Annotated in this window: 59 protein-coding genes and 4 pseudogenes (2 of these 63 only partly in view); 34 read left to right on the top strand and 29 right to left on the bottom strand. The window is 69.8% G+C overall.

Features of this window, described 5'->3' with window-relative positions; translation table 11 throughout:
- A protein-coding gene (locus OG510_RS21425) for an MFS transporter (protein ID WP_406142474.1) crosses the window boundary here: on the bottom strand, positions 1 to 225 show its 5' end (the start). 1,194 nt of this gene lie to the left of the window's left edge; the window shows 225 of its 1,419 coding nt (coding positions 1-225); the start codon lies at positions 223 to 225; its stop codon lies off the left edge, out of view.
- Positions 226 to 492: 267 nt separating this feature from the next.
- Between OG510_RS21425 and OG510_RS21420 the strand changes: the two genes are divergently transcribed.
- The gene (locus OG510_RS21420; RefSeq protein ID WP_406142473.1) at positions 493 to 903 is read left to right on the top strand and encodes a MarR family winged helix-turn-helix transcriptional regulator; all 411 of its coding nucleotides are present in this window, start codon (positions 493 to 495) and stop codon (positions 901 to 903) included.
- A gap of 85 nt (positions 904 to 988) precedes the next feature.
- Here the strand turns inward: OG510_RS21420 and OG510_RS21415 are convergent, their stop codons facing one another.
- Positions 989 to 1,372 carry a cold-shock protein gene (locus OG510_RS21415; RefSeq protein ID WP_323183791.1) on the bottom strand — a complete coding sequence of 128 codons (384 nt, stop codon included), beginning with the start codon at positions 1,370 to 1,372 and terminating at the stop codon, positions 989 to 991.
- A 162-nt stretch (positions 1,373 to 1,534) separates the two neighbouring features.
- Between OG510_RS21415 and OG510_RS21410 the strand changes: the two genes are divergently transcribed.
- Complete coding sequence (locus OG510_RS21410) at positions 1,535 to 1,828, top strand: hypothetical protein (RefSeq protein ID WP_406138808.1); 294 nt, start codon at positions 1,535 to 1,537, stop codon at positions 1,826 to 1,828.
- Here the strand turns inward: OG510_RS21410 and OG510_RS21405 are convergent.
- Entirely contained in the window at positions 1,798 to 2,430 is a 633-nt protein-coding gene (locus OG510_RS21405) for an HAD family hydrolase (RefSeq protein ID WP_406138806.1), read from the bottom strand. The genes OG510_RS21410 and OG510_RS21405 overlap by 31 nt on opposite strands.
- A 96-nt stretch (positions 2,431 to 2,526) precedes the next feature.
- Here OG510_RS21405 and OG510_RS21400 point away from each other — a divergent pair, with 96 nt between their 5' ends.
- From OG510_RS21400 to OG510_RS21385, 4 genes are all read left to right on the top strand, one after another.
- Positions 2,527 to 3,531, top strand: coding sequence for a FecCD family ABC transporter permease (locus OG510_RS21400; RefSeq protein ID WP_406138804.1), 1,005 nt, complete (start codon positions 2,527 to 2,529; stop codon positions 3,529 to 3,531).
- The gene (locus tag OG510_RS21395; protein WP_406138802.1) at positions 3,528 to 4,622 is read left to right on the top strand and encodes a FecCD family ABC transporter permease; all 1,095 of its coding nucleotides are present in this window, start codon (positions 3,528 to 3,530) and stop codon (positions 4,620 to 4,622) included. Before OG510_RS21400 ends, OG510_RS21395 begins: the two co-directional genes overlap by 4 nt.
- Positions 4,619 to 5,512, top strand: coding sequence for an ABC transporter ATP-binding protein (locus OG510_RS21390; protein WP_406138800.1), 894 nt, complete (start codon positions 4,619 to 4,621; stop codon positions 5,510 to 5,512). The genes OG510_RS21395 and OG510_RS21390 overlap by 4 nt, the downstream gene beginning before the upstream one ends.
- 100 nt (positions 5,513 to 5,612) lie before the next feature.
- Positions 5,613 to 6,608 (top strand): ABC transporter substrate-binding protein, encoded by a 996-nt coding sequence (locus OG510_RS21385; RefSeq protein ID WP_406138798.1) that lies wholly within the window; start codon positions 5,613 to 5,615, stop codon positions 6,606 to 6,608.
- A 126-nt stretch (positions 6,609 to 6,734) separates the two neighbouring features.
- Here OG510_RS21385 and OG510_RS21380 read toward each other — a convergent pair whose 3' ends face one another.
- Positions 6,735 to 7,256, bottom strand: a complete 522-nt coding sequence (locus tag OG510_RS21380) for a DUF4232 domain-containing protein (RefSeq protein ID WP_406138796.1) — start codon at positions 7,254 to 7,256, stop codon at positions 6,735 to 6,737.
- A gap of 217 nt (positions 7,257 to 7,473) precedes the next feature.
- Positions 7,474 to 8,694, bottom strand: coding sequence for a hypothetical protein (locus OG510_RS21375; protein WP_406138794.1), 1,221 nt, complete (start codon positions 8,692 to 8,694; stop codon positions 7,474 to 7,476).
- A 321-nt stretch (positions 8,695 to 9,015) separates the two neighbouring features.
- Between OG510_RS21375 and OG510_RS21370 the strand changes: the two genes are divergently transcribed.
- Positions 9,016 to 11,565 (top strand): helicase-associated domain-containing protein, encoded by a 2,550-nt coding sequence (locus tag OG510_RS21370; RefSeq protein WP_406138792.1) that lies wholly within the window; start codon positions 9,016 to 9,018, stop codon positions 11,563 to 11,565.
- Here OG510_RS21370 and OG510_RS21365 read toward each other — a convergent pair.
- On the bottom strand, positions 11,528 to 12,370 hold the full coding sequence (locus tag OG510_RS21365) for a VanZ family protein (protein WP_406138790.1): 843 nt from the start codon (positions 12,368 to 12,370) through the stop codon (positions 11,528 to 11,530). The genes OG510_RS21370 and OG510_RS21365 overlap by 38 nt on opposite strands.
- Positions 12,371 to 12,481: 111 nt before the next feature.
- Between OG510_RS21365 and OG510_RS21360 the strand changes: the two are divergent.
- Positions 12,482 to 14,116, top strand: a pseudogene (locus OG510_RS21360) (DNA repair helicase XPB); the annotation flags it as partial.
- A gap of 262 nt (positions 14,117 to 14,378) precedes the next feature.
- On the opposite strand, the gene OG510_RS21355 reads toward OG510_RS21360, so the two are convergent.
- Positions 14,379 to 14,585 (bottom strand): hypothetical protein, encoded by a 207-nt coding sequence (locus tag OG510_RS21355; protein WP_406138788.1) that lies wholly within the window; start codon positions 14,583 to 14,585, stop codon positions 14,379 to 14,381.
- A 159-nt stretch (positions 14,586 to 14,744) separates the two neighbouring features.
- Between OG510_RS21355 and OG510_RS21350 the strand changes: the two genes are divergently transcribed.
- From OG510_RS21350 to OG510_RS21340, 3 genes and pseudogenes are all read left to right on the top strand, one after another.
- On the top strand, positions 14,745 to 15,182 hold the full coding sequence (locus OG510_RS21350; protein WP_406138786.1) for a VOC family protein: 438 nt from the start codon (positions 14,745 to 14,747) through the stop codon (positions 15,180 to 15,182).
- Between the two features lie 135 nt (positions 15,183 to 15,317).
- A pseudogene (locus OG510_RS21345) lies at positions 15,318 to 15,503 on the top strand (IS630 family transposase); the annotation flags it as partial.
- Positions 15,504 to 15,823: 320 nt separating this feature from the next.
- Positions 15,824 to 15,949: a hypothetical protein gene (locus OG510_RS21340; protein ID WP_406138784.1), complete on the top strand. Its 126-nt coding sequence runs from the start codon at positions 15,824 to 15,826 to the stop codon at positions 15,947 to 15,949.
- Positions 15,950 to 15,956: 7 nt separating this feature from the next.
- Here OG510_RS21340 and OG510_RS21335 read toward each other — a convergent pair whose 3' ends face one another.
- The gene (locus OG510_RS21335) at positions 15,957 to 17,177 is read right to left on the bottom strand and encodes a DUF4157 domain-containing protein (protein WP_406138783.1); all 1,221 of its coding nucleotides are present in this window, start codon (positions 17,175 to 17,177) and stop codon (positions 15,957 to 15,959) included.
- Positions 17,178 to 17,391: 214 nt separating this feature from the next.
- Here OG510_RS21335 and hutH point away from each other — a divergent pair, with 214 nt between their 5' ends.
- Positions 17,392 to 18,933 (top strand): histidine ammonia-lyase, encoded by a 1,542-nt coding sequence (hutH, locus tag OG510_RS21330; RefSeq protein ID WP_406138781.1) that lies wholly within the window; start codon positions 17,392 to 17,394, stop codon positions 18,931 to 18,933.
- A 9-nt stretch (positions 18,934 to 18,942) separates the two neighbouring features.
- Here the strand turns inward: hutH and OG510_RS21325 are convergent, their stop codons facing one another.
- Together OG510_RS21325 and OG510_RS21320 are read right to left on the bottom strand one after the other, a co-directional pair.
- Positions 18,943 to 19,209, bottom strand: a complete 267-nt coding sequence (locus OG510_RS21325; RefSeq protein WP_406138780.1) for a hypothetical protein — start codon at positions 19,207 to 19,209, stop codon at positions 18,943 to 18,945.
- Positions 19,206 to 19,532 carry a hypothetical protein gene (locus OG510_RS21320; protein ID WP_406138778.1) on the bottom strand — a complete coding sequence of 109 codons (327 nt, stop codon included), beginning with the start codon at positions 19,530 to 19,532 and terminating at the stop codon, positions 19,206 to 19,208. Before OG510_RS21320 ends, OG510_RS21325 begins: the two co-directional genes overlap by 4 nt.
- A gap of 126 nt (positions 19,533 to 19,658) precedes the next feature.
- On the opposite strand from OG510_RS21320, the gene OG510_RS21315 reads away from it, so the two are divergent.
- Together OG510_RS21315 and OG510_RS21310 are read left to right on the top strand one after the other, a co-directional pair.
- Positions 19,659 to 20,498, top strand: coding sequence for a Scr1 family TA system antitoxin-like transcriptional regulator (locus tag OG510_RS21315; protein WP_406138777.1), 840 nt, complete (start codon positions 19,659 to 19,661; stop codon positions 20,496 to 20,498).
- Positions 20,495 to 20,704, top strand: coding sequence for a DUF397 domain-containing protein (locus OG510_RS21310; RefSeq protein WP_406138775.1), 210 nt, complete (start codon positions 20,495 to 20,497; stop codon positions 20,702 to 20,704). Before OG510_RS21315 ends, OG510_RS21310 begins: the two co-directional genes overlap by 4 nt.
- Positions 20,705 to 20,770: 66 nt before the next feature.
- On the opposite strand, the gene tgmC is transcribed toward OG510_RS21310, so the two are convergent.
- The 7 genes from tgmC to OG510_RS21275 all read right to left on the bottom strand — a co-directional run bounded on the left by tgmC (position 20,771) and on the right by OG510_RS21275 (position 25,704).
- Positions 20,771 to 21,916, bottom strand: coding sequence for an ATP-grasp peptide maturase system methyltransferase (gene tgmC, locus OG510_RS21305; RefSeq protein WP_406138774.1), 1,146 nt, complete (start codon positions 21,914 to 21,916; stop codon positions 20,771 to 20,773).
- Complete coding sequence (tgmB, locus tag OG510_RS21300; RefSeq protein ID WP_406138772.1) at positions 21,913 to 22,878, bottom strand: ATP-grasp ribosomal peptide maturase; 966 nt, start codon at positions 22,876 to 22,878, stop codon at positions 21,913 to 21,915. Before tgmB ends, tgmC begins: the two co-directional genes overlap by 4 nt.
- On the bottom strand, positions 22,878 to 23,150 hold the full coding sequence (gene tgmA / locus OG510_RS21295; protein ID WP_406138770.1) for a putative ATP-grasp-modified RiPP: 273 nt from the start codon (positions 23,148 to 23,150) through the stop codon (positions 22,878 to 22,880). Before tgmA ends, tgmB begins: the two co-directional genes overlap by 1 nt.
- Before the next feature lie 54 nt (positions 23,151 to 23,204).
- The gene (locus OG510_RS21290) at positions 23,205 to 24,041 is read right to left on the bottom strand and encodes a helix-turn-helix domain-containing protein (protein WP_406138769.1); all 837 of its coding nucleotides are present in this window, start codon (positions 24,039 to 24,041) and stop codon (positions 23,205 to 23,207) included.
- Positions 24,038 to 24,535, bottom strand: coding sequence for a DUF6879 family protein (locus tag OG510_RS21285; protein WP_406138768.1), 498 nt, complete (start codon positions 24,533 to 24,535; stop codon positions 24,038 to 24,040). Before OG510_RS21285 ends, OG510_RS21290 begins: the two co-directional genes overlap by 4 nt.
- Before the next feature lie 13 nt (positions 24,536 to 24,548).
- Entirely contained in the window at positions 24,549 to 24,740 is a 192-nt protein-coding gene (locus OG510_RS21280; protein ID WP_406138767.1) for a hypothetical protein, read from the bottom strand.
- Between the two features lie 154 nt (positions 24,741 to 24,894).
- Positions 24,895 to 25,704, bottom strand: coding sequence for a LysR family transcriptional regulator (locus tag OG510_RS21275; RefSeq protein WP_406138765.1), 810 nt, complete (start codon positions 25,702 to 25,704; stop codon positions 24,895 to 24,897).
- Between the two features lie 67 nt (positions 25,705 to 25,771).
- Here OG510_RS21275 and OG510_RS21270 point away from each other — a divergent pair, with 67 nt between their 5' ends.
- Positions 25,772 to 26,728 carry an NAD(P)H-binding protein gene (locus OG510_RS21270; protein WP_406138764.1) on the top strand — a complete coding sequence of 319 codons (957 nt, stop codon included), beginning with the start codon at positions 25,772 to 25,774 and terminating at the stop codon, positions 26,726 to 26,728.
- Entirely contained in the window at positions 26,725 to 27,414 is a 690-nt protein-coding gene (locus tag OG510_RS21265) for an SDR family oxidoreductase (protein WP_406138762.1), read from the top strand. Before OG510_RS21270 ends, OG510_RS21265 begins: the two co-directional genes overlap by 4 nt.
- A gap of 108 nt (positions 27,415 to 27,522) precedes the next feature.
- Here the strand turns inward: OG510_RS21265 and OG510_RS21260 are convergent, their stop codons facing one another.
- Positions 27,523 to 28,119: a TetR/AcrR family transcriptional regulator gene (locus OG510_RS21260; protein WP_406138761.1), complete on the bottom strand. Its 597-nt coding sequence runs from the start codon at positions 28,117 to 28,119 to the stop codon at positions 27,523 to 27,525.
- A 62-nt stretch (positions 28,120 to 28,181) separates the two neighbouring features.
- On the opposite strand from OG510_RS21260, the gene OG510_RS21255 reads away from it, so the two are divergent.
- Both OG510_RS21255 and OG510_RS21250 read left to right on the top strand, forming a co-directional pair.
- The gene (locus tag OG510_RS21255; protein ID WP_406138760.1) at positions 28,182 to 29,060 is read left to right on the top strand and encodes an NAD(P)H-binding protein; all 879 of its coding nucleotides are present in this window, start codon (positions 28,182 to 28,184) and stop codon (positions 29,058 to 29,060) included.
- Positions 29,061 to 29,369: 309 nt separating this feature from the next.
- A complete protein-coding gene (locus OG510_RS21250) occupies positions 29,370 to 31,451 on the top strand; it encodes a HelD family protein (RefSeq protein ID WP_406142472.1) in 2,082 nt (693 codons plus the stop codon).
- Between the two features lie 72 nt (positions 31,452 to 31,523).
- Here the strand turns inward: OG510_RS21250 and OG510_RS21245 are convergent, their stop codons facing one another.
- Positions 31,524 to 32,216 carry a copper homeostasis protein CutC gene (locus OG510_RS21245; RefSeq protein ID WP_406138758.1) on the bottom strand — a complete coding sequence of 231 codons (693 nt, stop codon included), beginning with the start codon at positions 32,214 to 32,216 and terminating at the stop codon, positions 31,524 to 31,526.
- A 221-nt stretch (positions 32,217 to 32,437) separates the two neighbouring features.
- Here OG510_RS21245 and OG510_RS21240 point away from each other — a divergent pair, with 221 nt between their 5' ends.
- Positions 32,438 to 33,136 (top strand): hypothetical protein, encoded by a 699-nt coding sequence (locus OG510_RS21240; protein WP_406138757.1) that lies wholly within the window; start codon positions 32,438 to 32,440, stop codon positions 33,134 to 33,136.
- Positions 33,137 to 33,231: 95 nt separating this feature from the next.
- Here the strand turns inward: OG510_RS21240 and OG510_RS21235 are convergent, their stop codons facing one another.
- A complete protein-coding gene (locus OG510_RS21235; protein WP_164262684.1) occupies positions 33,232 to 33,483 on the bottom strand; it encodes a hypothetical protein in 252 nt (83 codons plus the stop codon).
- A 287-nt stretch (positions 33,484 to 33,770) separates the two neighbouring features.
- On the opposite strand from OG510_RS21235, the gene OG510_RS21230 reads away from it, so the two are divergent.
- A complete protein-coding gene (locus tag OG510_RS21230) occupies positions 33,771 to 34,979 on the top strand; it encodes a Cmx/CmrA family chloramphenicol efflux MFS transporter (protein WP_406142471.1) in 1,209 nt (402 codons plus the stop codon).
- Positions 34,980 to 35,101: 122 nt separating this feature from the next.
- Positions 35,102 to 35,704, top strand: a complete 603-nt coding sequence (locus tag OG510_RS21225) for a Uma2 family endonuclease (protein ID WP_406138755.1) — start codon at positions 35,102 to 35,104, stop codon at positions 35,702 to 35,704.
- Between the two features lie 40 nt (positions 35,705 to 35,744).
- Here the strand turns inward: OG510_RS21225 and OG510_RS21220 are convergent, their stop codons facing one another.
- The gene (locus OG510_RS21220; RefSeq protein ID WP_406138754.1) at positions 35,745 to 36,011 is read right to left on the bottom strand and encodes a DUF4031 domain-containing protein; all 267 of its coding nucleotides are present in this window, start codon (positions 36,009 to 36,011) and stop codon (positions 35,745 to 35,747) included.
- The gene (locus OG510_RS21215) at positions 36,008 to 36,358 is read right to left on the bottom strand and encodes a hypothetical protein (RefSeq protein WP_164262680.1); all 351 of its coding nucleotides are present in this window, start codon (positions 36,356 to 36,358) and stop codon (positions 36,008 to 36,010) included. Before OG510_RS21215 ends, OG510_RS21220 begins: the two co-directional genes overlap by 4 nt.
- 136 nt (positions 36,359 to 36,494) lie before the next feature.
- On the opposite strand from OG510_RS21215, the gene OG510_RS21210 reads away from it, so the two are divergent.
- The 4 genes from OG510_RS21210 to OG510_RS21195 all read left to right on the top strand — a co-directional run bounded on the left by OG510_RS21210 (position 36,495) and on the right by OG510_RS21195 (position 40,962).
- Positions 36,495 to 37,421: a MurR/RpiR family transcriptional regulator gene (locus OG510_RS21210; RefSeq protein ID WP_406138753.1), complete on the top strand. Its 927-nt coding sequence runs from the start codon at positions 36,495 to 36,497 to the stop codon at positions 37,419 to 37,421.
- A 94-nt stretch (positions 37,422 to 37,515) separates the two neighbouring features.
- Complete coding sequence (gene murQ / locus OG510_RS21205; protein WP_406138751.1) at positions 37,516 to 38,463, top strand: N-acetylmuramic acid 6-phosphate etherase; 948 nt, start codon at positions 37,516 to 37,518, stop codon at positions 38,461 to 38,463.
- A gap of 54 nt (positions 38,464 to 38,517) precedes the next feature.
- A complete protein-coding gene (locus tag OG510_RS21200) occupies positions 38,518 to 40,182 on the top strand; it encodes a PTS transporter subunit EIIC (protein WP_406138750.1) in 1,665 nt (554 codons plus the stop codon).
- An 81-nt stretch (positions 40,183 to 40,263) separates the two neighbouring features.
- Positions 40,264 to 40,962: a DUF899 family protein gene (locus OG510_RS21195; RefSeq protein ID WP_406138749.1), complete on the top strand. Its 699-nt coding sequence runs from the start codon at positions 40,264 to 40,266 to the stop codon at positions 40,960 to 40,962.
- A gap of 111 nt (positions 40,963 to 41,073) precedes the next feature.
- Here OG510_RS21195 and OG510_RS21190 read toward each other — a convergent pair whose 3' ends face one another.
- A complete protein-coding gene (locus OG510_RS21190) occupies positions 41,074 to 41,418 on the bottom strand; it encodes a hypothetical protein (protein WP_406138747.1) in 345 nt (114 codons plus the stop codon).
- A 54-nt stretch (positions 41,419 to 41,472) separates the two neighbouring features.
- A complete protein-coding gene (locus tag OG510_RS21185) occupies positions 41,473 to 42,858 on the bottom strand; it encodes a tetratricopeptide repeat protein (protein ID WP_406138745.1) in 1,386 nt (461 codons plus the stop codon).
- Between the two features lie 175 nt (positions 42,859 to 43,033).
- On the opposite strand from OG510_RS21185, the pseudogene OG510_RS21180 reads away from it, so the two are divergent.
- From OG510_RS21180 to OG510_RS21160, 5 genes and pseudogenes are all read left to right on the top strand, one after another.
- Positions 43,034 to 43,889: pseudogene (locus OG510_RS21180) on the top strand (IS5 family transposase).
- Entirely contained in the window at positions 43,886 to 44,284 is a 399-nt protein-coding gene (locus OG510_RS21175; RefSeq protein WP_266644789.1) for a hypothetical protein, read from the top strand. Before OG510_RS21180 ends, OG510_RS21175 begins: the two are co-directional and overlap by 4 nt.
- A 128-nt stretch (positions 44,285 to 44,412) precedes the next feature.
- Positions 44,413 to 44,874 carry a DnaB-like helicase C-terminal domain-containing protein gene (locus OG510_RS21170; protein WP_406142470.1) on the top strand — a complete coding sequence of 154 codons (462 nt, stop codon included), beginning with the start codon at positions 44,413 to 44,415 and terminating at the stop codon, positions 44,872 to 44,874.
- A 717-nt stretch (positions 44,875 to 45,591) separates the two neighbouring features.
- Positions 45,592 to 46,656: a cobalamin-independent methionine synthase II family protein gene (locus OG510_RS21165; protein WP_406138743.1), complete on the top strand. Its 1,065-nt coding sequence runs from the start codon at positions 45,592 to 45,594 to the stop codon at positions 46,654 to 46,656.
- Positions 46,657 to 47,336: 680 nt separating this feature from the next.
- The gene (locus OG510_RS21160) at positions 47,337 to 47,975 is read left to right on the top strand and encodes an HAD family hydrolase (RefSeq protein ID WP_406138742.1); all 639 of its coding nucleotides are present in this window, start codon (positions 47,337 to 47,339) and stop codon (positions 47,973 to 47,975) included.
- Between the two features lie 80 nt (positions 47,976 to 48,055).
- On the opposite strand, the gene OG510_RS21155 is transcribed toward OG510_RS21160, so the two are convergent.
- Together OG510_RS21155 and OG510_RS21150 are read right to left on the bottom strand one after the other, a co-directional pair.
- Positions 48,056 to 48,727 carry a hypothetical protein gene (locus OG510_RS21155; protein WP_406138740.1) on the bottom strand — a complete coding sequence of 224 codons (672 nt, stop codon included), beginning with the start codon at positions 48,725 to 48,727 and terminating at the stop codon, positions 48,056 to 48,058.
- A gap of 469 nt (positions 48,728 to 49,196) precedes the next feature.
- Positions 49,197 to 49,853 (bottom strand): hypothetical protein, encoded by a 657-nt coding sequence (locus OG510_RS21150; RefSeq protein ID WP_406138739.1) that lies wholly within the window; start codon positions 49,851 to 49,853, stop codon positions 49,197 to 49,199.
- Positions 49,854 to 50,451: 598 nt separating this feature from the next.
- Here OG510_RS21150 and OG510_RS21145 point away from each other — a divergent pair.
- The 3 genes and pseudogenes from OG510_RS21145 (at position 50,452) to OG510_RS21135 (ending at position 52,309) form a co-directional block, all read left to right on the top strand.
- Positions 50,452 to 51,129 (top strand): hypothetical protein, encoded by a 678-nt coding sequence (locus OG510_RS21145; protein ID WP_406138738.1) that lies wholly within the window; start codon positions 50,452 to 50,454, stop codon positions 51,127 to 51,129.
- A gap of 111 nt (positions 51,130 to 51,240) precedes the next feature.
- Positions 51,241 to 51,898, top strand: a pseudogene (locus OG510_RS21140) (SigB/SigF/SigG family RNA polymerase sigma factor); the annotation flags it as partial.
- Positions 51,899 to 51,922: 24 nt separating this feature from the next.
- Entirely contained in the window at positions 51,923 to 52,309 is a 387-nt protein-coding gene (locus OG510_RS21135; protein ID WP_406138737.1) for a transposase, read from the top strand.
- Here OG510_RS21135 and OG510_RS21130 read toward each other — a convergent pair.
- From OG510_RS21130 to OG510_RS21120, 3 genes are all read right to left on the bottom strand, one after another.
- Positions 52,293 to 52,955: an HAD family hydrolase gene (locus OG510_RS21130; protein ID WP_406138736.1), complete on the bottom strand. Its 663-nt coding sequence runs from the start codon at positions 52,953 to 52,955 to the stop codon at positions 52,293 to 52,295. The genes OG510_RS21135 and OG510_RS21130 overlap by 17 nt on opposite strands.
- Before the next feature lie 87 nt (positions 52,956 to 53,042).
- Positions 53,043 to 53,528, bottom strand: coding sequence for an IS5 family transposase (locus OG510_RS21125; protein WP_406138735.1), 486 nt, complete (start codon positions 53,526 to 53,528; stop codon positions 53,043 to 53,045).
- Positions 53,529 to 53,777: 249 nt separating this feature from the next.
- Complete coding sequence (locus OG510_RS21120; protein ID WP_406138734.1) at positions 53,778 to 54,164, bottom strand: nuclear transport factor 2 family protein; 387 nt, start codon at positions 54,162 to 54,164, stop codon at positions 53,778 to 53,780.
- Between the two features lie 98 nt (positions 54,165 to 54,262).
- On the opposite strand from OG510_RS21120, the gene OG510_RS21115 reads away from it, so the two are divergent.
- Positions 54,263 to 54,574: the 5' portion of a TetR/AcrR family transcriptional regulator gene (locus OG510_RS21115; RefSeq protein WP_406138733.1), read on the top strand. 267 nt of this gene lie beyond the right edge of the window; only the first 312 of its 579 coding nucleotides appear in the window; the start codon lies at positions 54,263 to 54,265; its stop codon lies off the right edge, out of view.

Raw genomic sequence — 54,574 nt, 5'->3', positions numbered from 1 at the left:
GGCCAGCGACCCCGCGAGCGCACAGATCAGCGAGCCCACCACGAGCAGCCCGACGCAGACCAGCATCAGCCGCCGCTTGCCGTACAGATCCCCGAGACGGCCGGTGACGGGGGTGGCGACCGCACCGGCGAGCAGGGTCGCGGTGATGACCCAGGACGCGTTGCCCTGGGTGGTGTGCAGCAGCTGCGGGAGCTGCGCGATGAGCGGTACGACCAGGGTCTGCATCAGGGCGGCGACGATGCCCGCGCCCGCCAGGACGGCGACGACGGGACCGGTCCTGGCGGGCGGTGGCGCGGTGGCGGTCGGTCTCACGGGAACTCCTCTTCGGCTGGGCGCCCGATGACGGGCATGTGCAGCATACACATCTTATGCATGATGCACACACGCGTGCTATACAGGCAAACCGGCAGGGCAGACCGGCACCGGGAAATGCGCGAGAGGAGACGCCGCGTGCGTCAGGCGAGCGACAACTTCGAGCGGGTCGAGCGGGAAATGACACTGCTGGCCCGGTACCGGTACATGGCCATGGCGCAGACCACCCGCCTGGAGCGCAGCGCCTATGTCCTGCTCTGCCGGATCGAGGTCGACGGCCCGCTCTCCATCGGGCAGCTCGTCGAGGCACTGGGCCTCGACACCTCGACCCTGAACCGGCAGACCGCGGCGATGACCCGCGCCGGGCTCGTCGAGCGCATCCCGGACCCGGAGGGCGGTCTCGCCCGGAAGTTCCGGATGACGGAGGAGGGCGCGCAGAAGCTGCACGCCGACCGCGAGGACGCCGTCACCAATCTGGAGCGGGTGCTCGCCGACTGGAGCCCCGAGGAGGCCGGCGCGTTCGCGGCCGCCCTGGAGCGCTTCAACACCCGCATCGAGACGATCATCGGGCAGCCCTGGCCGCGGCCGTGACGGCGGCGGCGGGCGGAAAGACCGGTGGGCCGGGGCGGGGATTTCGCTCCCCGCCCCGGCCCACCGGGGGACCGTGCCCGTACGGTCAGACGTCCAACTGGTCGGCGACCGCCCGCAGCAGGCCGGCGATCTTCGCCCCGGCCGCCTTGTCGGGGTAGCGGCCGCGCTCCAGGCTCGGCGTGATGTTCTCCAGGAGCGTCGTCAGGTCCTGCACGATGGAGGCCAGCTCATCGGGCTTGCGGCGCTGGGCCGCCGCCACCGACGGCGTGGGATCGATGATGGTCACGGTCAGCGCCTGGTCGCCGCGCTGGCCCGCGACGACGCCGAACTCCACGCGCTGCCCCGGCTTCAGGGCATCGACTCCGGACGGGAGCACCGACGAGTGGACGAAGACATCGCCCCCGTCGTCGCGGGAAAGAAAGCCGAAGCCTTTTTCCGAATTGAACCATTTGACCTTGCCGGTGGGCACCGTCTGTCCTCGTCCTCGTAGTCGTAGAAAACGGCTCTGGATAGCACTGCAGCGGGTCACCCGACCCGCCGGGACTCAGGCTAGTGGTCCGGCTCGTCGACCGGGGACCAGTAACAAGACGTCATTTCGTAGTTCCTCCGGGCTGGGAACTACCCTGGCCGGGTGAGCAATGAAACCCAATCGGCCGACGCCCCTGCCGACACCCGCGCCGGTGACCGGCTGGTGCAGGCAGGCGCGATCATCTTCTTCGTGGGAGCGGTGGCCACACTGGTCACGGTGGCCCCGCTGTTCCTCGGGACGCACCCGTTCCCGTCCATCGCGTATGCCGTGTGCATGCTGATGGGTGTCGGCTTCGTCGTCGCCGCCGCCGGGCTGCTGCGCTCCATCGCCGACCAGCGCCGTCGGGCACGCGCCGCGATGGCGGGTCAGACGTCCGCGGTGACCCCGGCCGCGTAGCCGTCCAGCCACGCGGGGAACTCGGTGAGGTCCGTCAGGACCACATCGGCTCCGGCCGCGCGCAGTTCGTCCGCGCTGATCGGACCGGTCGGTACGGCGACGGACAGCGCGCCCGCCGTGAGCGCCCCGCGCACGTCCCCGATGTGGTCGCCGACGTACACCGAAGCGCCGTGCTCGCGCAGCGCCTCCGCCTTGGCCTCCGCCCAGAGCCAGCCGATCACGGCGTCCGGCTCGATGCCGAGGTGGACCAGGTGGCGCACGGCGTCCGGCTGGTTCTTGGCGGTGACGACGATCGCCCGGCCGCCGAGCCGCCGCACCGCGGCCACCGCTTCGGCGGCGCCGGCCATCGCCGTGGTCGGCTCGATCGCGCATGTGGGGTAGATCTCACGGTAGCGGTCGCGCATCGCCGGAATCTCGGCCTCCGGGAACCACTCGGCCAGCTCCGTCTCCAGCGGCGGCCCGAGCCGGGTGACCACGAGATCGGCGTCGATGTACGTCCCGGTCTCGGCGGAAAGTGCCTGGTAGGCGGCGTGGATCCCGCGCCGGGAGTCGATCAGGGTCATATCCAGGTCGAAGCCGACCGTCAGCGGGTGTGAAGACATGCGTTCCATCCTCCATCCTCCCGGTACCTGACCGGCCCGTCCCGAATGGCTGAGCTTAGACTTAGCCAAGCCTTACCAACTTTCGGAATGGGTCAGATGTCAACTCCCGTGGCCCGCCGCCGCGTCGCCTGGACGGCCGGCGCCGTCGTGGCCCTGCTGCTGGCGGTCCTGCTCAGCCTCGCGGTCGGGGCACGGGCCATCGCGCCGTCGGCGGTGATCGACGCACTGCTGCACGGCGGCCACAGCAACACCGCCGAAGTCGTACGCCAACTGCGGGTGCCGCGCACCCTCATCGGCCTCATGGTGGGCGCCGCGCTCGCCCTGGCCGGGACCGTGCTCCAGGGCATCACCCGTAACCCCATCGCCGACCCCGGCATCCTCGGCATCAGCCAGGGCGCGTCGGTCGGCGTGGTGCTGGCCATCGCCTTCGCCGGGATCCACAGCCTCACCGGATACGTCTGGTTCGCCTTCGCGGGGGCGGCGTTCGCCTCGGTCGCGGTGTACGCCATCGCATCGCGGGGGCGCGGCGGCGCCACCCCGGTCAAGCTCGCGCTCGGCGGCGCCGCGATCAACGCCCTGCTCGTCTCCGTGGTGCAGGCGGTACTGACCACCAAGGCGTCGGCGCTGGACGAGTTCCGCTTCTGGCAGGTCGGCTCGATCAGCGGCCGTGACACCGACATCGTGGGCCAGATCTGGCCGTTCCTGCTGGTCGGGGTGGTGCTGGTGGCCTCGGTCGCGCGGGGCCTCGACGCACTGGCGCTGGGCGACGACATGGCGCGCGGCCTCGGCCAGAAGGTCGCGACCGTACGCATCGTCGGCGGCATCGGCGCCACCGTACTGACCGGCGTCGGCGTCGCGGCCGCGGGACCCATCGCCTTCATCGGCCTCGCGGTGCCGCACATCGCCCGCGCGATCGTCGGCAGCGACCACCGCTGGGTGCTGCCGATGGCGGCCCTCATCGGCCCGGTGATGCTGCTGGTCTCCGACACCGTCGGCCGGGTCGTGTTCCCGCCGAGCGAGGTGCCCGCCGGTGTGATGACGGCCCTGATCGGGGTGCCGTTCCTGGTCACCCTCGTACGCCGGAAGGCGGTCCCGGCGTGACACCGGCAGCTCCCACCACCGCACCTCCCGCCGCGGCCGTGCGCCCCGCCGGGTACTCCCTCGTCCGGGCCGGGGGCGGCACGTTCCTGCTGCACCGGCGGGCGGCGGCCGTCGCCGTGGCGCTCGCCGTGCTGCTCGCGGTCACCTGTGTCGCGTACCTCTGCGTCGGCGAGGACTTCATCGCACCCGGCGAGGTCCTCAAGGTCATCACCGGCAGGCCGTCGCCCGACGAACTCGTCGTGGGCACCCTGCGGCTGCCCCGGATGGTCGTCGGGCTGCTCGTCGGCGCCGCCTTCGGGGTGGCCGGCGCGCTCATCCAGACCGTCGCGCGCAACCCGCTGGCCAGCCCCGACATCATCGGCATCAGCAAGGGCGCGGGCGCGCTCACCGTCGCCGCGATGTCCCTCGGCGTGACGTCGGCCGCCGTCCTGCCGTACCTCTCGGTCATCGGCGGCATCACCGCAGCCGCCCTGGTGTACGTCTTCGCCTGGCGCGGCGGACTGCACGCCACCCGCTTCGTGCTGATCGGCATCGGCTTCGCCATCGCGCTGGGCTCGGTCACCCAGCTCTTCCTCACCAAGGGCGACTACCTGGTCGCCCAGCAGGCCCAGATCTGGCTCACCGGCTCGCTGAACGGCCGCGGCTGGAGCCAGGCCCGACTGCTCGGCTGGGTGCTGCTCGCGCTCGTACCGGCGATGCTGTGGGCCGCGTACGCCCAGCGCACCGTCTCCATGGACGACGACACCGCGACCGCGCTCGGCATCCGGCTCGGGCGGGTGCGGCTCGGGCTCGTCCTGCTCGGCGTGGTGCTGGCATCGGTGGCGACCGGCGCCGCCGGGCCCGTCGACTTCGTCGCGCTGCTCGCCCCGCAGATCGCCCGCCGGATGACCAGGACCGCGCAGATCCCGCTGCTCTGCTCGGCGCTGATGGGCGCGTTCATCGTCGTACTCGCCGATCTGCTCGGCCGCAAGCTCCTCTCGCCCACCGAACTGCCGGTGGGCGTCCTCACGGCGGCGGTCGGCGCCCCGTATCTGATCTGGCTGATCGCGAAGAATCACGGTGCCCGCGGCCGTAGTGGAGGAAGCTCATGACCAGCACCCCGCAGGCCACCGCACCGGCCAGGCTGACGGCACGTGAGCTGACCCTCGCGTACGACGACCGCACCGTCGTCGAAGGACTCGACCTGGCCGTGCCCGACGGGCAGGTGACCGTGATCGTCGGGCCCAACGCCTGCGGCAAGTCCACCACCCTGCGGGCCCTGGGGCGGCTGCTCAAGCCGCGCGGCGGCGCGGTGCTGCTGGACGGCGCCGAGCTGGCCCGTACGCCGACCCGCAAGATCGCCCAGTCCATCGGGCTGCTCCCGCAGTCCCCTTCGGCGCCCGAGGCGATCACCGTCGCCGACCTGGTGGCACGCGGCCGCCAGCCGCACCAGCACTGGTGGCAGCAGTGGTCGGACGAGGACGAGCGCGCCGTCACCGGCGCGATGGAGCGCACCGACATCACCGCCCTCGCCGAGCGGGCCGTGGACGAACTGTCCGGCGGGCAGCGCCAGCGCGTCTGGATCGCGATGGCGCTCGCCCAGGAGACGGATCTGCTGCTGCTGGACGAGCCCACCACCTACCTCGACATCGCCCATCAGGTCGAGGTGCTCGACCTGATGCGCCGGCTCAACAAGGAGCGCGGCAGGACCGTGGTCGCGGTGCTGCACGACCTCAACCAGGCGGCCAGGTACGCCGACCACCTGGTGGCCATGAAGCACGGCCGGATCGTCGCGGAGGGGCACCCCGGGGAGATCGTCACCGCGGAGCTGGTACGGGAGGTGTTCGGCCTGGAGTCGGTCGTCATCCCCGATCCGGTGACCGGGTCGCCGCTGGTCGTGGCGGGGGCGCCGTGGGGCGCGGACGCGGGAGCGGGTGCGGACGCGGGAGCGGGCACGGCAGGCGGGGGCGCCGCGGCCGAGAACTGCGCGGCCGACGTCTGAGCCCCTGCCGGGACGCCGTCCGGAGGACCACCATTCCAGAGGAACGCCGTCGAAGCAGTCGAAGCAGGCCAAGCAGGCCAAGCAGTCGAAAGGGCTCGTCATGAAGCGCTTACTCCTCGGTGGGGCCGGCCGCGACCACCGCCGCCGTACCACCACCGGTGCTCTCGTCATCGCCGCCGCGCTGGCTCTCACCGCGTGCGGGTCGGGTGACACCAGCGGCAAGCCGTCCGCGGGGACGGCCGCCACCCACACCATGAAGACGGCCATGGGGGATGTACGGGTCCCGGACCACCCCCGGCGGGTCGTCGTCCTGGACACCGCCGAGCTGGACTCCGCCATCACGCTCGGCGTGAAGCCGGTCGGCTCCACCCACGCGGACGTGAAATCCGGGTTCCTCGACTATCTGCCCAGGGACAAGGTCGCCGGGATAAAGGACGTCGGCGAGATGCTCCAGCCGAACATGGAGGCCATCGCCGCCCTCAAACCCGATCTGATCCTCACCAGCAAGATCCGGCACGGCGACAAGTACGCGCAGCTCAGCGCCATCGCGCCGACCGTCATGACGGAGAACACCGGCTACCCCTGGAAGGCCAACTTCCGGATGCACGCCGAGGCTCTGGGCAGGCAGGCCGAGGCCGGGAAGGCCGTCGCCGCGTACACCGCGCATGTCCGGCGGGTCGTGGCCGCGCTCGGCGGGCCCGCGAAGGCGGCCGCCACGAAGGTTGGTGTGGTGCGGTTCGTGGAGGGCGCCGACATCCGGATCTACGGCAGGAAGAACTACATCGGCACGATCCTCGCGGACCTCGGCGTCGGCCGCCCGGCCATCGTCGACAAGGCCAAGGACGGCTTCACGTACGACGTGAGCCCCGAGCGGATCGACCTGGCCGACTCGGACGTGCTCTTCCACTCCACGTACGGAGACCCGGCGAAGGCCAAGGAGACACAGACGACGCGCAGCGGTCTGTGGAAGAACCTGACGGCGGTGCGGGACGGCAGGTCGCACGGCGTCGACGACCAGCTGTGGATCCAGGGCATCGGCTACACGGCGGCCGACCGGATCCTCGACGAGCTGCAGCGGGATCTCACGAAGCGCTGACCTCTGTTGCTGGTCCTGTCGCCGGGCCCTGTCACCGGCCCGTGTCGCGGGACCGGCCACCGGGCCCGTTCAGCACTGTGCCGCCGCACCCTCAGGGGTACGGCGGCACAGTGCTGAACGGGTGCCTCAGGCTCCGGCCTGCAGGGCGCCGATCTGGGTACCGGCGTCGACCGAGAGCGAGCCCTCGGCGGAGGACTCGCCCGGGATCGTCCCGCCGCCCGGGGTCCTGAGCGTGAACGTGACCTCATTGGCCTTGGCGCCCGCGGCGGCACTGGGCACCTGGATGTCGAAGTGGACCGGGTGGCCGGGGCTCAGGGTCACCGCGGAGGTCTGCTTGCCGTACGCCTTCGCGGTCACGCCGTCCAGGGAGCCGTGGTTGAGGAACCGCACGCCGCTGGGCGAACCGGCCAGCTTGCACGACTCCGTGCCGGGCGCCGCGGTCAGCGTGACCCGGTAGTGGCGGTGGCCGGCGCTGGAGGCATCCGGGGTGATCTTCGCGGTGTGGTTCGCGGGGCGGCAGGACGAGACCTTGACACCGGTCGCCGCGGACGTGTGGGCCGTGGTCGATGCCTGCGCGACTCCCACTCCGGCAGCTCCTGCCAGCGCGGTGGCGGCAACCGTCACGACGAACCTACGAGACATACCCATGGCCAGCTCCTTCGCATCCGCTCACGGTGCGGCCGGTCGTGCAACCCGCCGAACCCCTGTCTGCGAACAGCTTGCCCGCTCTACCGGCCAAGATCGTCACGAGAGAGCAACACGCCTGCTACAGACGTAAACGGGGACAGAGCAGACGCCGCGGGCCGTGCGATCCGGTCCGCTGCCGGGCCCGTACGAAGGCATCACGGCGGTGCCACGGCACCGCTCACGGCAGCCGCCTTCGCGACCGCCACACCAGATACAGCGCCGAGGCCCCGGCCGCCACCCGCAGAACGACCGGCCAGACCCCGGAGATCGCGTCGCCCATGCCGTGCGCGGGGATCGGTGTGCCCCAGCGCCCGTCGGCCCGCCCCCACAGCCAGACGATCCCGCCCGTCAGGGCCAGCCCCGGCAGGCCGAGCACCGCCCACTTCGCCTCGGCGCGGCTGAGCCTGCGGGAGACGTACGCCAGGAGCCAGCCGGCACCGAGCGCGATCAGCGAGCCGATGACGGCGCCGACGACCAGCAGGGCCGCGGCGAGCAGCAGGAACGGGCTGGAGAAGCCCCCGGCGACGGCCCGCACGCCACCGCCACCACCGGCCGGCCGGCGGCCGAGCAGCGAGCGGCCGCGCAGGGGCTGCGCCTCCACGGACTCCTCGCCGTCGGCGTCGTCCTCCTCGGCCTCGTCCTCGCTGAGAGCGTTCGGGCCGTCTCCCTGCTCAGCCCCGGGCGGCGGCTTGAGTATCTCGGGGATCTCCACACCCCCGGTGAAGCCCGGCACCGCGTCACCCGCGCCGAAGGGGCCCGGCTGGACACGCCACCAGTCAGGTTCCCCGCCGGACGGGCCCAGTTCGTCCTCGCCCGCGAGGTGCGGGGGTGAGGCGGCCGTCGAGCGCGGGGGCGGCGGCTGCGGCTTCTCGCCCCTGCCGCCCAGCCCCCACCGCCCGCCGCCGGGGCCGCCGGGACCGGTCTTGCCCGCCGCCGGCTTGCCCAGACCGAGGCCCAGGCCGACTTTGCCGAGGCCGGTCCTGCCGGACGCGCCACCGCCGTCCCCGCCCGTGCCCGTGGGGTCGTTGCGCCGCGGGCGTGGCATACGGCCCGCCCGGTCCCGTACGGGGTCGGGGCCAGGCTCGGCCGCGCCCGGCGGCGGGCCGCCGCCCGTCGCCGCCGCCACCTGCTCGGCCGGTGTGCCGAGCCGGCCGAGGATACGGCGTACGGCGGCCTCGCCGCCCGCGTCCGCCCCGGCACGCTGCCGGTCGATCTCGCCGCGCAGCGAGGCGACGAGCCGCATCCGGTCGGCCGACGTCAGTTGTCGCTGGGCCAGGTCACCGACCCGGCTCAGATAGTCGTAGACGAGCTGATCGCTCTCGATCCCCACGGAGTCGCACCCCTTCACGCCGCTCTGCACCGACCGTAGCCGCCCCCACCGCGCACCGTCCGCACTCACCGGCCCCTCCACCGGCCTTTGCCCGACTTTTCCTCTGCGCCTCCCGATGCCGCTGCCCTTCCTGCCTGATGCCCGCCGCGGTGCGCATACCGGCGCCCGTCCCATCCCCCATCCCGAAGCCCGCCCCGACACCGGTCCCGACGCCTGTCCGGATGCCCGTCCCTGCGCCCCTCCCGGTGTCCTGCCCGCACTCGCGGAGGCGAAGTCATCGGGCTCGCGGAGGCGAAGTCATCGGGCCGAACGTGGGGCGGTGCGCCATCTCCCCGCAAATCTCAGTAACGTGGGCCGGATGGGGACCCGTCCGCTCTATGGGAGGCGCACGTGCCGGAACGAACACGCAGCACGCCACCGCGCACCCTCGCAGAGGCCCTGCGCACCCGCGACGACGCGTCACTGACCGGGCTGCTGCGGGCGCGGCCCGATCTGCTGACGCCGGTGCCCAGCGATCTCAGCCAGCTCGCGACCCGTGCGGGCACCCGCGCCTCGGTCGTACGGGCGCTGGAGCACCTGGACCGGTTCACGCTCCAGACCGCCGAGGCGCTCGCGGTCGCGCCCGACCCCGCCCCGTACGAGACGCTCCTCGCCCTCATGGCCGGTGACGAGTGCGATCCGGAGGTCGCCGACGCGCTGCCCGGCGCGGTCGAGCGGCTCCGTGAGCAGGCGCTGATCTGGGGCACCGACGACCGGCTCCGGCTCGTCCGCACCGCCCGCGAACTCCTCGCCCCCTCCCCCACGCACCCCTCGCCGACCGGCCTCGGGCCGACCGTGGCGGAGGCGACGGTCGGGATGTCGCCCGGCCGCGTCCAGGAGATCGTCACCGCGGTCGGCCTCGCGGGCACGCACGACTCGGTCTCCGCGGTCGCCGCGCTGACCTCGCTGTTCACCGACAGGACCCGGATGTCGGCGCTGCTCGACGAGGCCCCGAGCGAGTCGCTGAACGTCCTGAGCAGGCTCGTCTGGGGCCCGCCGTACGGAGAGGTGGCCGCCGCGCCGACCCGGCCCGTGCAGTGGCTCCGGGACCACGGGCTGCTGCTGCCCGCCAGCGCGCGCACGGTGGTACTCCCCCGGGAGGCCGCGCTGCATCTGCGCGCCGGGCGCGCGCACCAGCACGCGGAACCGCGGCCGCCCGCCGTGCTGCCCGCCCGCGAGTACGGTCCACAGGCTGTGGACGCGGCGGCGGCCGGGCAGGCGTTCACCGCGCTCTCCACCATCGAGGACCTGTTCAAGGACTGGGACGAGGGCGGCCCCACCGTGCTGCGCTCCGGCGGCCTCAGCGTCCGCGACCTCAAGCGGACCGCGGCCGCGCTGGACGTGAGCGAGCCGCTGGCCGCCTTCTGGGTCGAACTGGCCTACGCGGCCGGGCTGCTGGCGGCCGACGGGGAGGCCGACGAACGGTTCGCCGCCACCCCCGCGTACGACCTCTGGCTCGACTCGCCCGCCCAGGAGCGCTGGGCCGACCTGGTCACGGCCTGGCTCACCGCCACCCGTACGCCCGGACTCATCGGCGGCCTCGACCCCAAGGGCCGTGCCCTGTCCACGCTGGGCCCCGAACTGGACCGGGCCGCCGCCCCCGAGGTCCGCCGCAGGATCCTGGCCCTGATGGCGACCCTCCCGGAGGGCACGGCGCCCGACCCGGACTCGCTGCTGACCCGGCTGCGCTGGGAACGCCCGGTGCGCGGCACCGCGTCCGGCCGCAGCCCGGGCCCCGGCAGTCCTGGCCCGGCCACCACGGCGGACATCCCGACGGCCCGCCACACACACGGCGCGACCCCGGTCGGCGATCTGCGCTCGCGCATCGCCCAGTGGACGCTGAACGAGACGGAGCTGCTGGGCATCACAGGCCGCGGCGCCCTCTCGACGCACGGCAGGGCACTGCTGGGCGACCTCACGGCCGACAGCGGCCCGCGCCCCGCGCCGACCCCCGCCGAACTGGCGGCCGCCCGCGCCCGCGCCGCCGACGCGATCACCCCGCTGATCCCGGAGCCGCTCGACCACGTCCTGCTCCAGGCCGACCTCACGGCGGTCGCCCCCGGCCCGCTGGAGCGCCCGCTCGCCGCGCTGCTCGGGGTCGCCGCCGACGTCGAGTCCAAGGGCGGCGCCACCGTCTACCGCTTCACGGCGGGCTCGGTACGCAGGGCACTCGACGCCGGACAGACCGCGGCCGACCTGCACGCCTTCCTGGCGGCCCACAGCCGTACGCCGGTGCCGCAGCCGCTCACGTATCTGATCGACGACGTCGCCAGGAAACACGGCCACCTGCGGGTCGGCGCGGCCTCCTCGTACGTACGCTGCGACGACGACGCGGTGCTCAGCGAGATCATGGCCGACACCAGGTCCCAGCCGCTGCGGCTGCGCCGCCTCGCACCCACGGTGCTGGCCTCCATGGCGGGACCCGCCGGGCTGCTCGAAGGGCTGCGCTCGATGGGCTTCGCCCCGGCCGCCGAGTCGGCCGAGGGGGACGTCCTGATCACCCGCGCAGACGCCTACCGCACCCCGCCGCGCGCCGCACCCGCCCCGGTCCCGGAGGGCCCGCCGGTCCCCGACGACGTCCTGCTCGGCGCGGCGCTGCGGGCGATCAAGGCGGGCGACACGGCGGCCACGGTGGTGCACGCGCCGGTGCAGGAGCACGGGGACCTGCCGCGCACCCCGTCGGGGGAGACGCTCGCCACGGTGCAGGCGGCGGCGATGACGGGCGCCGCGCTGTGGATCGGCTACGTCAACGCGGACGGCGCGGCCAGCAAGCGCGTGATCGCCCCGGTCAGGGTGGAGGGCGGCTTCGTCACGGCGTACGACCACACCGCGGACGACGTCCGTACGTATCCGCTGCACCGCATCACGGGCGTTGCGGAGCTGACCGACGACCCGTCCTGACAGCGGACCACCAACGGGACGCCCTGGTAAGGGACTTGGCGCCGGACTTGGCGGGTGACCTGTCGGCGGCTTTGGTGGGCGACTTGGCGGCGGACTTCTTCGCGGACGTCTTCCGGGCCGGGGCCTTCGCCTTGGCCGCGGGCTTGGCGGCAGGTTTGGCGGAGGGTTTGGCAGGGGCCTTGGCACGCGGCTTGGCGGCGGGCTTGGCCGGAGACTTGGCACGGGGTTCGGCCGCGGGCTTGGCGGACGACTTGGCCGGAGATTCAGCAGCCGGCTTCGTCGCGGGTGTCCGCCGGGCCGTCCGCTGCCACCAGTGGGTGCGCCGGGGGTGCAGCGCGCGGCCCAGCCGCCGGCCGAGCAGCAGATACCCGAGCAGCGCGCCCGTCGTGTTCAGGATCACGTCGTCGATGTCGAAGGCCCGCCCGGTGATCAGCAGCCCCTGCGCCGTCTCGACGAGAAGCATCACCACGGCGGTCACCAGGACCACCCGCAGCAGCCCGCGCGCCTTCGGTATCAGCACGGGCAGCAGCACCCCGAAAGGCATCCCGAGCAGCAGATTGCCGCCGATCTGCTTGACCGTGTCCCGGAAGGCCGGCTGGTCGACGTACGTACGGATCGAGTCGCCCGGGGTGAGGTTCGTGTGCGTGAGGTCCACCGAGGCGGCGGAGGGCACCAGCGTCACCTTGGCCAGGGCGACGGCGAAGCCGACCATGCAGGCGAAACCGAGCAGTAACACGAGGGTGCGGAGCACTGCCGAGCCCCACGTACGGCGCTGCAGTCGCGGTTCGGAGTGTTCGGAGTCCATGACGCAGCGTGTACCCCCGCCGGAATGCGCGACACTGGTGGTTTGGCCCTGCTGGTTCAGCCTGACTGGCTCGGCCCCACCGCATGCTCACGGCGCGAAGGGACTCATGGCGTGAACGGACCTCTCATCGTCCAGAGCGACAAGACACTGCTCCTGGAGGTGGACCACGAGCGGGCGGACGCCTGCCGTCGCGCCATCGCACCGTTCGCGGAGCTGGAGCGCGCGCCCGAGCACATCCACACCTACCGGCTGACCCCGCTCGGCCTGTGGAACGCGCGGGCCGCGGGGCACGACGCCGAGCAGGTCGTCGACGCGCTGGTCGAGTTCTCCCGCTATCCCGTGCCGCACGCGCTGCTCGTGGACGTCGCCGAGACCATGGCCAGGTACGGCCGTCTCACGCTCTCCAAGCACCCCGTGCACGGCCTGGTGCTCACCTCGACCGACCGGCCCGTGCTGGAGGAGATCCTCCGGTCGAAGAAGGTCGCCCCGCTGGTCGGAGCCCGTCTCGACCCCGACACCGTGGCCGTGCACCCCTCCGAGCGCGGTCAGATCAAGCAGACGCTGCTGAAGCTGGGCTGGCCCGCCGAGGACCTCGCCGGTTACGTCGACGGCGAGGCGCACCAGATCGACCTGGACCAGGAGGGCTGGTCGCTCCGGCCGTACCAGCAGCAGGCCGTGGAGAACTTCTGGCACGGCGGCTCCGGTGTGGTCGTCCTGCCCTGCGGCGCGGGAAAGACCCTGGTCGGGGCCGGTGCGATGGCCGAGGCCAAGGCGACGACGCTGATCCTGGTCACCAACACCGTCTCGGCCCGGCAGTGGAAGCACGAGCTGGTGAAACGTACCTCCCTCACCGAGGAGGAGATCGGCGAGTACAGCGGTACGAAGAAGGAGATCCGCCCGGTCACCATCGCCACGTACCAGGTGCTGACGACCCGCAGGAAGGGCGTCTACCCGCACCTGGAGCTGTTCGACTCGCGCGACTGGGGCCTGGTCATCTACGACGAGGTGCATCTGCTGCCCGCACCGGTCTTCAAGTTCACCGCCGATCTGCAGGCGCGGCGCCGGCTCGGGCTCACCGCGACGCTCGTACGGGAGGACGGCCGTGAGTCGGACGTCTTCTCGCTGATCGGGCCCAAGCGGTTCGACGCGCCGTGGAAGGAGATCGAGGCGCAGGGCTACATCGCGCCCGCCGACTGTGTGGAGGTCCGGGTCAATCTGACGGACACCGAGCGGCTCGCCTACGCCACGGCCGAGGCGGAGGAGAAGTACCGCTACTGCGCGACGACCGCGACCAAGCGGAAGGTCACGGAGGCCCTGGTCCGCAAGCACCAGGGCGAGCAGACCCTGGTCATCGGCCAGTACATCGACCAGCTGGACGAGCTGGGCGAGCATCTGGACGCACCGGTCATCAAGGGCGAGACGACGAACGCGCAGCGCGAGAAGCTCTTCGGGGCGTTCCGCGAGGGCGAGATCAGTGTGCTGGTCGTCTCGAAGGTCGCGAACTTCTCGATCGACCTTCCGGAGGCGACGGTCGCCATCCAGGTCTCGGGGACCTTCGGCTCACGTCAGGAGGAGGCGCAGCGGCTGGGCCGGGTGCTGCGTCCGAAGGCGGACGGGCACGAGGCGCGGTTCTACTCGGTGGTGGCGCGGGACACGATCGACCAGGACTTCGCGGCGCACCGGCAGCGGTTCCTGGCCGAGCAGGGGTACGCGTACCGGATCGTGGACGCGGACGAGCTGCTGGCGGGTCCGGCCGCGGCACTGGAGCTGACGGATCCCACGGAGACGGGCGCCGCGGACAGCGGTTCCACGGGCAGCGGCTCGGCGGACACCGGCTCTGCGGACAGCGGCTCTGCGGACACCGGCTCTGCGGACAGCGGCTCTGCGGACACCGGCTCGACGGATACGGATGAGGGGACTGCTCCCTGACGACCGGGCCGCGGTCAGCATGGTGAGCGCGGCGGGGCGGTGGGCAGGCTTGGCGACGCGGCGGCTTGGCGGCGCCGGTTCAGCGGGGGCCGTGCTCGCCGAGGATCATGACGCTGAAGGCGGCCGACGCGAAGGCCCCGACCGCGCGGACGGCGCTGCGGACGGGCTGCGCCACGGAGGTACGGGACACGGACGTGCGGGACGCAGAGGTACCGGACGCGGCGGTACGGGACGCGGACGTGCGGGCGGATGTGCCGGGCGGCGCGGTGGCGGTTGCTGTGGTCATGTATCCATGATGGTTTTCCGGCAGCCGCGGGGCGTCAGGCTGTGGTCGTAACGCACGGGCCGGGCGCCTACGACTCAAGGCCCATGGGATCCCCTACGGGTAGGACACCGCCCGCGCCGCACGTCCGCACGTACGTGACGCGAGGAGAGCGAGGCACAGGTGGCGATCCGCTGGAGCCTGACCGTGGACTGCGCCGACCCGGCCGCGCTGTCGCGCTTCTGGGCGGAGGCGCTCGAGTACGCCGAGCGCCCCGCGCCCGAGGGGTTCGCGACCTGGCCCGAGTGGCTCCTGCACCACGGTGTCCCCGAGGACGAGTGGAACGACGGCGCCTACCTCTGCGACCCGGCCGGGACCGCCCCCGCGCTGTCCTTCCTGAAGGTCCCGGAGGGCAAGGCGGTGAAGAACCGCCTGCACCTGGACGTGCAGGCGGGTGGCGGCCGCGAGACCCCCTGGGAGGTGCGGTGGCCGCGTGTGCTGGCCGCCACCGAGCGGCTGACGGCCGCCGGGGCGAGGGTGCTGCGCGAGGAATCGCTCCAGGGCAAGCCGGACCATATGGTGCTGGCCGACCCTGAAGGCAACGAGTTCTGCGTGGTGTGACGTGGTACCGGGGGCAGGGAGCCCGGTAACCCGGGGCCCGTAGTCCCTAGTGCCGCATCAGAGAACCTTTGCCCCGTAGCGACGTGACGCGCTGTTGGGATGCCTGTCCGGGTGGCAGAACGGGTACGCGTCCGCGGCCGGCCAAAGACCTTCACCCTCCCCGAACGCCGGGAGATCAAGAAAATTGCCAAGTCCAAGCCAGCCGAGCAGGGCCTGCCGTTTTCGACCTGGAACCTGGCCAAGCCGGCCGACTTCCTGGTCGCTGAGGGGGTGGCCGACGACATCAGCCATGAGGGCCTTCGGGTCCTGCTCCACGAGGAGCTGACCTATGCCAACCCCTGCTCGTCTGCGTACAAGCCGAATTTCACGACGCGCGTCCTCAGTGCGTCAGGCCTCTGTGATTGTCGTCATCGCCCCTGGCAAAAGGCGGTGGTGAACCAGGTGTAAACGGGAGCAGGTCCGTCGTCCAGCGCCGCCCCCTGGCACGCTCGTCCGGCGGAGGGGCGTCGATCGCCTCGGATATAGAGGTGAGGACGCAGTGGACCTTGGGGGAGACGCCCTCACACCGCCAGCCGCGGGCCGGCGGTGGGCGGCGAACCGGTAGCTGAGACCCCGCTCAGCGACAGCCTCAGGCCACCGGCATGGACCTGCAACGAGACATCGACGCCGAACAGTTCCTCGCCGGGGCCGGATGGACGCCGCCCATCTGCTGCATCGGCTCGATCAAGCCGACACCGCCGGGCGACAACAGGGCAAACGTCGCCTGATGCGGCACTAGGCCATCGTGTTGTGCACGATCCAGCCCTCGCCGTACAGCTCCTTGCCCGTCTTCGGGTCGTAGACGGTCGTCTGGCAGTCGAGATACGTGGGAATCGACTGCGCGTAGTACTTGTCGATCTCTGCCGCGACCGAGCCTGTCGCGCCCAGGCTCGCCCCGGTCACCTGCCCGTCGAACACTGCTTCCACCGTGTACTCGACTATGCGGCCGGCCTGGATCTCGGCCTTGACGTTGTACTCCGTCATTTCGTGATGCTTGCGGTTACCGCCCTTGGTGAGCGGCGTCAGGTTGTCCAGGGTGTCGCCGGGGCCGCCGAGGTTGTCGTTGAGGAGGTGGCCCTGGACCATGTACTTGGCGAACCAGTCCCCGGTCGGCGTCCCCTTCTTGGGCCACCAGCTGGGCTTGACCTTGGGCTTGCCGCCGTACTTCACGTCCTTGGCGTGCAGTTCGGCCTTCATGTAGCTGCCCACCCCGCTCCTGGACGAGGAGGCGTAGGAGACTTTGTGGCGGCCCCGGTAGGCCCGCTGGATGGCCCGGGAGACCGTCGGCTGCTCACCCTCCGACGTGGCGCCGTCGCCCGGTCCCGAACTCCCCGCGGAATCGGCACTGCTGGTGGAGACCGCTCCGCTCATCACCCGGTGGGCGTTCTCCTCGGCCTCGCGCTCGAACCGGTCGGAGGGGTCGCTCACCCGCAGACCGTTGCCGTTGTCCGTACCGGCGACCGGTCCCTGGCGCTGCTGGATGACGTGCGTGAGCTCGTGGGCGAGCGTGTGCTTGTCCGCGCCGCCCTGACCGATGACCACATGGCTGCCGGATGTGTACGCGCGCGCTCCCAGCTCGGCCGCCGAAGCCTGGGCCGAACTGTCCGCGTGGATACGGACGTCGGAGAATCCGGTGTCGAACCTGGCCTCCATTTCGGCGCGCACCGAACTGTCCAGCGGGCTTCCCGGCTGCCGCAGGACGTCCTGGGCCGCGGCACGCTGCACCGCGGGCCCCGCCGCCTGGTGCCCACAGCCGGCGCCGTGCTCGTGCAGCTCCGGCGTCTCCTCGTGCCCGGCCTGGCGCAGCATCTGGACCACGGCCGCGTTACCCGCGGTGCTCTGCAGCCCGAGGATCCCGCGTGGAGCTGCGGTACGCGCCGGGTCCGCAGGCCGTAGGCGGCGAGCCGCCGACGTATCCCTCTTCGCCTCGGACGTCTCGCGCTGCGCGGGTTCCATAGCTCTCCTCAGCTCTGGTCAGGCCATTGGTCAACTTGCCTTTCTACGCGAACCGGTCGGAGGAAGCCAGGTAAGCAAGGGCAGAGCCAGGGTCCGAACAGGCAGACCTACGGCGGTCGCACGGCGCGGGTCTCCACTCTTGCCACCGGCTACATAAAATGATTCATTGACGTGTCGAGTGAATGAATACATGCCAGACGCGAGAGGATTCCTCATGCCTGCCCGCGAGATTGCCGCCGTCACCCTGGGCGATGAGCCGATCACCGTCGAGCAGTTCGTCGCGGTCGCACGCCACGGCGCCCGGGTCGAGTTCGACGCGACGTACGCCGACCGGGTACGCACATCACGCGCGCTGGTGGAGCGCTTTCTGGCCGAGAACCGCCTGGTGTACGGCGTGACCACCGGATTCGGCGACAACGTCACGAAGGTGATCGACCCGGCCGACGCCGAGCAGCTGCAGCGCAACATCGTGCGCTCACACGCCGTTTCGGTCGGCGAACCACTGCCCGTCGAGATCGTCCGCGCCATCGCTCTCATGGAGTTGACCGGCCTCGGCGAAGGCTTCTCCGGCATCCGCATCGAAACCCTCGAACTGATCCGGCGGATGCTCAACTCCCGCGTCACACCCTACGTACCGGGCGAGGGCTCCGTCGGCTATCTGGCCCCGGAGGCGCATATGGCCCTGGTGCTGCTGGGCGAGGGCCGGGCCTGGTACGGCGACGAATTGCTGCCCGGGGCCGAGGCACTGAGCCGGATCGGCGAGCAGCCGGCGCGGCTCGGCTGCAAGGAAGGGCTGTCGCTCACCAACGGGACGCACTCGGTGACCGCGATAGCCGTCCTGGCCACCTATGACGCCAATGTCGCAGCGGCCACAGCCGATGTCGCGGCGAGCCTGTCCGTACAGGCACTCAAGGCCACCGTACGGGCCTACGACGCCCGGCTGCAGGAACGCAAAAAGCACCCCGAGCAGGCCGCGGTCGCCGAGAACCTGCGTCGGCTGACCGAATCCAGCGCGCTCAGCGCCGAGTTCATCGACCACCGGCTCCAGGACAGCCTGGCCCTGCGCGCCGTCCCGCAGATGCACGGCGGCGCGAGGCGGGCGCTCGCCCAGGCCAGGGAGGTCATCGTCGAGGAACTGCACTCGGTGGGCGACAACCCGGTCATCCACCCCGAGGGCGAGGACGGGGTGGCGCTGATGGGGGCGAACTGCGACAGCACGTACGTCGGCATCCAGGCCGACTCCATGGTGAACGCGATGGCGGTGCTGGCCAAGGTCTCCGAGCGCCGCACCGACCGCCTGGTCAACAGCAACTTCAGCGAGCTGCCCGCGTTCCTGACGCCCAGGCCGGGGCTGAACAGCGGCTACATGATCGCGCAGTACACGGCGGCCGCACTCTCCATGGAGCTGCGCTCACTCGCGGTGCCCGCGTCGGCGGACACGGTCCCCACATCGGCCGGCCAGGAGGACGCGGTCAGCAACGCCTACCTGGCGGCGCTGAAGGCGTACCGGGCGGCACACAAACTCGCCTACGTCGTGGCGATCGAGGTGATGTGCGCCGTACAGGCACTCGACCTGCTGGCACCGCTCGCCCCCTCACCGGCCACGAACGCGCTGCGCGCCAGGATCCGGGAGACCGTACCGACGGTCGCCGAGGACCGCTTCTTCCACACCGACATCGAGCACATCACCGAACTCGTACGCAGCGAGGAAGCACTGCGCACGGTCGAGGACGTGGTCGGGCCGCTGCACCGCTGACGGCATCGCTCACGGACTCCCGTCCAGTTCGCCGAGCCCATCGAGCCGGCGATTGATCCGGTGGGCGAACTGGGCTGCTTCCGCTACGGAGATGGAGCCCAGGGAGATCATGTGGGCGGGGTGGTTGCAGGCCGCGCACGGCTCCTCGATGCCGATGTCGTCGAAGTCGACCTGGAGCCGCCGCAGTGCGTTGACGAACGCGGTGGCAGCGTCCTCGGCGTTCTCCCGGTCGTTGTTCGTCCAGTACCCACGATCGACCGGACCGAAATCCGTCATGGCCTGACCCCCTTGTCGTCACTGACCCGCTCACGAAGCCGGTCCGTCGTGGACGACTCGTCGGCGTCGTCCGCCGGGGCGTCGGGACAGATCGGGTTGCCGCACCGGCAGGGCGGCCACTTGAGTACGGAGATCTCGAATTCGGGCTGCTCGCTCATTCGGTCCAACTGCCTTTCCAGTCCGGCGATGACATCGCGGAGCAGGTCCTTGGTGGGTGGCGCGTATCCGGTACGCGGCACCCACGCCGGCGCCAGCCGCCAGAACCCGCCGTCCGCCACCAGGGATGCCAACCGGGCTGCTTCGGGGCCCAGTTGCTCCGTCACGGGGATGCGATCCCAGGGCAACGCCCGCTCCTCTCTGTAGTCGTTCCGCTACCGAGTGGGCTCAGCGTGGCCTAGAGTCAGGAACCCTTCAAGTAATCAGAAACGAAGGAAGGGTTGGGCGCGCGCATGGTCAACCGCAAGGAGCTGGACCCTGAGAGCAGCCCGGAGGCTGCATATGGAGCACACCTCCGCAGGTTGCGGGAGAAGCATGGTTGGAGCCAGGAAGATCTAGGCGAGAACCTGGGCTATTCGAGCCAGCACATTTCGGCTGTTGAAACTGGCAGGAAGCCGCCAACCCTCCCTTTCTCGCGTAAGGCCGATCTCGCCTTCGGTACTGCCGGTTCTGCTGATTCGCTGGAGCGCGAGTGGCGCGAGATGCGGCGCGGCTCGCTCCTGGAAGGGTTCCCGGAGTACGTGGGCCATGAGGGCCGGGCGGTAGAGATCCGGCTGTACGAGATCGGAATCATCCCCGGGCTCCTGCAAACACCCCAGTACGCAAAAGTGCTGGCCGAAAGCTCGGTGCGACGGGATGCCATCACGCCCGGCCAGGCGGACGAACGCGTCTCGTTCCTGGCTGAGCGGCAGGCGGCCGTCATGCGAGCCCGTCCGCCCATGCTGTTCGTGATCATGGATGAGAGCTGCATCCGCCGGCCCATTGGCGGAGCGGCCGTCATGGAGGCCCAGTTGGCCCGTCTGGTGCAGTTTGCCGAGCTGCCGAACACAGTGCTTCAGGTGGCACCGTTCGAGATAGGCGAACGCCGGGCGTTCGATCTGCCCGTCAATCTCCTGACGCTGCCGGATCGATCCGTGATCTGCTACGCCGAGTCCCAGTCGCAGGGACACCTGGACCGGGAGAGTGCATCTGTGATGCCCATGCTGACGACCTACCATCAACTACAGGCCGAAGCACTGTCGCAGGCAGCATCCGTGGCCATGATCAACGAGGCACGAAAGGGCACCCCGTGACGACCGACGAGTCCCCCCGCTGGTTCACATCCTCCTACAGCAACAACGGCGGTAACTGCGTAGAGGTCGCAGCCAACCTCATCGCCTCCCACGGCATCGTCCCCGTACGTGACTCCAAGAACCCGGGCGGCCCCGTACTGGACATCCCCGCCCAGGCATTCGCCTCCTTCGTGGCGGGCGTCAAGGGCGAGGCCGACTCCGTCTGACCACCCCCGGCCCGGCACACACAGGTCCTGAGCTGCTCCCCCTCGTGCCCTGCACGGTGGGACAGCTCAGATCGGCAGGTCCCAGCCCGGACCGTCCTCGGCGCCGATCCACACGCGCTGCCGGGCCGCAGAGACCGTGATGCCGAAGTCCTCCTGGTGTGGTGCGCCGAGTCCCTGCCAGGTCTGCACAGCCGTTTCGACCTGATCCCACAGCCGGACCGGTCCACGCTGCACGACGGTCCAGCCACCGTCGGCCCGGGATGCGGTCCGCGACTGGGAGCCGGTGGACACATCCCAGAGGATCTGTTCGGACCCAGCCCCCATCCGCTCGGCCGAAGGTGCGGCGAGCTGGGCAACCCAGCTTCCGGTCCACGTGCCGATGATCGCGGGATCCATCCCGGTCGGGCGCTCCTCACCGGGCAGCAGGACCAGCGCCGGGCGCGGTGGGCGATCGTGCGGGCGGGCCGGCATGAAGCTGGTGTACCCGGTCAGGAACCGCCCGGCGGCAGCACCGGGGCCAGTCACCGTAAGCAGCGCCAGCCCGGATGCGTAGCTCCATCCCGAGAGGGTGACCAGCAGCTTTCCGCCCGGCTTCACCTGGTGCAGCCACGGCACGGGGATGTACCGGACCGAGCAAGTGGCGATCAGGCGGTCATACGCTCCCCCGCCCGGATCTCCCCTCAGTCCGTCCCCGGTGATCAGCCGGGGAGCGTACCCGGCTGCTTTGATGGCGGACGCCGCGGCTGCGCCGACCACCGGGTCGTACTCGACGCTGGTGAGACTGTCGTCGCCCAGACAGTGCGCACCGAGGGCGGTCGAGTACCCGGTTCCCGTACCGATCTCCAGCACTCGCTGCCCCGGCTGGACATCGAGTCGCTGCCACATGCGCAGGACCAGTGACGGCAGCGTGGACGACGACGAGGGGGAACCCACGACAGCTGTTCCGCGTGCGACATCATCGGGCCTGGTGCGGCCGTCGAGTTGAGTGATGAGCGTCCGGTCGGTGTAGACGCCGCGCAGCCATCCGGCATCGCCCTGGTGGACGGGCCGATAGCGGGTCGGGACACTTCCCGGCACCTGTTCGAAGTAGGAGCCGACGAACAGGTGCCGCGGAACAGTCGCGGCTGCTCGGCGCCACTCGGGATCAGCGAGCGTGCCGTCCTCGGTGAGAGCGTCCGCCAGAGCGGCACGCAAGGGAACAGATGCGCTCATGTGCCAGAGCCTCTCTGGAGCTGGTCGGCGATGGCGTGGGCAACAGCGTCGGTGGTCCCGGCCGGCTGCCACGCCCACTGGCCGCTGGGGTTGCACTCCAGGAAGTACCAGGCACGGTCGGCTGTCACCGCGAAGTCGAAAGCACCGAACGTCAGCCCGAAGTCCGCGAGATAGGAGGCAATGGAGTCCGCCACCGCCTCCGGAATTGCGATCGGAGTGCAGCGCATGAGGTCCTGCCGGTAACGCCAGTCGAGATCAGGGCTGTCGATCCTGGTTCCGGTAAGCCGGTCTCCAACAGCCGTCACTCGTACGTCGAACGCCTTGTCCACCTTGGCCTGGAATATGTGCGGGCACACAGCCACGGCACTGGTGATCTCATGACCGTGTACCTCCCTGACCCACACGCTGTGCGGCTGATCGCCGATGCGGTAGGGCGTGTTCCACACCGGTTTGTAGACCACTCCGCCACGCTCATGTGCCACGAAGTCCCGGGCGTCGCTCTCGTTGTCGGTGATCAGCGTGTGGGGAAGCAGGAACCCGCTCCGTTGGGCCGCCGCGAGCTGAGCGGGCTTGTACTCCGCGGCACGGTTGCTCCACGGATGGTTGACGTAGTGCGCTCCCGGGAGGGAGGCGAGGATCCCCCCTGTTCCCCAGTAGGACTGTTCTGCTGAGAACCTGCGGTCCTGCCCCTGGAGGCCGGGAGCGCCCTCGTAGGGCGACGGTCTGCGGACCCAGACGGACCGTACCCGCGTGAGGTCGAGTTCCCGGCTCCGGGTACGCAGGGTGCCCCTCTGGTCGCCTGTGCGGTAGGCGGCGGCCAGAGAGGCCCCCTCGTGGAAGTCGGCTCCCGGATCGACGCGCACCACGGAAACCCGGCGCCCGGCGAGCAGCCTCAGCACCACGTCCGCAGTCACGTCGCAGGAGTTGGTCAGCACCAGCACCGATCCTCGTTGGTCCTCCATCAGCCAGAACTCCGATCCTGGTCGTAGGACTCGTGCGAGTCGGTATCCGTAGCCCCACCCGGACCGGACCCGTCGCCCGGAGTGGTCGCGGTGGGTGTCAGTCCGCTGGTGCTGGTGCCATGACCACCCAGCTCGACCGTGCGCCCGTGCCCGTCCACGATCGCTGCGATCTGTGTGCCTGCGTCGATCACGGGGGTGAAGTGTGGAACCGCGACAGTGGCCGCGTACGGCATCATCCTGCCCGTGCCCCAAGGCGTAAGCATCTGCGTCATACGTGCTGCACCTCCCATTCGGAGGTCCATCGTGGTGCTGCGGGACGGCCGCTTCTAGCCCGATTCCCGTTGCTGCAACAGTTCGTCGCGGATGGCCCCCAGAAGGCTGCGCATGTCGTCACCACGCAGTGCGTTGCGGGCGAAACCGTCGAACTTGGATACGTACAGCGCGACATCCCGCGGGTCGGTCACGACGACCTCGGCGTGGACTGTTTCGACTGTCACCGCGCGGTCGTCGCGGATCACGAACGCGTGGTTCGGTATGTCGTGCTGCCTGCCCACCAGGGGCACCACCCGTATGTCCAGATGGGGAAGCCGGGACATGCTGACGAGATGATCGAGCTGTCCGGCCATGACCAGCGGGGGGGGGACGATGAGCCAGCGAAGTACGGGTTCGGTGACCACGAAGCGGAGCGTCCTACTGACGTCGTACAGCAGGGTTTGCCGTTCGAGCCGCGCGCTGACGGTCTCACGGACAGTCGCTTCGGTCAGATCCTCATGCCGGGAGAGGACCGCCCGCATGTATTCGGGAGTTTGAAGCAGTCCGGGCACCAGAGCCGGCTGGAAGAGACGCAACAGGCTCATCCGGGCTTCCACGGACTTGAGTTGTCTCTGGGCCTTGTGCAGACCGGCTCGCTGAATCAGCCGCCATGCGGTCGCCTCGGTCGCCACCGCCCGAGCGGCGTCCATGTACTCCGACTTTGCATCCTCCGATATGCCAATGGCTGTGAGGATGCGATCCACGTCGTCCGCACTCGGCCCGAGCTTGCCGGTTTCGATCTTGCTGAGCTTGCTCGCAGACATGACAGCGCCACGGGCGACTGCTTTGGCTTCCCTGCCGGAAGCGTTCCGCAGTGCTCGCAGCGCCGCACCCAACTCCGAACGGTTCACTCGCCGTGCTTCGCCCACCAGTCCGTGAAGGGCACGGCGTGCCTCAGAGCCGTGTCCCGGCAGGCAACGAATTCAGCAGCCTCGTCCTGCGAAAGCACCTCGGCCCCGGTGAACGCCCCTCCCTCCGCGTAGCGCATCGGCGCAGGAACGGCAGAATCGAAGAGCCAGAAGTCCCCCACACCTTCCGGCAGCGGACTGGGCCGGTCGGTCACGTCAAGGATGAAGAACTCCTCACCGGCTGTGGCGTTCGTGACGTACCCCCATCCCAGTTCGAACCGCAGATACGGAGTCAACGGCCGGGCCAACACGTGGACGCGGTAGAGGCGTCGCCCGGAGGCAACATACGACCGCACCTCTGCCAGCCAATCGGCGTTGTAGTTCTCCGGCCGGGGCTGCCCTTCCACGAAAGCGCGATAGGCGTCCGTGTTGCCCGAACCGCTGTAGTCGCACAGGGTTTCCAGCCGGAAAGCTTCGCGGGAGAAGTGGTCGAACATGTCCCCGAGCGTCCTAGCCAAGCTGATCACCGAACGCCTTCAGGATCAGCTCCATGGGGACTTCCACCAGGGTCTCGTGCGCGGGGATCTCCAGACCGTGATCGGTCGGGGTCTCTCCCTGCACGAGGATCGTTCCACGATCGGTTCTGTAAATGGTGGGGCAGTCCTTCTTGTCGCACGTCGTCGCCAACACGGTCGGCTTCACAGGCGTTCCTTTCCGTGACCGGTGCGTTCGTCATTGATCCTGGCGGGGCCGGGAAGCACAGGGCAAGTGCCCGCACTTTCCACAACGGGAAATCAGTTGCCCGGAGCTGCGCCGCGTCGAGGTGAACGGCGATCTCAGCCTGCCCGTCGATCGTTCAGGCCCCCCGCAGCGTCGCGGTGGCGATCTCCTGGAAGTCGCGCACCAGTCTGTCGCGTCGGTCCGTGCGGGCGGCCAGGCATGTCTCGAACCCTGGGGCGTCCGTGACCGGGAGGTGGACGAGATCCGGGCGGGAGTACGAGCGCGCGACGCTCAGCGGGACGAGTGCGATGCCGTGTCCTGAGGCGATCAGCTCGAATTTCTCCTCCAGTGACGACGTCCGCCGCTTCGGTGCGTCGAGCATCCGCTCGTCGGCGAGGTCCGCCGAGGTGAGTTCGGCACGGCAGGCCAGCGGGTGCGCCGCGGGCATACAGGCGACTCGGGGATCGAGGCCGATGGGGATGGTATGCAGCCCCTTCGTGTCGAACGGGCGGCGCAGATAGCCGACTTGGGCCCGGCCGTCCCGGAGCGGTGCGTCCGGCTCCCACCAGCGCACCGGGACCACGTCGGTCTCGACCTGCGGGTAGCGCGATGCGAACACGCGGAGGGCGTCCGACACATGCAAGCCGGGCGCGAAGGCGACCGCGAGCCGCTGGACGCCCAGGCCGATGTCGTGGACCCGTCGTACCGTCGCCGCGACCACCGCGAGGATCCCCTGCGCCTCCTCGTACAGCTGCTTCCCGGCGGCGGTCAGTTCCACGCTGCGGGTGGTCCGTGTGAACAGATCGCACCCCAACTCCTGTTCCAAGGAGCGGACTTGACGGCTGAGGACCGGCTGGGTGATGTACAGCTGCTCCGCCGCCCGGCCGAAGTGACGGTGCTCTGCCACAGCGACGAAGTAGCGGAGCTTACGCAGATCGAGATCCATGCCTTCAAGGTATCAATCGCCGGGAAGGGTATTGGACGGCCGACCGGCCGGGCCCGAGACTCGACGCATGATCGTCATCACCACTCCCACCGGCCAGATCGGCAGCCGGCTCCTGGACATCCTGCTCAACGAGGCCCCCGCCCGCGGTGAAGAACCCCGCGAAGAACCCGGTGAAGAACGGGGTGAAAGACGGGGCGAAGAACGGCGCGAAGAGCTGCGCGTCATCGTGCGCGACCCCGGCAGACTCCCCGCAGCGGCCCGCGCACGCGTCGACGTCGTCACCGGCTCCCACGGCGACGCCGAGGTCGTCGACCGGGCCTTCACCGGCGCCGACGCCGTCTTCTGGGTCGTCCCGTCGGGCGCGGCGGCACCGAGCCTGGACGCGGTGTACTCCGGGTTCACCCGCGCCGCGGCGGAGGCGTTCACGACCCACGGCGTACGACACGTCGTCGGCGTCTCGGCGCTCGGCCGCGGCACACCCGCCGCCGGTCGCGCCGGGCATGTGACCGCGTCGCTGGCCATGGACGACCTCATCGCACGTACGGGCGTGGCCTACCGCGCGCTCGCGAACCCGTCGTTCATGGACAACCTGCTGCGGCAGGTGGCGTCGATCCGTGACCACGGCGTGTTCACGGACACCGTCGTCGCCGACCGCAGAGCTCCGGCAGCCGCCACCCGGGACATCGCCGCGGCCGCCGCCGGCCTGCTGCTCGACCGCTCGTGGACGGGGACGGGCGAAGTCCCGGTACTGGGCCCCGAAGACCTGTCGGCGAACGACATGGCACGCACCATGTCCGAGGTGCTCGGCCGCCCGGTCCGCTACGAACGGCAGTCGCTGGACGACTGCCGCGCCGCACTCACCGGACACGGGATCGGGGAGGCGGTCGCCGCGGGCTACGTGGACATGGCGCGGGCCAAGGACGACGGCCTCGACGACGGTGTACGCCGTACCCCCGAGACCGCGAGTCCGACCACCTTCCGCACCTGGTGCGAAGAGGTCCTGAAGCCGGCGGTGCAGGCATGAGCAACAGGACCGCTCTCATCGTCGGGGCGTCCCGCGCGCTCGGGCTCGCCCTCGCCACCGAGTTCACGCGCCGTGGCTGGGACGTCATCGGGACCGTACGGGGCGAAAGCCGTACGGGTCTGCACGAGCTGGCCGAGAAGTCCGGGGGCAGCGTCACGGTCGAGTCCCTGGACACGACACGGCCGGAGCAGATCAGCGCGCTGCGCGACCGCCTGGCGGGGCGCACCCTCGACCTGCTGTTCGTCAACGCCGCCATCACCAGGGGCAATATCCCCGTCGGCGATGTCCCGGAGGAGATGTTCGTCGAGGTCATGGTCACGAACGCGCTCAGCCCGATGCGCGTGGTCGAGTCCTTCCGCTCACTGGTCACGCCCACGGGGACGATCGGCGTCATGTCCTCGCGCCAGGGCAGCATCGGCCTCAACACCAGGGGCGGCCAGGATGTCTACCGGGCGAGCAAGTCGGCTCTGAACCAGCTGATGCGCAGCTACGCCGTCCGGTACGCCGATGCCGCGCACACGCTCCTGCTCATGTGCCCCGGCCATGTCCGCACCGAACTCGGCGGCCCGGACGCGCCGTTGAGCATCGACCAGTCCATCCCGGGCGTGGTCGACACGATCGAACACCACAGCGGCGAGCCGGGCCTGCAGTTCCTCAATTACCAGGACCAGGAGGTGCCCTGGTAGCCGGTGGCCGGTGGCCGGACGCAGGCGTCGGTGTCGGTGTCGGTGTATCTCCGCGTCAGTGTCAGTTCGGTGCGTCGAGCGGCGCGGGATCGCCCGTGACCTTCACCGTCACCGCAGTTGGCTGAACGCCTGGTCGGCGTCGGCCACGGCCTCGGGGTGGACGTCGGGGGCCGTCCGGCCGTCGGCGATCTTCTGCCAGTTGGCCCTGGCGAGTACCCGCTGGACCGCGAGCACCTGGGCGGCGCGCAGGCGCGCCTGGATGCCCTCGCCGAGGGCGTCCGCCAGCGCTTCCTCGTCCTCCAGCTGGTACCGCGTGAGCCGTCCGGCCAGGCTCGGTGTGGTGAACACCAGCCGGTGGAACGCCACCACTTGAGGGTGATCGTTGAGGCCGGTGACGGGGTCGTACCGGTCGAGGCCGGCCCGGAAGTGCCGGTGCAGCGCCGCTACCGGCCCGGTGCCGGACCCGCGGTCACGTACGACGCGCGCCGCCTCGCCCTTGTGGTCCGCGAACCGGTGCAGCACCAGGTCTTCCTTGGTGGGGAAGTACCGGAAGAGAGTCGGCTTGGAGATCTCGGCCGCCGCGGCGATGTCGTTGACCGAGACGCGGTCGAAGCCGTGCTCCAGGAACAGCGCGACGGCCGCGTCGCCGATGGCGTCGCGCGTCCGCTCCTTCTTGCGGGCCCGCAGCCCCGTCGGCTCGCTCATCGGACCACCGTAACATTCGCAACCCGGTTGCTTTTTTAACCGGGTAACGTTTTCATGGCGGCATGCAGCAGACAGACATGCCCCCTGTGCTCGTCACCGGGGCGACGGGCCGGATCGGACGCGCCGTCGTCGGCCAACTCCTCGACGCGGGGGTGCCGGTGCGCGCCCTCGTCCATCGCTCCGATGCGGCGGCGACGCTGCCCGCGGAGGCCGAGGTCTTCACCGGCGACCTCACCGTGCCCGAGTCGCTCGACCCGGCCTTGACCGGCGCGGGCGCGGTCTTCCTCGTGTGGACCGCCCCGCCCCGGACCGCCGCGGCAGTCGTCGAGCGGCTGGCGGCCCACGTACGGCGAGTCGTCTTCCTCTCCTCCCCGCACCGGACGCCGCACCCCTTCTTCCAGCAGCCCAACCCGATGGCGGCGCTGCACGCCGACATCGAGCGGCTCATCGCGGCCACCGGGCTCGAATCGACGATCATCCGGCCGGGGATGCTCGCGTCGAACGCGCTGGCCTGGTGGGCGCCCGCGATCCGGGCCGGGGAGGCCGTCCGGTGGCCGTACGGCGCTGCCGAGACGGCACCGGTCGACGACCGCGATGTCGCGGCTGTCGCGGCGCGGATGCTCCACCGGGACGGATACGCCGGAGGGGACTACGTCCTCACGGGCCCCGAATCGCTGACCCAGGCCGCGCAGGTGGGCGTCATCGGGGACGCGCTGGGGCGCCGGATCGCGTTCGATGAGATGACTCCGGACGAGTTCCGGAGCCTGTCGGAGGGCACGGCGCCCAGCTCGGTGGTCGAGATGCTGCTCGCCGCGTGGAGCGCGGCGGTCGGACAGCCCGCGTACGTCACCACCGCGGTGGCCGACATCCTGGGGGCGGCGCCGCGAACGTTCCACCAGTGGGCCGCCGACCATGCCGCGGCGCTCACGGAGGGCCCGTAACCCGTCAACTCGTCCAGGCCGGGGCGTGACGGGGGCGGAGCACTTCCCCCGATCCGCGCCACGGCGGCGCGACATACATCCGCTGGGCGCCGGCCATGGCTCCGCGTGGGAAAACCCATTGGCCCGCGCCCCCGCTCCCGGACTACAATCGCGCCTTCCCCCGCCTCCCCCAGGGAGCGCCGCCGCCCGGACGGAAACCGGCGGCCGCCACGTCGTGATCAGCCGTACCCGCCCGGAGGCTCCACCGTGCCCACGCACGTCCCGCAGGACATTCCCGACGACGCACTCCAAGGCGCGCCCCACGACGCACTGCAAGGCGCGCCCGACGACGCACCCGACGGCACGCCCGCCGATCCCCTCGCCCGCGAGCGTGCCCACCTCACCGGCTCCCGGGCCGCCCTGCGCGCCATGCGGGAGGACGTCCAAGGGCTCGACATCCGCGACGTCACCGCGAACTGGGTCAACGCCGCCGTCCTGCAAGCGCAGATCGACGACCGCATCAAGGCGCTCGCCGACCTCTCGCACACCCCGCTCTTCTTCGGCCGCCTCGACTACCAGCACGCCCCCGGCGCGGAGCTCGCCGAGGGCGGCGGCGGCGAGCGGTTCTACATCGGGCGCCGTCATGTGCACGACGCCGACGGCGACCCGATGGTCATCGACTGGCGCGCCCCCGTCTCGCAGCCCTTCTACCGGGCGTCCACCAAGGACCCGATGGACATCGGGCTGCGCCGCCGCTTCGGCTACACGGGCGGTGAGCTGACCGCGTACGAGGACGAGCATCTGGCCTCCCCGGCCGCATCCGACCGGCAGACCACCAGCAAACTGCTGCAGGCCGAGATCGAGCGGCCCCGCGTCGGGCCGATGCGGGACATCGTGGCGACCATCCAGCCCGAGCAGGACGAGATCGTACGGTCCGACCTCGGCGGCACCGTCTGCGTCCAGGGCGGCCCCGGCACCGGCAAGACCGCCGTCGGGCTGCACCGGGTCGCGTACCTGCTGTACGCGCACCGCGAGCGGCTGGCCCGCACCGGCACCCTGGTCATCGGGCCGAACCGGTCCTTCCTGCACTACATCGAGCAAGTCCTGCCCGCGCTGGGTGAGTTGGAGGTCAAGCAGGCCACGGTCGACGACCTGGTCACGGGCGTCGAGATCAGGGGCACCGACACCGCGGCCGCCGCCGTCATCAAGGGCGACGCCCGGATGGCGGAGGTGCTGCGCCGGGCCCTGCGCTCGCATGTGACCCTGCCGACCGAGCCCGCGATGGTCGTCAGGGGCTCGCGCCGCTGGCGGATCCCGGCGTACGAACTCGGGGAGATCGTCAGCGAGTTGCTGGCCCGCGACATCCGTTACGGCGCCGCGCGCGACGCCCTCCCGCAGCGCATCGCGCACACCGTGCTGGTCCGGATGGAACAGGCGGGCGAGGCGCCCGACGACCGGGTGCAGGACGCGGTGGCCCGTAACCCCGCGGTGAAAGCCGTGGTCAAGGCCGCCTGGCCGCAGGTCGATCCGGACAAGCTGGTGCTGCGGCTGCTCGGCGACGCGGAGTTCCTCGCCGCGCACGCGGAGGGCATCCTGACCGCCGACGAGCAGCGGACCATCCTGTGGGAGAAGCCGGCCCGGTCGGTGAAGTCCGCGAAGTGGTCCCTGGCGGACGCGGTACTGATCGACGAGGCGGGGGATCTGGTCGCCCGTACGCACTCGCTCGGCCATGTCGTCCTCGACGAGGCGCAGGACCTCTCGCCGATGCAGTACCGCGCGGTGGGCCGCCGCTGCACGACCGGTTCGGCGACGATCCTCGGCGACCTGGCGCAGGGCACCACGCCCTGGGCGACGTCGGGCTGGGACGAGGCGCTGCACCATCTGGGCAAGGGCGACGCGCATGTGGAGGAGCTGACGGCCGGTTTCCGTGTACCGCGTGAGGTCATCGCGTACGCGTCCCGGCTGCTGCCGCACATGTCACCGGGGCTGGCGCCCGTCTCGTCCGTACGGGAGAACCCCGGCTCGCTGGAGGTACGGACGGCCGACGACCTGGACGCGGCGGCCGTCGCCGCCTGCCAGGACTCCCTGTACCACGAGGGCTCGACGGGCCTGATCGCGGCCGACGCCCGTATCCCCGCCCTGTCGGCGGCGCTGACGGCCGCGGGGCTCGCGCATCTGGAGCCGGGCCAGGAGACCAGCGCCGACTCCCGGCTGACACTGGTGCCGGCCTCGCTCGCCAAGGGCCTGGAGTACGACTACGTGGTGCTGGACGAACCGGCGGCGGTGGTCGCGGGCGAGCCCGACGTACGCACCGGCCTGCGCCGTCTGTATGTCGCGCTCACCCGTGCGGTGTCGGGCCTGATCGTGACGCATTCGCTGCCGCTGCCGGAGCAGATCTCAAGCCCTTCCTGAGGGCACCTCCCAGCGTCAGCTCGGGGGGGAGAGAGATTGAGGAGCGGGGTTCTGGGCGGGGCCCCGCTCGCCTCAGCCGCCGTCGAGCACGCGCCGCCACTCCCGTACCGCGTCCGCGTCGACCGGCAGCGCCCATCCGCCGGGCCGGGCCGCGCCCCCGATGTGCACGGCGTCGACCCCGGCCGCCAGCAGCCGCGGCAGGTGCGGGAGCCCCAGCCCCCCACCGACCAGGATCTGCGCCTCGTACCCCGGCTGCCCTCTGCGCGCGGCCTCCGCGAGCAGAGTCGGCATGCCGTCGGAGACCCCGGTGGGGGAACCGGCCGTGAGGTAGGTGTCAAGGCCGGGCAGGTCGGCGAGCTCCTTGCGGAGCGCGTCGCGGTCGGCGGCCCGGTCGATCGCCCGGTGGAACGTCCACGGGCAGCCCTCGATCTCGGCGACGATCCGCTCGACGGCCACCAGGTCGGGGTTGCCGTCGGCGTCCAGGAAACCGAGGACGAACTGGTCCGCGCCGTCGGCCCGCAGATTCCGTGCCGCCGTCACGAGCGCGCCGACGTCACCGGCCGCGAACCCGTCGGTGAGCCGCAGCATCACGCGCAGGGGGATGTCGACGGCGGAACGGATCGCCGCGAACGTCTCGCGGGACGGTGTCAGGCCGTCGGCCGCCATGTCGGTGACCAGTTCGAGGCGGTCGGCACCACCGGCCTGGGCGGCGACCGCGTCCTCCGCGGAGAGCGCGATCACCTCCAGAACTGCACGGTTGCTCATCAAATCCCTATCTTTGAGGGCCACGGATCCAGCGAGGGCTAACAGGGGCTACAGGTCTAGTCCAGTGGACACCCTACGGCCCTGCCCCCCGCCTCCGCAGCCCGCACCCGGCCCCACGAGGTGGTGATCCGCCGGGCGGCGACCGGCACCGGCCCGCACCGGCCGCGGCACCGGCACACACCGGCCCCCGCCCGGCGCCCCGGCCCCGGCACAATGGCGTCATGCCTCAGGACGCGCCCCACGGCCCCGCCGACCTCGCCACCCGCTGGCACCAGGCCCTCACCGCCGCCCGCGAGGGTGCCACCGCGCCGGGCACGCCCGCCGCCGGCCCGCACACCGGGCAGCTGCCCGACCGGGACCCGTACGCCGAGAACCTGCTCGCCCGCTGGGCCGAGCCGCACCGCCGGTACCACACGACCGCCCATCTCACCGCTGTGCTGGACCACATCGACACCCTCGCCGGACACGCGGCCGACCCGGCGGCCGTGCGGCTCGCCGCCTGGTTCCACGACGCGGTGTACCGGCCGGACCGCTCGGAGAACGAGGAGCGCAGCGCCCAGCTGGCCGAGCGTGCACTCGCCGAGGCGGGGGTGCCCGGGGCCCGTACGGCGGAGGTGGCCCGGCTGGTCCGGCTGACCGTCGGCCACGATCCGCAGCCCGGCGACACCAACGGTGAGGTGCTGTGCGACGCGGACCTGGCGATCCTGGCCTCGGACCCGGCCGCGTACGCGCGGTACGCGGCAGCCGTACGGGAGGAGTACGCCTTCGTACCGGACCAGGCGTTCCGCGAGGGCCGCTCGGCGGTACTGCGTGAACTGCTCGGGCTGCCGAGGCTGTTCCACACGGCTCACGGGCAGACGCGGTGGGAGGACAAGGCGCGCCAGAACCTGGCCACGGAGCTGGAACTGCTCACGCTCTGACGCAACGGGCCGAGTGGGCCGAGCGGGCCCGCACGAACCGCACAGGCCGTACGCAGGACCCCACCCGCACCGCCGCGCATCACCCTGCCACCCGCTCAGCGGCAGACGTCGCCCCGGCTGCGGGCATTGGCCAACGCGTTGCGGGCGATCAACTGCTCACGCGCGGTGACCGCCCTGAGGGCGTCATCGGGGCACGTCCACTCGGCGCCGCCCGCCGGCGGCCGCAGCCGTACGAACCCGGCGTCGCGCCCGATGACCTCGCCGACCTGGCCACGTCGGGTGTCCATGACATACGAACCGTTCACCGGCCCGCCGTCCGCCTCCTGGGCATCTGTGCTCACCGTCATGTCTGTCCTCCTCCCCCAAGTCCCCCGTGACATGCACAGCGTGACCATGCACCACCCACCCGCACCACCTGGACACACCGGACCTGCACCACCTGGCCACATCATCCGGCCACACAGGAGAAGGGCACCGCCCAGGAAACGGACACCGCCACGGCGCGCGGGAACCCGGGAACCCGGCAACCCGGCAACCCGGCAACCCGGGAACGCGGGAACGCGGGAACGCGGGAATGTCAGCTGCTACGCCGTCGTTGGCACCTGGCATGCCCGCTACCACCGAACGCGCCCGTATGCCGCTCGCCGTCCACATACTGGGGCTCGCGGTTTTCGCTCTGGGTACCAGTGAGTTCATGCTGTCCGGGCTGCTGCCCGACATAGCCGACGACATGAACGTGTCCATCCCGCGGGCAGGTCTGCTGATCTCGGCCTTCGCGATCGGCATGGTGATCGGCGCCCCGCTGCTCGCCGTCGCCACCCTGCGACTGCCCCGCCGCACCACCCTGATCTCCCTGATCACCGTCTTCGGCCTGGGCCAGGTGGCAGGCGCGCTCGCCCCCAACTACGAACTGCTCTTCGCCTCGCGCGTCATCAGCGCCTTCGCCTGCGCGGGCTTCTGGGCCGTCGGCGCGGCGGTAGCCATCGCGATGGTGCCGCTGAACGCCCGGGCCCGAGCCATGGCCGTGATGATCGGCGGCCTGTCCATCGCCAACGTGCTCGGTGTCCCCGCGGGCGCCTTCCTCGGCGAGCACCTGGGCTGGCGCTCGGCGTTCTGGGCGGTCGGCGCCGCCTCCGCCATCGCCCTCGTCGGCGTGGCCACCCTGATCCCCCGGATCCCGCTGCCCGCCGAACGCCCCCGGCTCCGTACCGAGCTGAGCATCTACCGCGACCGCCAGGTCTGGCTGTCCATCGTCGTCACGGCGCTCGCCGCGGGCGGCGTCTTCTGCGCGTTCAGCTATCTGGCACCGCTGCTCACGGATGTGGCGGGCCTCGCCGACAGCTGGGTCCCGACGGTGCTGGCGCTCTTCGGCGTGGGCGCGCTGGTCGGTACGACGGTGGGCGGCCGGGTCGCGGACGCCCACCTCTTCGGCGTCCTGCTGACCGGCATCGCGGCCTCGACCGTCTTCCTGGTGGCCCTGGCCCTGCTGGCCCACCACCCGGCCGCGGTGGTGACCCTGTCGTTCCTGCTGGGGACTTCGGCCTTCTACACGGCCCCGGCGCTGAACGCCCGGATGTTCAACGTGGCGGGCGCGGCCCCCACCCTGGCGGGAGCCACCACCACGGCCTCCTTCAACCTGGGCAACGCGGGCGGCCCCTGGCTGGGCGGCGCGGTGATCAGCGGCGGCTTCGGCTTCGCGGCGACGGCCTGGGCGGGCGCGGCCATGACGGTGGTGGCGATCATCGCGGTGACGCTCTCACTGCGGCTGTACCGCTCGGGTTCACGGGTGGTGGCCCGCTCATCGGACCTCGCCCCGGAGATGGTGGCCACGGAGAACGTCTGACCTGCCGGGTCAGGGTTACTGCATCGTTCACTCGTCCGTGGGACGCTGAGCGAAGCGGTGCGATGCCCTGCCGCTGTCGATCTACGCTCGCCCCCGTCGGGCCACCGAAGAAGGGAGTCGCGATGACCGCCGCGATGGCCGAGAACGACCGGATGCCGCACCGTCGTCCGTGGGACGACCTGCTGCGGGCCTGGCGGGAGCTGGACGTGCCCGAGGGGTGGCGCGCCGAGATCGACGGAGGGCAGATCCTCGTGGTACCGCCACCACACGCACATCACAACGGCATCGCGGAAACCGTGCAGCGCGTCCTGTACCGGACACTCGCCGATGAGCTGGGCATCTACCAGACCCTCGGAATCCACATCGCGCCCCTGGGCAAGCTGTACGTTCCCGATCTGGTCGTCATGCCGAAGTCGCTCATCGCCGCGGCCGACCCCGACACCAGCGATCCCGTGGACGCCGCCGAAGCGCTGCTGGTCGTCGAGATCACGTCGAGGAGCAACGCCAAGGACGACCGGACCAAGAAGCTCTGGGCCTACGCGCACGCCCCCGTGCCCGCCTATCTCCTGATCGACCGTTTCGACGAGCACGGCCCTACGACGACACTCTTCAGCGCGCCACTGAACGGTGCGTACAAGCACAGCGAGCGCGTCCCGTTCGGCGAGCAGCTGAAGCTGCCGGACCCCTTCGGTGGCTTGCTGGACACGGGCGCTTTCCCGGTCTGACGGGCACAGCGCTCCGGGCTTCCCACACCGACGACCTGCCCTACGCCGGCCGCCCCTTCGGCCGGCGCAGGCCCGCTGTCGTGAGTCTGCGGACCAGTTCCTTCGAGCCGATCTCGACCGCTCCCGCCGCCACCGCGTCCGCGTACCGGTGCGACGGCAGGTCGTAGTGGTCCCGTTCGAAGGCGCGGGGCGGGCAGCCGATGGACGCGGCGAACGTGTGCAGTTCCTCGTACGAGACGTCGCTGACCAGGTGCGACCACATTCTGCCGTGGCCGGGCCAGGTCGGCGGGTCGATGTAGAGCGTCACGAGAGCGCGCCCACCGGGGCCACGATCACGGCCTCCTTGGCGCAGACCCAGTGCGGGTCGGGGCCCAGTTCCGGCTCGACCTCCAGGGCGTGCGGGTCCTGGCAGACGGGGCAGAGCGGCCAGCGGCCGTACCGTTCGAGCAGCGCGTCCTGGACGTCCTGGGCGACAAGACCGGCGACGAACTCGGCGCCCTGCGGCCACTGCTCCACCCACCAGCGGCGGTGCGTCACCGCGTCCTCCACCAGCGAGACCACATCGGCCTCGGCCACATCGCGGGACGCGAGATCGGCGAGCACCAGCGCCCGCGCTTCGTGCAGGGACTGTTCCAGAGGGGTCACGGGATCCATGGCTCCATTGTCCCCGGTCGCCGCGGAATGCCGCCGGCACCCGGGGAAGGCTGCCCGCCCCGGGAAGGCGGCTGTCGCCCGGGAAGGCGGCTGCGGAAGGGTTGACGTCCCCCAGGGGCGAAAATATCTTTCACTTGTGACCAACAATGTGAAGGAAATTTTCACCGGCACGTCCGCCCCTCCCGCCCCCGCAGCCCTCGCCGCCAAGGTCCGCACCCTGGCGCCCTCCATGACCCGCTCGATGCAGCTGGTCGCCGAGGCCGTCGCGGGCGATCCGGCCGGCTGTGCGGCCCTCACGGTCACCGGTCTCGCCGAACTCACCGGCACCAGCGAGGCCACCGTGGTCCGTACGGCCCGCATACTCGGCTACCCCGGTTACCGGGATCTCCGCCTCGCCCTCGCCGGGCTCGCCGCCCAGCAGCAGTCCGGCCGGGCGCCCGCCGTCACCGCCGACATCGCCGTCGACGACCCGATCGCGGACGTCGTCGCCAAGCTCGCCTACGACGAGCAGCAGACCCTCGCCGACACCGCCGCCGCCCTGGACACCGTGCAGCTCGGCGCCGCCGTCTCCGCGCTCTCCACGGCCCGCCGTATCGACATCTACGGCGTCGGCGCCTCCTCGCTCGTCGGCCAGGACCTCGCGCAGAAACTGCTGCGCATCGGTCTGATAGCGCACGCGCACAGCGACCCGCACCTCGCCGTCACCAACGCCGTACAGCTCCGCTCCGGCGACGTGGCCATCGCCATCACCCACTCCGGCGCCACCGGTGACGTCATAGAGCCGCTGCACACCGCCTTCGAGCACGGCGCGACGACGATCGCGATCACCGGCCGCCCGGACGGCCGGGTCTCGCAGTACGCCGACCACATCCTCACCACGTCCACCGCCCGCGAGAGCGAACTGCGGCCCGCCGCGATGTCCTCCCGTACCAGCCAGCTCCTGGTCGTGGACTGCCTGTTCATCGGGGTCATGCAGCGGACGTACGACCGGGCGGCGCCGGCGCTCTCCGCTTCGTACGAGGCACTCGCCCACCGCCACACCCCGCGCACCAGCAGCCGCTGAGCCCCTCGCCTCACTCCCTCTGTCTCCCCCTGTCTTCCCCTGCCCCTCCCCACCTCCCACCGCAGAAGCGCTGAACCGGAAAGAGCCGCACACCATGACCTCCACCGCCTCCAACAACTACGGAGCGCTGCGCGCCCAGCTGGCCACCCTCACCACCGAGGCGTTCCGGCCCGAGCTCGCCGAGATCGACCAGCTGCCCACCGAGGAGATCGCCCGGCTGATGAACGGTGAGGACGCCACCGTTCCGGCGGCCGTCGCCGCGCAGCTGCCGCGGATCGCCGCCGCCATCGACGCCACCGCCGAGCGGATGGCCCGCGGCGGCCGGCTCGTCTACGCGGGCGCGGGCACCGCGGGCCGGATGGGTGTGCTGGACGCCAGCGAGTGCCCGCCGACCTTCAACACCGACCCGTCCGAGGTGCTGGGCCTGATCGCGGGCGGCCCCTCCGCCATGGTCAAGGCGGTCGAGGGCGCCGAGGACTCCAAGGAGCTGGCGGCGGCCGACCTGGACGCGCTCAAGCTCACCGCCGACGACACCGTGGTCGGGATCTCGGCCTCGGGCCGCACCCCGTACGCGATCGGCGCCGTCGAGCACGCCCGTACGCTCGGCGCGCTCACCATCGGCATCTCCTGCAACGCGCAGAGCGCCCTCGGGGACGCCGCCGAGCACGGCATCGAGGTGGTCGTCGGACCCGAGCTGCTCACCGGGTCCACCCGGCTCAAGGCGGGCACCGCGCAGAAGCTCGTCCTCAACATGCTCTCGACGATCACCATGATCCGGCTCGGCAAGACGTACGGAAACCTCATGGTCGACGTCCGGGCATCGAACGAGAAGCTCCGCGCCCGCTCGCGCCGCATCGTCTCGCTCGCGACCGGCGCGGACGACGCCGAGATCGAGAAGGCGCTGACCGCAGCCGAGGGCGAGGTGAAGACCGCCATCCTCATCGTCCTGGGCAGCGTGGACGCCCCCACCGCCACACACCTTCTCGAAGAGACCGGGGGACATCTGCGTGCCGCTCTCCGGTCCGCGGCCCGGACCAGTTGACTCTGGAACCCCCGCTCGACCCGAGAGCGACCTGAACCAGAGGCGCCACGCACCATGACCTCCTCCAGCACACCGGAAGACGGAAACCGCGGCGACAAGAACCGCGCCGTCGCCGCCGCGATCCTGCCCCTCGTGGGCGGCGCGCGGAACGTCACGTCCGCCGTCCACTGCATGACCCGCCTGCGGCTCGGCCTCGCCGACCGCTCGCTCGTACAGGAAGAGGCGCTGAAGGCCCTGCCCGCCGTCATGGGTGTGGTCGACGACGACACGTACCAGATCGTGCTCGGCCCCGGCACGGTCGCCCGCGTCACGCCGGAGTTCGAAGCACTGGTGGCGGAGGGCCGGGGCCGGGCAGCCACGCCCGAGCCGGAACCCACCGCTCCGGCCACCCCAGCCGCTCCGGTCGCTCCCGCGGGCGTGGCCGGAAACGCAGGGGGCGTAGCCGGCACCGCGGACGGCGTGGCCGCCGCAACGGCCGACGAACTGGCCGCCCAGGGCGCGGCCATCAAGGCGGCGCGGAAGGCGAAGAACGCGACACCGTTCAAGCTCTTCCTGCGGCGGATCGCGAACATCTTCGTGCCCCTGATCCCCGCCCTCATCGGCTGCGGCATCATCGCCGGCATCAACGGTCTGCTGGTCAACGCGGGCTGGCTGCCGGGCGTCACCCCGGCGCTCGCCGCCATCGCGTCCGGCTTCATGGCGCTGATCGCGGTGTTCGTCGGCTACAACACGGCGAAGGAGTTCGGCGGGACACCGATCCTGGGCGGTGCGGTCGCGGCGATCATCGTCTACGCGGGTGTGACGGACGTGTCCGCGTTCGGCGAGAAGCTCTCCCCCGGCGAGGGCGGCGTCCTCGGCGCCCTGGGCGCGGCCGTCCTTGCGGTGTACGTCGAGAAGTGGTGCAGACGCTGGATGCCGCAGTCCCTCGACGTCCTGCTCACCCCGACCCTCACGGTGCTGGTCTCCGGCCTGGTCACGCTCTTCGGCCTGATGTACGTGGCCGGCCAGGTGTCCAGCGCCATCGGCACCTTCGCCACCTGGCTGCTGGCGCACGGCGGCGCGGTCGCGGGCTTCGTCCTCGGCGGCCTCTTCCTGCCGCTGGTGATGCTGGGCCTGCACCAGGCGCTGATCCCGATCCACACCACCCTGATCCAGCAGCAGGGCTACACGGTGCTGCTCCCGATCCTCGCCATGGCGGGCGCGGGCCAGGTGGGTTCGGCCATCGCGGTCTATCTGCGCCTCCCGAAGAACAAGTCGATCCGCAGGACCATCAAGTCGGCGCTCCCGGCGGGCTTCCTGGGCGTGGGCGAGCCGCTGATCTACGGTGTCTCGCTCCCGCTGGGCCGCCCGTTCATCACCGCGTGCGTCGGCGGCGCGTTCGGCGGCGGCTTCGTCGGCCTCTTCAACCAGCTGGGCACCACGGTCGGCTCCACGGCGATCGGCCCCTCGGGCTGGGCACTGTTCCCGCTGCTCAAGGGCGACCACACGCTGACCGCGTCGATCGCGATCTACGCGGGCGGGCTGCTGGCGGGCTACCTCGCGGGCTTCGTGGCGACGTACTTCTTCGGCTTCAGCAGGACCCTGCTCGCGGAATTCAACGTCGACGCGGAACAAGCGGCGACGCCCCGCACGGCAGCGGCCCCGTCAGCGCCCCCGGCGACCCCGGCGGCTCCCGGAACGACCACACCGGCCCCGGAGGAGGAACCGAGTACGGCCTGATCCGGACGTCGGGTGACCGATGAGTTCGGGCCGGGCCGGGAGTCGGTACGTGCAGAAGGCACCCGACCGTCCGGAGGAACCATGTCCGCCCGTAGCAATGCCTTGCCCCCCGTCGTCGACGCCGCCACCTGGGAGAAGGATCTGGCTGCTCTGCGCGTTCGGGAGAAGGCCGCCACCCGCGAGCTCGACGCCATCGCGGCTCAGCGCCGCCGGCTGCCGATGGTGGAGATGCCCGACTACGTACTGCGGGGAGAGGACGGTCCCGTCCGGCTCGTCGACATGTTCGGCGACCACCCGCAGCTGATTGTCTACAGCCACATGTGGCATGAGGGCGCCGAGTGGCAGTGCCCGGGCTGCACCGGCTTCACCTCCCAGTTCACCCGGCTCGCGGGCCTGGAGAAGTTCGACGCCCGGTTCGTGATCGTCACCCAGGGCCCGATCGACGAGGCGCTCGCCTACAAGCGCAAGGTGGGCAACACGATGACCTGGTACTCGACGTCGGACAGCACGTTCGGCAGCGATATCGGCGCCCCGCCGAACGACGGATTCGCGGTCAACGTGTTCCTGCGCGACAGCAACGGCACGGTCTACCGCACCTGGCACACCAGTGGCCGCGGCACCGAGCAGCTGAGCTATCTGTTCGGCCTGGCCGACCTCCTGCCCTACGGACGCCAGGAAGAGTGGCAGGACTCCCCCGAGGGCTGGCCCCAGTCCCCGACCTACAGCCGCTGGGCCACGCCGCAGGAGATCGCCGAGGCATACGGAGAAAGCGACCGCTGAGGCGCCGGAACACCGGGGTTTGTTCGGCGAGTTCGGGAACGCTGTCGCCGACCTCGCCCAGAACTTGGGGTGGTGCCGGCGGGCGGTGAAAACACCCGCCGGCACCGTCACTCAGGGGCGCCGACGCCCCATCTTCGCCGACTTGCGGTTATACCCCTTGGTGTCCCACCACTCTTCCAGCAATGTACGAACGATATGCACGAGTTGCTGAAGTCGTTCGGGGTCCGGGGTGGGCGAGGTGAGCACATCCAGAAGGGACTTGTCGTCCCAAGGGAGAGTGAATTCCCAGTGTTCGTCCGGGATTCCTTGCCTTTCGACAGTGAGCCAGTACGTCAACGTCACACTTCGATCCGGACGGTGATCGACCGAAAGCCCAGTGACGTCGAATCTGACTTTCCCATCACCGGTCGTGTAAGAACGGGCCAGAGCCTGCTCGGCCGGCGTTCGGGCCGTCATGCACACCGCCGCCCTTCCACCGCAAGACCTTTAAGCTCACATCCAGTGAGAAGGTCATTTCCCCGACCACTTCACGAGGAGGTCACCTTGCGGGCGGCGGCACACCGCCGAGTGATGAAATGCTGGGGGCCAAGAATGCGGAGTGCAGCAGCGTAGGCTTTCTCCGCCAGCGCAGGAGCCTCTTCGGTGTCGCCCCGTAGTCCCAGGCAGAGGGCCAAGTCCCCGTTGACCATGATGGTCCACGGGTGCTCCACCCCCAAGTGCGCCGCCCGGATATCGACCGTTCTCCTGAGCTCGGAAATCGCCACTTCCTGATCGCCGTACCCCCAAAGCAGCGAGCGCAAGATTATACCGGGCCGATGCGGTCTGAGGGTGGTCAGGGCCGAAGTGGGAGATGTGAGCGCCAAGGGCTTCCTGCGCTCGCTCCCACACCAGACTCCAATCAAGTTCCTGGGCTTCCAAATATGCGATGTCGTCTGCCGCTGAGGTCGCACCGACTGTTCGCCATGGACTTTCCGGAGACCGTGACTCCTTGGCCTTTCGCATTGCCGTCGCACTGATCAGGGGGGCCGTGATGGCGATCACGCCACTGCGCTCACCGTGAAGGCTGGGTACGAGATCCATCAACTGCCGGGCAACACGGAGTGAAATTCCATAGTTGCCCATCAGGTAATGGCTGTCCACCTCCGTAAGCAACACCTCCGCAGTGTCGGCATGCGTCGGCCCAAGGATGCGATGCCTGATCTCGCCGGCCCGATGGAGGAGCTGAATGGCTTCCGCGTTCCGCCCGCCCTTCGCGTAACACAGCGACAACTGAACGCAGGCGTCCGCTTGGAGGAGCGGCGCTTTCTCCGCCAGTGCCGTCGCCGCGTCCAGCGCCCTCTTGAGCACGGGCTCCGCTCCAGCGAAGTCCCCACTCATGTGGATGATCTTCCCCAGTGCGATTGAGTCGGCGACCGTCACGAAGTCCTCTGCTGCTCCCTCTCTCGAAACGGAAGCGGAAGCGGATTCAACCAGCTCTGCGGCGAAAGGCAGAGCGTCTGCCCACTGGCCCGCAGCATCGTAGGTGTCTCGCACCCGGCGTGCCGCGTCCAGAACATGGCCGGCGGTGGCGCTGTTCTCCAGGAGCGCCAGCAGGTGCGGCTCCACCAGACGCATCGTGTTCGCGTCCCCGCCCTGCAGAACGGCCCGGTTGACCAGCGCTGAGGCCGCCACGTGCAGTTCCGCTCGCTGTCCTTCGGGAACGCCCGCCACGATTGTTTCCAGCAAGAGTCCATGCGCGGTGACGCACCGTACTCGTCGTCCGCCCACGCCGGCCGGCACCTCGAAGAGGTCCACGAGCGACGCGGACAGCAGGCCACGCAGTCCAGCCTCGATGCGTTCGCCCGCGAGACCGGGTACCCCCACCTCGAGCATCGCCGACGGAGCGAGCAGCGCCACAGGTACTGGAGCATGCCCCCAGCACGCCAACAAGCTCAATATGACCGTGGATTCGGGCAGCCCACGCTGTGTCAGAGGTCGTTAAGTCCGATCTTCCCCGGTTGGTGATCACTCGATCGTGGTACTGGTTCCCGTACGGGCCGACCGTTCGTCATGTGCATGCTGGGATGCGGGTATGGACCGAAGACCGTATCCGAGCGACTTGTCGGATGAGCATTGGGCGTTGATCGAGCCGATGATCACGGCCTGGAAGCAGGACAGGACGGCACGGTCGGCGACCGGCGATCCCGGGACCTGCGATCTGAGGGAGGTCGTGAACGCGATCTTCTACCAGAACCGGACGGGCTGTCAGTGGCGCTATCTGCCCCATGACCTGCCAGCCTGGTCGGCGGTGTTCTACTACTTCGGCCTGTGGCGCGAAGACGGTCTTGACCAGCGGATCCAGGAACTCCTGCGCTGCCAGGTACGGGAGAGAGCCCGGCGATTAGAGGACCCGTCCCTCGTAATCTTCGACACCCACGTCCGTCCGCGCGGCCGCGGGTGTCCCGAAGACCACGACGGGACTGGACGCCAACAAGAAGGTGTCGGGCCGCAAGCGGGGACTGGCCGTCGACGTGCTGGGGCTGGTCATCGGCGTCGTCGTCCTGGCCGCCTCCGCCCACGACAACACCGCCGGCACCGCCCTGCTCGACCAGACCGCCGAGCGGTGCGGGATGCGCCTGGAGAAGGTCCTGGTGGACCAGGGCTTCAAGGACGAGGTTCTCATCCACGGTGCCCTGCTGGACATCGACGCCGAGGTCGTCCGCCGCAACCCGGGCGACCAGGGCAAAGGCTTCGTCCCGCAACCGAAGAGGTGGATCGTGGAGCAGGTCAACGGCACGTTGATGCTGCACCGCCGCCTGGCCCGCGAGTACGACCACCGCCCCGACACGTCCGCCTCGCGCGTCTACTGGGCCTCGATCGCGAACATGGCCCGCCGCCTCACCACACCGAGTCCGGCCTGGCGCGACACCCTCGGGCTGGCCGCGTGAACGTCATCGAGCTCCTGGCCGACCTCCAGGCCCAGCACGACGAGACCACAGCCCGGGCCGGTGAACTGCGCGACCAGATCCAGCACTTGACCGCCTTACTGGCCGAGACCGAAGCGCGACTCACGGACCTGGCCACCACCCAGAAGGTCATCGCCGAACTCGCACCGGTTGGAGGCCAACCCGCACTGCCCGAGACGAACACCGCCTACCAGGCCATCGTGAACACCTTCAACCAGCACCCCGACCAAGAGTTCCGAGCCCGTGAGCTGCACGAACTCCTCGGCATGCCCACCGACGAGGCATCCGTCAACATCACCCGCAGCCGCCTCGGACGCCTCACCCGCCAAGGCTTCCTCACCCAACCCGGACGAGGTCGCTACCAAAAACGGACTTAACGACCTCTGAGGTCATCAACCTGGACATCGGCCATCTCAGCTGCCTCGGAACCCGCTCGCGCAGCCGCGAAGCCCAGGCCGGATACGACATCGCCGTTCACAACGCAGCACACGGACTGCGCGTGGTGATGTTCGCCCCTGACCTGACTCCCCGCAATCCGGTGCCGGGACTGACTATCCACCGCGGCCAGCCGCTGACCGCGGCTGAGATCGAGGCGAAGGTTACGGACATGGCCAACCGCAACGACCGGGCGGATCTGATCGTCATCGACCGCCTACAGACGATGCACGCCGATTCCTACCAGCGTGTCACCGGTCCCGAGCACGTTGAGGTCGTGTCTGTCCGGCTAAAGCAGATCGCCATGCGCGAGCGCCTCGGCCAGCCACCGGTTCTGCTCGTTGCCCGGCTGGAACGCCCCCGTCGGGAAGGGCAGGAACTGCACCTGGACGACCTAGGCATCGCAGCAGATCTGGAGTACCACGCAGACACCGTGGCCCTCGTCGACCGCACTGAACCGGCCGCAGTCAACGTCCTGGTCTCCAAAGACCGGTCCGGCCCAGCACCCCGCCGCCTTACCGTCCACTGGTAGAGCCGGCAGCTTGTCCCGGACCGGTGAGGTGAACGTGCGGCGGTCACCACCCGCCGCTCTGGCGACAGATGTCCCGAGGGCAGGCCGGTTTCAGCGGTGTCTGGCGATCGAGCAAACCGTGAAGAGGCGGCCCTCAGCCATCAGGGATCGCATTGATGGCACCACACGACCAGCAGTCCCACTTATGCGTCGTCGTCCAGAACCCCTTGGGGCGCGATGTAGTTGGTCTCCCATCAGCTCCAGGGAGCGCACCACAGAGCGACGGCAACTTGTCGTTGTTCGGTCAGCCTCCCACGGCCACCCTTTGGGCTCGCTTCCAGCGGGCGACCGCCGTCGTGCGCACGACCGACTCCAAGACACCGCGCCACACACAGGGCGGTCACCCTTGGCCCCGCTGCGTTCGTCGGCCGACTTGATCGTCTTCGAGGCGACTGGACCCGCTTTGGGCCGCATCTCGGCCCCAGCCCCTTCGCGAGGGATCGGGGGGGGAACGTCCGAGCGGGCAGGCATGGTGACAGGTAGCGCGACCTGTCATGGGCGATGGGGCTTCGGAAGGTCAACCTGCGCTCCTCCGCCAGAAGCTCGATCGAGTGAACCGCTTGGTTCATGAGCTGTGATGATGTTCCGCCGAACGCCCTGGGAATCGGGAGCGACCGCCATCGGGAGGACTTCACTCCCGATCTGAGGGGCGCCTCGGTGACTTCTAGGGTGCGGATCATGAGCATTCCTACGGAGCCGATCGGCAGCCTTCCCCGTCCACGCGCGCTGCAGCTGGCGTTCACCGAGCACGCCGCAGGGCGTCTCGGCGACGCAGAGCTGGCGCGCGTCCAGGGCGAGGCTGTCGCGGACGCCCTCGCCCGGCTGGAGAAGCTGGGCAGCCCGGTCCTGGTCGACGGTGACCAGGGCAAGCCCAGCTCCCTCACCTACCCCCTCACCGGCCTTGCGGGCCTTGCGGCCAACGGCGTCGTCATCCCTTTCGCCGACGGGCACACCCGGCAGCTGCCCGCCCTGACCGGCGGACCGTTCCGCTACCAGGTCCGGGCCGAGACCTACCTCCGTACCGCCCGCACCCACACGGACCTCCCCATCAAGCAGGCCGTGGTTGCCCCCTCGGCCCTGAGCCTGCTCTACCCGGCCGCCGGCATCGACGGATACTCCCGTGAGGCGTTCCTGGGTGACCTCGCCGACGAGGCCGAGGCCGAGATCCGCGGGTGCCTCGATGCGGGCGCGCACCGCGTCGCGCTGGACTTCACGGAAGGCCGGCTGTCGTTGAAGCTCGACCCGTCCGGCGGGCTCCTCGACGACCTCGTTGCCCTCAACAACAAGGTCCTGGGCCGGTTCACCGAAGACGAACGAGCCCGCCTCGGTGTACACACCGACCCCGGAGCCGATCACAACTCCACCCACAGCCTCGACGTCGACTACGCCGAACTGCTGCCCAAACTGTTCCAGCTCAAGGTCGGCAACTTCTATCTCCAGCTGGCCGGCGAGCCCGACCGCGAGCGCGCCCTGCAGGCGATCAGCGAACAACTGCCTCCCGGGGTCCGTGTGTTCGTCGGCGTCACCGACCCGAACGACCTCAGGGTCGAGACCCCCGAGGAAGTACGCGACCGCGTCCTGGAGGCCGCCCGCCACATCCCGGTCGACCAGCTGGGCACCTGCGACGACGCCGGCTTCGCCCCCTTCTCCGACGACACCTCCACCTCGCGGGACACGGCCTTCGCCAAGATCGATGCCCGCCTGCGGGGCACCGAGCTCGCCGCCCAGGCCCTCGGCCTGTAGTCGTGCCCAACGCTAAGTGCTTCACTCGGCGAGAGTCGCCGAGTGAAGCACTCAGTCACAAGGGTGTCTGATCTGTCGCAGCGAAGGCTGGTGACCGGCTTTCTCACCGATGGTTAAGTGCCCAGCCGTCAGCAGCTCTCCGATCTCTGTGACGCCGACGTGTCCGCCGGCGGGTGCTGTGTTCGTCATGCCTTGAGGATCAAGCCCCCGGAGAGTCTCCTTGCTGTGCCACCCAGGGGAGAAACGGCGGCCGGTCCACGGGTGGCCGGCATGCGCCTTGGTGAGTTGAGCGGACAGCGCTCGGCCAGCCGGCCGGGTCAGCACGGCAGTGCGGCCTACGTACCGCAGTCGCCCGCCGGAGTCGAACCTGCCCAGGAGCACGGTGCGCGGGAGGGCCAAAGTGCCGCTCACGCCGCCGACCACGGCCTCGGTAGTCGCCCTCGTCCACTGGTGAAGTGTCGGTATTCGAGAGTTGCAGTATTTGCCCGCTGAGTGACAAGCCCCTGAGCCCGGCTGGCTTCGATCACTTCTTGCGACAGCGGGTCAGCGGGTTGCGACAGGGCTGTCACAAGCTTCGAAGAGCGCTTGACCTTGCCCCAGAGGGAGAGCCGACAGTGTCTCTGTCGATCACATGAGCGGGCGGTTGTGCTCGCTGGTCAAGGACGAAGAGGGGAGGTCGCGTGACGGCGACCTGCGTCATTCTCGACATCGGCGGCGTGCTGGAGATCACGCCGGAAACCGGATGGGTGCAACGATGGGAAGAGCTGCTGGAGCTGTCACTGGGCACTGTCCATGAGCGGATGCGCGACGTGTGGCGGGCTGGGAGCGTCGGGAGCATCAGCGAGCGAGAGGTTCACGAGCAGGTGGCGGTCCGTTTGGGACTCGACGACCTCCAGAGTGAAGCCTTCATGGCTGACCTCTGGGCGGAGTATCTGGGAACGCCGAACGAGGACCTCATCGACTATGTGCGGGGGCTGCGCGGAAGCTGCGGGCTGGGCATCTTGAGCAACAGCTTCGTCGGCGCCCGGGAGCGGGAGACGACGCTGTACCACTTCGACGAATTGGTAGATCAGATCGTCTACTCCCACGAGATCGGCATCGAGAAGCCCGACCTGCGTGCCTTCGAGGCCGCATGTACCAGCTTGAACGTGCGGCCGGAGAACTGCCTGTTCATCGACGATGTCGCGGTCAACGTCGAGGCTGCCCAGGCGGCGGGCATGCAGGCGCACCTGTTCGAGGACAACGCTCGGACCATCGCGCGCATCGCGGCTCATCTTGACGCCGGGCCCCTGCTCCCGGGGAGTGTCCCGATCGTGTGATGTCGGCCTGGTCAGTTTTCCGCGGCATCGGACCGGCGGAATTCACCGCCGAAACCCGTGAACAAAGCCACCGGACCCGGTCACGTCAGCGACGACAAGTATTCGGACCAGTTCTCGCCGGCGAACGTGGCCCAGCGTTCGGCTGTCTTGGGGTGGATGCCGAGCAGGTCGGCGATGATCATGGGCGGTAGGTCGACCAGGGCGTCCATCATGGCGGTGTTCCGAGCTGCGCGGGCTGGCAGGCCGTGGTGTCTCAGTGTGTCGGCGAGGCCGAGGGGGTTACGGGGGCGTCCAGGGCTCTGGCCGGGCAAGAGGAACCTTCGTCCGGCCGTGGTGCCGTGCTGGGACCGGCTGTGTCGGAGCTGTTCGTCGATGAGGCGGGCGAGTTTCGGCGGGAGCATGAAGGGGTGCTGGTTGACTGCCAGGTAGGTGTGCTTCTGGTCGCGGCTGATGTGATTTTCGGTGAACTCGACGATGCGGGTCAGGGGAAGGGCGTAGAGGCGGACGAGAGCAGCCGCGACGCGGACGTCCAAGGGCAACGTGGTGTCGTTGAAGCAGCGCAGCAGCTCGTTTCGGGCGTCGTCGTCGGCTTGGAAGTGGCCGGGTAGCTGTGAGGCTGGGTGCTCGATGATGAGGCCGGGCGGGCAGAGGCGTCGGGCGACCGCAGAACGCTGGTCAAGCCCGGGCCGGTGACGCACACCCCCTGAGCCGATCCGGCCCCGATATATCAGGTCCAAAAAGGGCACGGACATGACCAGCGCGTTCCCGGAGATCGCGAGAGCGGCTGCGGAGTCTCTACCGGCCGGGACCGGGCTCGTGTGCGACATCCCGCACGTTCCTCTGAGGTCTGCTGAGAGCTTGTCCCTGTGGCCAGGGGCTTCTTCCTCCGTTGGGCGCTCTTCCGTCCGGTGACGGAACTTCTGGATTCTTGAAGCTTTCTCATGTCGCCCGACCGGCCTGCGGTCTGAGCGAAGGCGAGGAGGCTCGGGCCGGCGGCACTGGCAGTCGCAAGAGGCCCTCGCAAGCAGCAGGCGCCGGCAGGCCGCCCGCGACCCGGCCCGGCGGCGATGACGCCTCCTGCGCGGGGCGATGGCCGGGCGGGACCGGCAGCCGTCGACCTCGTCCGTGGGCCGACCAATCGCCGCACAGAGGTGACTGGTCTTGTGCTCGGCGACACCGGGCCCGCGCAGATGAACGTAGTTTCTGCCGCTCCTGGGGAAGCTATTTGATCTTCGCGGCGATGGTCCGGACGAACTCAGGGAGCACATCGTCCCGCCAGACGAAAGGTGCTGGGGCCGGCGTGCCCTTGAAAGTCACGGTGGTCTGCCCGCCTACGGTGAACAGCAGCGGGCCTTTGCGACAGTTCCAACTGCCCTCTTGGAGCCCGGTGATGGCACAGCGATCCGCACCCCCCGCACCCTGGTTGGTATTGATTCCCAGCGCGGCACGATCGACGTAGCTGACAATCAACTTGGGGTCGGCCACGGCCTCGATCCGGAACCAGAACAGGGTAGCGGCGTAGGTCTCGCCCGGAAGGCGCATGCTGTAGAGGCACTGGCCGGACTCGGACCTGTCACTCTTCTTCCACGAGGAGTCCGCAGCAAATTCCTTGATCGACAAGGCGTTGATCGGACGGCTCTCCTGTTTGATGTCATTGGCGCCAGGGAGGATCGCCTTGATCTCCTCCTGGTCCACGAACGAGCACGCGTCCGGCCACTGATTCGCGGCCAGGATTGCCCCATCCTTGAGTTCAGGAAGGTTGACAGTCGCGTCTCGGGGGGCGGCCTTGCCTATCGCAACATCACCCTCGGACGTCATGTAGGTAGCGACCAGGAGCGTCAGCAGCACGACATTTGACATCAGCAGGGTGAGCATCATGGCTCTGTTCTTCCACATGGCGGCCGATTCTCCCCGAGGAGCGAGCTGATCGTCGCCCGCATCCGCTGAACCGAGGCATCCCGCTGCCGGGAGATCCCGGACACACCGCAGAGCAAGACCGGCCGTCGGTTCCCGTGAACCCAAGGGCCAGAGCCGCCGGACAAGGCTGAAGACCAATCATGTCCAGGAGCTTGAGCGAGACCTGGCAGCGACCCGCACGAGCCTGCGGCAGATGATCCGGGAACGTGCTCTCGAACCCGGGCCGAACGGCCCTGAAGGCCACGCTTGATCATGAGCACCGCTGTTGCAGATGAATTCGGTTGCGGCGGGAGCGGCGTGCCCGGTGAGGTAGTTCCATGGATAGGGCCGCTGAACAGGAGCAACGAACGACAGCAGGAAGAGTCCATAAGGTCACCCGGCAGCTGGCTCCATGGCACAGGTCAGCGGTGCTCTTGGCGACGACGCCACCAGGCCCGATCCCGGGCCAGCCACCACCGGCACCGAACGATTCGCATGTGAAGATCACGGTATGCGGCGTGGAGGACCGCGGATGCCGCGGAGTTGGCAGCTATGGCTGCCGACCCTAGGCTCGCCAGTCATGACAGTTCTCATCACGGTGTGGGGAGCATCTCCCGGCGTGGGCAAGTCGACGCTGTGTGCGGGGTTGTCCCAACGGCTGGCAGAAACAGGGCTGCGGGTGGACCACTTCCGCGAGGAAGACATCCTGACCCGACCGCAGTTCGCTGCGGTGGCCCAGGAGTTCAAGACCACAGGCACGGTCGCGCCGAGGACGTTGATCGCTGCGACTGCAAAGTTCGTCGATGAGGCCGTGGCGAGCAGCGACGACGTGGTGATCGCAGACGCGTTGATGCCATTCGTGCCGACGCTCCTCGCTATGGGACACAACGAGGAGACGATCGCCGTCTTCATGACGGACCTGACAGAGGCTCTCGCGCCGGTCCGGCCGGTCATGCTCTTTCTCGATGGGAACGCTGAAACTGCCTTGTCCCGAGCCGCGACAAGGGAAGGTGAGCAGTGGTTGGACTGGTACGTCGGGAAACTCGCCAACTACGAGGTAAGCCCTCCAGTGGCCGACGTGTCTTCGGCGGTGCAATACCTGCTGCGTGAGCGTGCAGTGACGCTTGACGCGGTCCGCCGGAAAGGCTGGGGTCTCGTTGTGGTCGAACGAGCTGACGAGCTGCCCCCGGGCGAGGTACTGCGGATCGCGCAGCGGGACCTGAGACCGTGGCTCGGAAGCACCATCACACACGGGTAAGACGGGTCAGGCCATGCGAATCGGCCGCCGACGCCCCGACCGTAACGATCTACGGCTGGAGTACCCGCAGCCTATGTTCGGTTGACGACCTGCGTTGACGAGACTGACCTCGCAGCCAACCGCTACCGCAACCGCGGCAGCGGCCAGATGGAAGACATCGTCCAGGTCGGCACGATCGGGCTCACCAAGGCCATCGACCGGTTCGAGCTCACCCGCGAAGTCGAGTTCACCACCTTCGCGATCCCCTACATCGCTGGTGAGATCAAGCGATTCTTCCGCGACACCACGTGGTCCGTCCACGTTCCCAGGCGCCTGCAGGAACTGCGCGTCACCCTCGCCAAGGCCAAGGAGGAATTCGCCACCACCCTGGGCCGGGAGGCCACAGTCGCCGAACTGGCCGCGTACCTCGAAATCAGCGAAGAGGACGTCGCCGACGGCCTTATTGCCTCCAACGGCTACACCGCCGGCTCTATCGATCTGCCCATTGAGGGAGGCAGCGACGCCGGTCCCAGCGCATCCGGCCGCACCTACGCCGATATCACCGGCAGCTGCGACCCCGGCATGGAACTGGTCGAGAACCTCCACGCGCTGGCCCCCCCTGATGGAGACCCTGGACGAGCGCGAGCGTGCCATCGTGCAGATGCGCTTCGGCCAGGAAATGACCCAGTCCGAGATCGGCGCGTGCCTGGGAGTGTCCCAGATGCACGTCTCACGCATACTCAGCCGCATCATCACCCGGCTCCGCGACGGCCTTCTCACCCAGGACTGATCCTGCCCAGGGCGCACCGCTGTAGTGAACCCGCTCTTGCCATACGGTCGGCGCCGTCGTTGTAGAACGTCAAGCACGGAGCGCCGACCGGCGACTCGTCCGCGGACCCGGCCCGACCGGGTTCGTGCCGACGAGGCGTACGCGTCGCGCAAGAACCGTGCCTACCTGCGCCGACGCGGTATCCGCTGCACTATCCCGGACAAAGTCGACCAGGCGCGCAACCGCAAGAAGCTTGGCTCGCGCGGCGGCCGGCCGCCCAAGTTCGACACCGAGGACTACAAAGCGCGGCACGCGATCGAATGCGGCATCAACCGCCTCAAAAGACACCGTGCCGTGGCCACGAGATACGACAAACTCACGGTCCGCTACGAGGCGACCGTCCTCATTGCGGCCATCAACGAGTGGCTGTGAGCAGGCGGCTCAAGGCCGGAAGCACGCCCCGCAGGTCGTCGTCGTCCACCGTGACGGTCGCCTCCTCGCGCGCTTCTGTCGAGGCGTTGAACGCCACGCTCGATCCGACGGATGCGAACAGCGGCAGATCGGAGCGGCTGTCCCCGACGGCCGCGCACGAGCGGGAAGCCAGCCCCAGCTCTCGCGCCTGCGCGAGAGCGAAATCCCGCTTGTCGTACTCGTCGAAGTGACAGGCCACCCGACCCGTGAACCGGCCGTCGGTCGTCTCCAGCCGAGGGCCGCTGAACCTATGGAAGCCGAAGCGGTCAGTCAGGTAACTGCCGACCGGCGACCAGGCGAGGGTCGCCAGTATGGGCACCAACCCGTTCTGTCGACACCAGGTCACGATCTCCGTGATGCCCGATACCAAGGGAAGCCCGGCGAGCCAGCCAGAGACCTGATCTTCGGGAACCCCCGCCCAGCCCGCGGCATCCAGCTCGGAGACCTCCCGATTGTCCAGGGCGCCGGAGGCGTAGGCGTCCTCGGCCTTGGCCAACTCGTCCCGATGGCCAAGGAAGCCGGCCAGAAAGACCGACGAACTCGTGCCGGGGACGAGGGTGCCATCGACATCGAAGAACACGGCGCCCGCATGGTCGGATGAGAACACCGCCCAAGGATCCACTGCGTCGCGAAACTGCAGATCGGGGGGCGCCCCGGGTACTTCCGATACACGCCCCAGGTGGTGTCCGCAAGGTCATGGAAGGCGGAGTTGCAGGCAGGCGAGGGTGACCATGGCCTCGTAGTGGGTGGCTCGTTTGTCGTAGCGGGTCGCGAGGGCTCTGTTCTGTTTGAGGCGGCCGAAGCAGCGTTCGACGACGTTACGGCGGCGGTAGGCGGTGCGGTCGAGACGGCTGAGTGATTCGCCTCGTCCCAGGCTGCCGTTGATCTGGTCGATGCGTTCGGGGATGGTGCAGGCGATTCCGCGTTTACGCAGGTAGGAGCAGATCTTTCGGGATGAGCACCCCTTGTCGGCGGCTATCCGTTCGGGCCCGGTCCGGGGTCTTCCCGGGCCCGGCCGGGCGATGCGGATGCCATCCATGACGGGTTCGAACTGTGTGCAGTCGTTGCTGTTGCCGCCGGTCAGGGTGAAGGTGAGAGGCCGGCCCTGTCCGTCGCAGGCCAGGTGCACAGAGGGACGGCGCACCGCCGCCCCAGCACCGTCCGGTCCCGGCCAATGCACAGCAGACGCTCGACTTCGGCTGACCCGGCGACAGCGGGGCCGGACAGGATCGCCCTGTCCGGCCCCGCTGCTCCTACCCGACTGCTTACCGGCTGAGCTTGAGTTTTAACCCCAGGCCGGCTTGCCCGCCCCGTCTCCGCGGTATCCGCCGCCGATCCCGCCCGCCTCAGGGCGGACGCCAAGAGAGCGGAGGCGTGGTCGCGATGGAGCGGGGAGCCGGTCGAAGGTCAGGACCCAAGCCGGGAGTCGTCAGACGAAGAAGGCGTTCATCCCGGGCACGTCGGAGAGATAGGTCTCGATACTCGCGATCTTTCCGTCGCGGAGCCGGCAGACCGTGGCCAGGTATTCGTCCAGCACGGCGTCCTCCCGGTTCGCCGTGTTGTGCAGGGAGAGCGCCAGGTTCTCCCTGCTGACCAGGAGATGCAGCAGCTCGAAGTCGAGGCCGTACGAGGCGATCAGCTGAGCGCGCTCCACCACCGCGTCGGCGCCCTCGGCTGTGCCGGAGATGGTGTTGTCGCCGGGCAGGGTCCAGGTGGCGTCGTCGTGCAGCAGGGCCCGGATGCCGTCCCAGTCACCCGAGACAAGGGCCTGGTGGAAGGTGCGCCCGAGGGCGAGGGGGGCTTCGTTGGTGGACATGGCATTCCCTTCACAACACTAAAGCGGCGATCTCCGCTTTAGTGTGACCGTAAGCCCCCTGCCCACTAAGGCACAACTCTTTGCTTTAAGGTGGAGGGGTGAACGCTGACGCATCGACGAAACGGCCCGGCGGCCGCAGCACCCACGTCCGTGCTGCCGTGCACAGCGCCGCGGTCGCGCTGGTGGGCGAGTTCGGCGCCGACCAGGTGACCCTCCCCGCCGTGGCCCAGCGCGCGGGGGTCAACTCCAGCACCCTCTACCGGCGCTGGGGTACGCTCGCCGCACTCCTGGCCGACGTCGCCAAGCACCGCAGCGACGCTGGCGCACCCCCGCTCGCCGGCGACCTGCGCACCGACCTGGAGAACCAGGCGCTCTGGACACTGACGGAGCTCTCCCGGCCCGGTGGCATC

It is taken from the genome of Streptomyces sp. NBC_01089, assembly GCF_045162975.1.
GTDB lineage: Bacteria > Actinomycetota > Actinomycetes > Streptomycetales > Streptomycetaceae > Streptomyces.
Note: the sequence above shows the minus strand (reverse complement) of the source record. Positions and strands in the feature narration are given on the sequence as shown.

Excerpts from the sequence above, each read along its gene's own strand:
- OG510_RS21420 (WP_406142473.1), top strand. The coding sequence starts at position 493 with ATGACACTGCTGGCCCGGTACCGGTACATGGCCATGGCGCAGACCACC.
- OG510_RS21405 (WP_406138806.1), bottom strand. The coding sequence starts at position 2,430 with ATGTCTTCACACCCGCTGACGGTCGGCTTCGACCTGGATATGACCCTG.
- OG510_RS21400 (WP_406138804.1), top strand. The coding sequence starts at position 2,527 with ATGTCAACTCCCGTGGCCCGCCGCCGCGTCGCCTGGACGGCCGGCGCC.
- OG510_RS21390 (WP_406138800.1), top strand. The coding sequence starts at position 4,619 with ATGACCAGCACCCCGCAGGCCACCGCACCGGCCAGGCTGACGGCACGT.
- OG510_RS21385 (WP_406138798.1), top strand. The coding sequence starts at position 5,613 with ATGAAGCGCTTACTCCTCGGTGGGGCCGGCCGCGACCACCGCCGCCGT.
- OG510_RS21380 (WP_406138796.1), bottom strand. The coding sequence starts at position 7,256 with ATGGGTATGTCTCGTAGGTTCGTCGTGACGGTTGCCGCCACCGCGCTG.
- OG510_RS21365 (WP_406138790.1), bottom strand. The coding sequence starts at position 12,370 with ATGGACTCCGAACACTCCGAACCGCGACTGCAGCGCCGTACGTGGGGC.
- OG510_RS21355 (WP_406138788.1), bottom strand. The coding sequence starts at position 14,585 with ATGACCACAGCAACCGCCACCGCGCCGCCCGGCACATCCGCCCGCACG.
- OG510_RS21340 (WP_406138784.1), top strand. The coding sequence starts at position 15,824 with ATGGACCTGCAACGAGACATCGACGCCGAACAGTTCCTCGCCGGGGCC.
- OG510_RS21335 (WP_406138783.1), bottom strand. The coding sequence starts at position 17,177 with ATGGAACCCGCGCAGCGCGAGACGTCCGAGGCGAAGAGGGATACGTCG.
- hutH (WP_406138781.1), top strand. The coding sequence starts at position 17,392 with ATGCCTGCCCGCGAGATTGCCGCCGTCACCCTGGGCGATGAGCCGATC.
- OG510_RS21325 (WP_406138780.1), bottom strand. The coding sequence starts at position 19,209 with ATGACGGATTTCGGTCCGGTCGATCGTGGGTACTGGACGAACAACGAC.
- OG510_RS21315 (WP_406138777.1), top strand. The coding sequence starts at position 19,659 with ATGGTCAACCGCAAGGAGCTGGACCCTGAGAGCAGCCCGGAGGCTGCA.
- tgmC (WP_406138774.1), bottom strand. The coding sequence starts at position 21,916 with ATGAGCGCATCTGTTCCCTTGCGTGCCGCTCTGGCGGACGCTCTCACC.
- tgmB (WP_406138772.1), bottom strand. The coding sequence starts at position 22,878 with ATGGAGGACCAACGAGGATCGGTGCTGGTGCTGACCAACTCCTGCGAC.
- tgmA (WP_406138770.1), bottom strand. The coding sequence starts at position 23,150 with ATGACGCAGATGCTTACGCCTTGGGGCACGGGCAGGATGATGCCGTAC.
- OG510_RS21285 (WP_406138768.1), bottom strand. The coding sequence starts at position 24,535 with ATGTTCGACCACTTCTCCCGCGAAGCTTTCCGGCTGGAAACCCTGTGC.
- OG510_RS21275 (WP_406138765.1), bottom strand. The coding sequence starts at position 25,704 with ATGGATCTCGATCTGCGTAAGCTCCGCTACTTCGTCGCTGTGGCAGAG.
- OG510_RS21270 (WP_406138764.1), top strand. The coding sequence starts at position 25,772 with ATGATCGTCATCACCACTCCCACCGGCCAGATCGGCAGCCGGCTCCTG.
- OG510_RS21265 (WP_406138762.1), top strand. The coding sequence starts at position 26,725 with ATGAGCAACAGGACCGCTCTCATCGTCGGGGCGTCCCGCGCGCTCGGG.
- OG510_RS21260 (WP_406138761.1), bottom strand. The coding sequence starts at position 28,119 with ATGAGCGAGCCGACGGGGCTGCGGGCCCGCAAGAAGGAGCGGACGCGC.
- OG510_RS21255 (WP_406138760.1), top strand. The coding sequence starts at position 28,182 with ATGCAGCAGACAGACATGCCCCCTGTGCTCGTCACCGGGGCGACGGGC.
- OG510_RS21245 (WP_406138758.1), bottom strand. The coding sequence starts at position 32,216 with ATGAGCAACCGTGCAGTTCTGGAGGTGATCGCGCTCTCCGCGGAGGAC.
- OG510_RS21240 (WP_406138757.1), top strand. The coding sequence starts at position 32,438 with ATGCCTCAGGACGCGCCCCACGGCCCCGCCGACCTCGCCACCCGCTGG.
- OG510_RS21235 (WP_164262684.1), bottom strand. The coding sequence starts at position 33,483 with ATGACGGTGAGCACAGATGCCCAGGAGGCGGACGGCGGGCCGGTGAAC.
- OG510_RS21230 (WP_406142471.1), top strand. The coding sequence starts at position 33,771 with ATGCCGCTCGCCGTCCACATACTGGGGCTCGCGGTTTTCGCTCTGGGT.
- OG510_RS21225 (WP_406138755.1), top strand. The coding sequence starts at position 35,102 with ATGACCGCCGCGATGGCCGAGAACGACCGGATGCCGCACCGTCGTCCG.
- OG510_RS21215 (WP_164262680.1), bottom strand. The coding sequence starts at position 36,358 with ATGGATCCCGTGACCCCTCTGGAACAGTCCCTGCACGAAGCGCGGGCG.
- murQ (WP_406138751.1), top strand. The coding sequence starts at position 37,516 with ATGACCTCCACCGCCTCCAACAACTACGGAGCGCTGCGCGCCCAGCTG.
- OG510_RS21200 (WP_406138750.1), top strand. The coding sequence starts at position 38,518 with ATGACCTCCTCCAGCACACCGGAAGACGGAAACCGCGGCGACAAGAAC.
- OG510_RS21195 (WP_406138749.1), top strand. The coding sequence starts at position 40,264 with ATGTCCGCCCGTAGCAATGCCTTGCCCCCCGTCGTCGACGCCGCCACC.
- OG510_RS21190 (WP_406138747.1), bottom strand. The coding sequence starts at position 41,418 with ATGACGGCCCGAACGCCGGCCGAGCAGGCTCTGGCCCGTTCTTACACG.
- OG510_RS21170 (WP_406142470.1), top strand. The coding sequence starts at position 44,413 with ATGTTCGCCCCTGACCTGACTCCCCGCAATCCGGTGCCGGGACTGACT.
- OG510_RS21165 (WP_406138743.1), top strand. The coding sequence starts at position 45,592 with ATGAGCATTCCTACGGAGCCGATCGGCAGCCTTCCCCGTCCACGCGCG.
- OG510_RS21155 (WP_406138740.1), bottom strand. The coding sequence starts at position 48,727 with ATGTCCGTGCCCTTTTTGGACCTGATATATCGGGGCCGGATCGGCTCA.
- OG510_RS21150 (WP_406138739.1), bottom strand. The coding sequence starts at position 49,853 with ATGATGCTCACCCTGCTGATGTCAAATGTCGTGCTGCTGACGCTCCTG.
- OG510_RS21145 (WP_406138738.1), top strand. The coding sequence starts at position 50,452 with ATGACAGTTCTCATCACGGTGTGGGGAGCATCTCCCGGCGTGGGCAAG.
- OG510_RS21120 (WP_406138734.1), bottom strand. The coding sequence starts at position 54,164 with ATGTCCACCAACGAAGCCCCCCTCGCCCTCGGGCGCACCTTCCACCAG.